Genomic DNA, 57,007 nt, shown 5'->3' on the forward strand with positions numbered 1-57,007 from the left:
TTTACATACTGTTCAGTTTTCAAGGTTCTCTGTTGTTGTCTCAGCGACAGCTCATATATTCTATCATAAGCATTCTTGCTTGTCAACAACTTTTTTAATTTATTTTTTGTTTTTCTTTTTCAAAAGCGCCGTTTCTTCAACAGCTCAGCTAGTTTATCACAAAAACTCATCAGTGTCAAGCACTTTTTTGTTTTTATTTTTTCTAGCCTTTTTTAAAAAAAGAAACGGAGAAAGAGGGATTTGAACCCTCGCGCCGGTTGCCCGACCTACACCCTTAGCAGGGGCGCCTCTTCGGCCTCTTGAGTATTTCTCCGCAGTAATAAAAAAAATATTCAATTGCATCTTAACGCATTTCTTTGTCAGACGCGTATCTCATTGTATCAAAGAAATTTTAAAATGTCAAGCAAATTTATCCAAGTTTTTTCTTTTTTTTTATTTCCTTTAAACCACCATTTTTCAATATATTTTATGATATGATACTATAGATGTTTTGGCGGATTGCAGGAGTGCATCGCATCGCACGCAGCAATCCAGATTAGGATTCAGAAAGGAGTTTTTTTATGAATTTAAAATATATGATCCTGGGAGCCGGCGGTACTGGTGGAATTCTTGGCTCTGCTCTTACAAAAGCTGGAAAGGATGTTACATTCATTGCCCGTGGTTCCAACCTTGATGCTATGCGTAATAACGGTCTCATCATTCGTCATCTCTGGGATCAGACGGAAGAACATCTTGAGGTTCGTGCATTATCCATGGAAGAATCCTGTGCTCTTTCCCTGGCTCCGGAGGTTATCTTTATATGCGTAAAAGAATATTCCCTTGATTCCGTCCTTCCTTTTATCCGACAGACCGCTGGTCCCCGCACAATTATTATTCCCATCTTAAATATATATGGAACCGGTGCCAGGGTGCAGAAAGAATTACCGGATTGTACCGTTCTGGATGGATGCATCTATGTTTCTGCATCCTTAGAACATCCCGGTGTTCTGGTTCAGCACGGTCCTATCTTAAGGGTTGTCTTCGGTCCCAGGGATCCTTCCTATATTTCTCCGATTTTATCAGCCATTCAATCGGATCTTTGCGAAAGCGGTATCGATGGAGTTTTATCCACCCATATCCAAAGGGATGCTTTGGAGAAATTTTCCTATGTCTCCCCTATCGGAGCTTCCGGAGTCTACCTTCATGCCGTGGCCGGAGATTTTCAAAAGGAAGGACCTGCCCGTGAATTATTTAAATCCATGATTCGTGAAATCAGCGCTCTGGCTGCTGCCATGGGATATCCCTTTGAAAAAGACTATGTAAAAATAAATCTGGAGATTCTTTCCAACTTATCTGCCGATGCCACCACTTCCATGCAGCGTGACATAATGGAAGGAAAACCATCGGAACTGGACGGACTTGTCATGGAGCCCCTCCGACTTGCAAAAAAATATTCTGTCTCTATGCCCTGTTATGAGGAGGTAGCAAACGTATTATGTCCATTGGAATTTTAGTTGGTAAAATTGCGGCATTATTTATCGTCATGTTTTTAGGCTTTGTTTTGGTAAAGACTGGCATTTGCCGCTCAGATGACAGCCGCATTCTTTCACGCCTGTCTGTCTATATCGTAGTCCCCTGTTCGATTTTATCTGCTTTTCAGGTCAGCTGCAGCCCTTCCATCCTAAAGGGGCTTCTTTTGGCGGTGGCTGCTGCTGTATTGATCCATCTCATCCTGATTGTCCTTTTTTACTTTATAGGACCTCTTCTTCATCTTAACGGAGTCGAAAAAGCCTCTATCATCTACTCGAATGCAGGAAATCTTGTTATACCGCTTGTTTCCTCTATTCTAGGACCAGACTGGGTTATTTATTCCAGCGCCTACGTCTCTGTACAGCTTTTTCTTCTCTGGAGTCATGGAAAAATGATGATCTGTGAAGAAAAGAAGCCTGATTTTAAAAAAATCATAACAAATACAAATATGATTGCCATTTTATTCGGTATTTTTCTATTTTTGGCACAGATTTCACTTCCCGATCCAGTGGACAGCGCTGTCCACTCCCTGGGAAGCATGATTGGTCCTTTGGCCATGCTGATCTCAGGAATGCTGATTGCCGGAACCACGCCCCAGGAAATTCTGGCTTTTCCCCATATTGGACTTGTCACGATTCTGCGACTCATCGGTGTACCGCTTTTGACAATTTTACTTCTTAAATTCAGCGGCCTCGCTTCTTTTGCTGAGAATGGTTCACAAATTCTGCTTGTCACCCTGTTAGCCACAATCACCCCATCCGCCTCCACAATCACGCAGATGGCCCAGGTATATGGAAAAGATGCTCGCTATGCTGGTGCCATTAACGTAATTACCACTCTGCTTTGTATGATAACCATGCCAATCATGGTTTATCTCTATCAATTATAACTTTATTCTTCACGACAAAAGAGAGGTTATTTGCAAAACAGCCAATAACCTCTCTTCATAAAACTCAAAAATGCATCTGCATTCTTGCTGCGGGATGGGAGTCATCCCACATCTGATATCTTATTATCCTATCTCTGATATTCCTTTACTGCGGTCTCGTAAAGATTGTTTCCTTCGGAATCAATTACCACAATCATAGGCATATTTTCTACCGTCAATTTTCGGATCGCCTCTGTTCCCAAATCATCGTATGCAATCACTTCCGATTCCTTAATGCACTTTGAAAGAATTGCTCCGGCTCCGCCCACTGCCGCAAAATAAACGGCACCATTGCGAACGATGGCATCGATGACTGCCTGGCTTCTCTTTCCTTTTCCGATCATGGCTCCCATGCCGAGATCCAGAAGTCTTGGAGTATATTTATCCATACGGCTGGCTGTGGTCGGACCTGCAGAACCAATCGGACGGCCCTCTCTGGCCGGTGACGGTCCCATATAATAAATTACATTATCTTTCAGATCAAGGGGAAGTTCTCTTCCTTCATCCAGTGTCTCTATCATGCGCTTATGAGCTGCATCACGTGCCGTATAGATGGTTCCGCTTATATATACATAATCACCTGCATGCAGGCTTTTTAATGTCTCCCTGTCAATTGGAGCTGTGATTGTTTTATCCATATTTTCCTCCAAATCTATCTTATGTACTCTCGGTATCTTTTTGTGCAGGAAAAACTCCGAGAGTACATTCTTTATACTATCAAATGATGTTTGGGTCACAAGAGATTTTTCCCCTTTTGATACCGGATTGCTATGTGCTTCGCACTTCCGCAATCCTAAAAATATTCATCAAATCACTCTGTGCGCATGACGATTTACATGACAGCAGATATTGATGCCTACCGGCAGCCCTGCAATATGGGTCGGGTAGGTTTCAATATTGACAGCCAGGGCGGTTGTCCGTCCGCCTAATCCGCCAGGACCGATCCCAAGGTTATTGATCGTTTCAAGCATTTCTTTTTCCAGATCACGCACATACTCAACCGGTGATTCCTCTTCCAGATTTCTGGTCAGCGCGTGCTTCGCCATCTCTGCACACTTTTCAAAGGTTCCACCGATTCCAACGCCTACTACCATCGGAGGACAGGCATTCGGTCCCGCATCCCGCACCGCTGTCAGAATAGCATCCTTGACTCCTTCAATTCCATCTGCCGGTTTCAGCATGAACACACGGCTCATATTTTCACTTCCAAATCCCTTCGGAGCCACCGTGATCTCTACCTGCTCACCCTCTACGATCTCATAATGAATGATAGCCGGTGTATTATCCTTCGTATTCTCACGGTAAATCGGATCCTTAACCACGGATTTACGGAGATATCCGTCTACATATCCCTGGCGCACGCCCTCATTGATAGCATCAGTCAGAGAACCGCCGATCAGATGTACATCCTGTCCTACCTTGATAAACACAACTGCCATTCCGGTATCCTGGCAGATCGGAATCATCTCCTCACCAGCGATACATAAGTTTTCTTCCAGCTGGCCTAAAATCTGACGTCCCAATGGAGATTCTTCACTCGCTGCCGCCTCATCAAACACCTTTTTCATATCCGGTGACAGAAAATGGTTGGCCTCAATGCACATTTCTTTGATATTCTGTGTAATGGTTTCAACATTGATTCTTCTCATTTGAAAACTACCCTTCTTCCATGAAATTTTTATCTGCCCCTGCTGACAGAACCGCATCTCTTAATCATTAATGACTCTTATATCATCATAATAGAAATTAAATAATCTTGCAATCATTTCTGAATAGATGTAATAAAAATACCCCCTGAATAGATTTTGATCTCATGCGCAGTGATTCTGATAGGAATATGCCAGCTTTGCTGACCAGAATCACGCGCCAAGTCTCACGGACGTTCGACTTGAATTTATCTCTATCTATTCAGGAGGTATTATATTGTTACAGTTCAGCCATGACATCTTCTTGTTTCCATATTCATTCAAACCAGCGCATGGCTGAACTGTAACATCATATTATCTTGAAATTTCTCTTGTTACGTGTTTTAACCACTCTTTTTCTTCGTCATTCATATACGGAGAAATGGTTTCGTATACGTCTTTATGGTATGTATTTAAGCGCTCGATATCCGCGTCATCCATGAAACGTGTATCCAGTGCCTCTAAGTCAATCGGCGCCTTGGTCAGGAATTCGAACTTCAGGAACTGTCCGTACTCATTTTTCTCATCCTCGACACATAAGATCAGGTTCTCTGTTCTGGTTCCGAAATCGCCAGCAAAGTACAGACCCGGCTCATCGGAGCAGATCATGCCCGGCTCAATCACAGCACTGTCCTGACGCTCCGGAACAACCTTCCAGCGCAGTCCGTTCGGTCTCTCATGTACGTTAGAAAGATATCCAACACCATGTCCGGTACCATGTGCAAAATCAAGACCACGTTTCCAGAATGCTTCACGGATGGTGTAGTCTAAGTTGATTCCCCGGCAGCCGTGAAGGAACTTCATGGTTGATACCTTCAGCATAGCGGCTGCTACGATTGTGTAGTACTCTTTTTCCTTCTCGGTCAGAGGTCCTAATGCATAGGTTCTTGTGATATCAGTAGTTCCCTCTAAATACTGTCCGCCGGAATCTACCAGCAGAAGACCTTCCGGTTTTAATTTCTTGCATACCTCATCGCTTGGATGATAATGGCACATTGCTGCATTTTCCTTGTAAGCGGCAATGGTTACGAAACTTGGCTCGATATAGTTGCCCTGCTCTGCTCGCAGTTCTTCAATTTTATGAGCCGCTGTCATCTCTGTCATATCGCAGGTTCCGATGGTATGCTTCAGCCAGTACATAAACTTGGTAACAGCAATGCCATCTTTTAAATGGGCCCTACGCATATTTTCGATCTCGGTCGCATTCTTAACAGCCTTCATGGTCGCACAAGGATTCATCTCGTCTATAATACGGCAGGAAGCATCAATGCTCTCGCATACAGCAAAGCTTGCTTTCTTGCGTTCCAGAAGAATCTTCTCATTCTTCAGGGCTGCCACATCCTGTAAGAATTCCGCATACTCTTTTACCTGAACCTTTGCCTCAGCTAAAGCCGCACAAACCTCTTTTCCCATCTTAGTATCTTCTTTGATAGCTTCTTTCTGTACGTATAAATAGGCTTCATCCTGTGTAATAAGTGCATAGGACAGAAATACCGGGTTATTTACAATATCGTTTCCACGAAGGTTGAATAACCATGCGATTTCATCCAGAGCCGTCATCAGATGAATCTGTGCTTTATTTTTCTTCATGGCATCACGAAGATCTGAAAGTTTCTCTACGGTACTCTTTCCGGCATATTTTACATCCAGGCTCCAGATAGGCTCGCAGGACATAGCCGGACGGGAAGTCCAGATCTCACCTACCAGATCCTTACTGCAGTTGATTGTTACATTTTTTTCCTGCAGTAAGTTCTGAAGACCATATCCCAGCTCAGAGTTTACAACACGGCCGTCAAATCCAAGGCATCCATCAACCGGAAGCTCCTCCTCTAAAAATTCGTCCAGAGTCGGGAATTCAGGTTCACCCATGCGGTATAATTTGATCTCACTGCCTGAAAGCTGCTCTTCTGCCTGTACAAAGTATCTTCCGTCTGTCCAGAGTCCGGCTTTGTCCATAGTGATAACAGCCGTTCCAGCTGTTCCGTTGAAACCGGTCAGGAAGTGACGGCATTTAAAGAATTCGCCTACATACTCAGATTCATGAAAATCCGCAGTCGGAACCAGGTATGCATCGATTCCCAGTTCTTTCATGCGATCTCTTAATTGTCCAATTTTTATATTTGTCTGGTTCATTATTTCCTCCTTCATACGATTTTTTTGAAAAAATATGTACTCCTGGAATGTCTATGCATTCCGCATAAAACATTCCCAGAGTACATCTTATTCTAGTTATTTAAATTATCGTAACAATTCAGCCCCATTAGCCAAGAAACATTCCAACACCCGGTCCTAACGGAAAGTTAAGTACGATCCATAATACTAACAGGATACTCCATCCAATCAGGAAGCAGATACTGTACGGAAGCATGGTGGAAACCAGAGTTCCGATACCAGCCTCTTTATCATATTTCTTCATGAATACGATAATCATTGCGAAATAGGACATCATCGGAGTGATAACGTTTGTACAGGAGTCACCGATACGGTAAGCAACCTGAGCGAACTCCGGTGTGTAACCTAACAGCATGAACATCGGTACGAATACCGGCGCGATCAGAGCCCATTTTGCAGATGCAGAACCCATGAACAGGTTGATGAATGCTGCAAAAAGAACGAATAAGATCATGGTCGGGATAGTTCCGATACCGGAGTTTCTAAAGAACTCAGCTCCCTTTAATGCAAGGATCGTTCCTAATTTGGTATAACCAAAGAAGTTAATAAACTGTGCTGCCACAAAGGTCAGAGCGATGTAGGAGCTCATGGTTCCCATGGCACGTCCCATTGCGTTGCAGACATCCTTCTCTCCGTGATATACACCAGTCATATGACCATATACAACAGACGGTACGAAGAAAAGTACAGTGATAATTGGGATGATGCCCTCCATGAACGGGGAGTTTCCTAACAGTGTTCCGTCCTCAGCTCTCATAACAGAGTTAGCCGGGAGACAGAAAGCTACCAGAACCAGAATCATAACCAGTAAGGTTAAACCAGCTACTTTCAGAGCTTTTCTTTCCTGGTCGTTTAATTTATACTCAGAGCTTGTTTCATTCTCTTCCCCATTGCCGTGATACTCACCAAAACGCGGTGCAACGACTTTCTCAGTGATGATAGTACCTAAGATTGTGATCAGGAAGGTAGACACCATCATGAAGTACCAGTTTCCGGTCGGCTCAACTACATAAGTCGGGTCTACCATCTTTACAGCCTCGTTGGTAATACCGCAAAGAAGCGGATCCAGAGTACCGATTAATAAGTTTGCAGAGAAACCACCGGATACACCTGCAAATGCTGCAGCCATACCAACTACCGGATGACGATTGTATGCCATGAACATCAGTGCTGCAATCGGAATCAGAACGATGTATCCAACTGCATCGGCCAGGTTGGACATAACGCCTAAGAATACGATCATCGGAGTGATTAACTTAGCCGGAGTAACCTCTACAGCAGACTTTAATGCGCCTCCGATTAAACCACTGTCCTCCAGAAGTCCGATACCAAACATAGCTACCAGGACAACTCCCAAAGGAGCGAATCCTGTAAAGTTAGTGATTGCATGTGTCAGCATGTATACAAGCCCCTCACCATTCAAAAGGCTGACAGCCTGAACCGTCTGAGTCTCTACGACTCCCTTAGAACGGTTAACCAGTTCACCTGTTGCCGAAACTCCAGCCATCTCACAGACAGCAGAAAGAACGATAACAAAGAGAACTAAAATTGCAAAAATAGAAATCGGATGCGGAAGTTTATTTCCGACTTTCTCAATTCCGTTCAGCCAGCGGTTTAATAACGAAGGCTTATCTTTTGCTTGTTCGTTTGCTTTTCCCATTTTTTCCTCCATTCCCAGCTTATACGTATAAGTTAATTTTATGTTGTTAGAATATCACAAAAGGATCGGCATTTCAATTATTTTTTTAGTAATATTAAATTATTGTGTATTTTAGTGAATTTCTATAGACATTTTTAGAGAAATTTAATAAACTGTAAAAGTGTTATAAGGAGTCTACAAAATTATGAAAAAAAATGTTACTGCAAAAGACATCGCAAAACTCTGCGGAGTCTCTCAGGCGACTGTATCTTATGTGATCAATAATCGCCAGAATCAGAAGATCAGTGAGGAAACCAGACGCAAGGTTTTAGATGCCGTTGAAGCACTTCACTACTATCCCAATGCTTCCGCCAAAAGCATGCGGACCAAAAACTGTACATCCATCGGAATTGTATGTGCAAAGGATTACAGCCGCCAGGCTTTCTTAAATGCTTTTACTGGAATCAGCCAGTACCTGTCCCAGATCGACTATACCATCACGATTTTCAATGAAATGGATGATATAGATTCTTCTCCGGATTATGTCAAAAGCTATTATTCCAACGTGATCGATGGACTCATTTTTATTTCCAACGATGATCACGCTGCTTTTACAAAACCGGCCGATGAAAATCATATTCCTTATGTGGTTATCTGTATGGACGGGGTTTTCTCAAAAAAAACACCGTTCCCCCATGCATTTGAATATGCCCTGCAGGAATGTGCCTCCTTCTGTCTGGAAAAGGGAATCCACGAAGTGCGGTATTTTTCCATCAGCAATGACGGTCTTTTAGTTAATAATAAATATCCGCTTTTTGAATCCCTGCTTCGCCGGACGGCACCGAACTGCCATCTGGAGCACGTGATCTGCCCTATCAAGGATCGTGATCTGATTCATTTGCAGCAATTTTTAGCTAAATACATGGAAAACCGCAGTTTTGATCTTGCCATTTCTCAAAACTACGACATTGGACTGCTGCTGCAGCGTGAAATATTAAAAACAGGCTTTTCCATCCCTCAGAGAATTCGCCATATCTTCCTGAACGAGGTGAATTTCTATGAAATGGACTATCCTTCTATCAGCGGCATTGATATTCCCTACGATCAAATGGGCGAGTATGCTGCCAAACTTCTTCTTGCTATGATCGAAAACCGTGAATCTGAATTTACCTACCAGGAATTCAAGTGCCGCCTCATTCAGAGAGAAACGACGCTGTGACGCTGTTAAAATACTGCGCCTTATAAAGATCAAAAAGAGAACACCCGCTAATTCCAGTTTATGAATTGCCGGATGTTCTCTTTTTTATGATTTTCTTTTCAAAGATCAAGGATATCTGATCTTTTTTACTTTTTATTCGTTACAGTTCAGCCATGACATCTTCCGTATTCTCAGATTCGCTTTCTTCTCCGTCCTGCTCCTCCAGAAGTTCGTCTTCTTCATCCTCATCCTTGTCGCTCTCCCGCACCTTGGCGATGCTTGCAACTGCTATGCCGGATTCAGCATCAATACTCATCAGCTTCACACCGGAGGTATTGCGTCCGATAATCGAGATGTCGCTGACTGCCATCTTGATGATGATGCCTTCATTGGTAATCAGCATGATCTTGCGCTCATTATCTACCAGCTTTGCACCCACCAAATCACCGGTTTTGTCGATGATCTTATAGCAGCGCACGCCCTTGCCGCCTCGGTTCTGGGCTGTAAATTCATCAATCGGAGTGCGTTTTCCATAACCATTTTCCGATACTACCAGCAGGCATTCTCCCTGGCTGGCCATCTGCATACCGATGACTTCATCGCCTTCATCAAACTTCATGCCGATAACCCCCATGGAAACACGGCCTGTCACGCGGACATCGGTCTCATGGAATCGGATACACATACCTTTCTTTGTGATCAGGAAAATATCTTCGGTATTATCGGTAGCCTTAACTTCGATCAATTCATCGTCATCACGAAGTACAATCGCCTGAAGACCGTTCTTGCGGACATTGCTGTATTCCTTCATCGGAGTCTTCTTAACCATACCATTGCGGGTTGCCATGAAGAGATATTTCTCATCATCGATCTCCTTCATAGGAACGATGGATGTGATCTTCTCGCCTGGCATCAGCGGAAGCAGATTCACGATGGCAGTACCTCTGGCAGTGCGTCCTGCCTCCGGAATCTCGTATCCCTTCAGACGGTATACGCGTCCCTTGTTGGTAAAGAACATCACATAATGATGGGTTGTGGTCATCAGCAGATCTTCGATATAATCTTCCTCAATAGTCTGCATGCCCTTGATTCCCTTGCCTCCGCGGTTCTGGCTCTTGAAATTATCGCTGGACATTCTCTTAATATAGCCAAAATTGGTCATGGTCACAACGATATCGTCATCCGGGATCAAATCCTCCGCAGACATATCGTATTCATCATATCCGATGGCGGTACGGCGGTCATCTCCGTATTTATCAGCGATGAGGGAGATCTCCTCCTTGATAACACACAGAAGTTTCTTCTCATCTGCCAGAATCGCTTTCAACTCTGCAATCTTTGCCTCCAGCTCTTTATATTCATTTTCCAGTTTCTCGCGTTCCAGACCGGTCAGAGCACGCAGACGCATATCTACGATGGCCTGTGCCTGTGCATCCGAAAGATCAAAACGCTCCATTAACTGAGCTTTCGCCGCCTGAACATTGGCAGAACCGCGGATGATCTTAATAACCTCATCGATATGATCCAGTGCCTTTAAAAGACCTTCCAAAATATGGGCTCTCTCTTCTGCCTTGTTCAGATCATATTTGGTTCTTCTGGTTACCACATCCTCCTGGTGCTTTAAGTAATATTCCAGGATCTGCTGCAGATTTAAGATACGCGGCTCATTATTAACCAGCGCCAGCATAATCACACCAAAGGTGTCCTGCAGCTGTGTATGCTTCAGCAGACGGTTCATGATGACATTGGCATTCACATCACGGCGCAGTTCAATGCAGATCCGAAGTCCCTCACGGTTGGATTCATCACGCAGATCCGTGATTCCATCAAGCTTTTTATCCTTTACAAGCTCTGCGATCTTTTCGATCAAACGAGCCTTATTCACTGCATAAGGAAGCTCTGTCACGATGATACGGCTCTTGCCATTTGCCATGGCCTCGATATTGTATACAGCCCGTACACGGATCTTGCCGCGTCCGGTTCTGTACGCTTCTTCGATGCCTGCTTTTCCAAGGATGGTTGCTCCTGTCGGGAAATCAGGTCCCTTTACGATCTCCATCAGTTCTTCGATGGTAGTCGGGCGGTCTTCCTCCACCCGGTTGTCTATGATCTTGACAACGGCAGCAATCACCTCACGCAGGTTGTGAGGCGGAATATTCGTTGCCATACCAACGGCGATACCGGTGCCGCCATTTACCAGAATATTGGGAAAACGAGCCGGAAGAACCGTCGGTTCTTTCTCAGTCTCATCAAAGTTCGGCATGAAATCAACGGTATTCTTGCCAATATCCGCCAGCATCTCCATGGAAATACGGCTCAGTCTTGCCTCGGTGTATCGCATCGCTGCGGCGCCGTCGCCGTCCATGGAACCGAAGTTTCCATGTCCATCTACAAGCGGGTAACGGGTAGCCCATTTCTGAGCCATATTTACCAACGCACCATAGATTGAACTGTCACCATGTGGGTGGTATTTACCCATTGTATCACCGACGATACGGGCTGACTTACGGTGGGGCTTATCCGGTCCATTATTCAGCTCAACCATCGAATAAAGCACTCGTCTCTGCACCGGTTTCAAGCCATCCCGCACATCCGGAAGTGCACGGGCAGCAATAACGCTCATCGCATAATCGATGTAAGACGTTTCCATTGTCTTTTTCAGATCAATGTCATGAATTTTGTCAAATATATTTGGTTCCATCTATACTCCTTTCGTCCTCAAAAGGATTTAAGTGACTTAAATTTAATTAAATATCCAGGTTCTTTACGTACTTCGCATTTGCCTCGATAAACTCACGGCGCGGCTCAACCTGATCCCCCATCAGGGTAGCAAATGTCAGATCAACCTCCGAAGCAGTCTCACTGTCGATCTGGACACGGAGAAGAATTCGGCGCTCCGGATCCATGGTAGTCTCCCAAAGCTGTTCCGCGTCCATCTCACCCAGACCTTTATAACGCTGGATCTTATTGTTGTTGTCACGGCCAATCTCAGTCAGAATCGAATTCAGCTCATCATCGCTGTATGCATACCAGACACGCTTATTCTTCTCGATCTTATAAAGCGGCGGCTGTGCCAGATATACATGTCCTTCCCGGATCAAATCCGGCATAAAACGATACAGGAACGTCAGAAGCAGGGTACTGATATGTGCACCATCCACATCGGCATCGGTCATGATAATGATCTTGTTGTAACGAAGTTTTGAAATATCAAAATCTTCATGAATACCGGTACCAAATGCCGTGATCATCGCACGGATCTCCGCATTGCCGTAAATTCGATCCAGTCTTGCTTTTTCTACGTTTAAGATCTTGCCTCGAAGAGGCAGAATAGCCTGATTGGATTTATTTCTAGCCTCTTTCGCAGAACCACCCGCGGAATCTCCCTCTACGATGTAGATCTCGCAGTTTTCCGGATTCTTGTCGGAACAATCGGCTAATTTTCCTGGAAGCGCCATGCCGTCAAGCGCTGATTTACGTCTCGTCATCTCGCGCGCCTTGCGGGCTGCGTCGCGGGCTCTCTTGGCAAGAATTGATTTCTCACAGATGATCTTGGCAACCGTTGGATTCTGCTCCAGGAAATATGTCAGCTGCTCGCTCACGATCGCATCGACCGCCGCGCGGGCCTCGCTGTTGCCGAGTTTCTGCTTCGTCTGTCCCTCAAACTGCGGCTCCTCGATCTTAACGCTGATGATCGCTGTAAGGCCCTCGCGGATATCCTCACCGCTGAGTGCCGGCTCATTTTCCTTCAGAAGTTTATTTTTCTTCGCATAGTCATTAAAAGTCTTCGTCAGAGCACTCTTAAAGCCGGCCAGATGGGTACCGCCCTCCGGTGTGTTGATATTATTGACGAAGGTGTAGATATTTTCCGTGTAGGAATCGTTATGCTGCATCGCCACCTCGACAAATACCTTGTCCTTGATGCCCTCGCAGTAGATAACCGGTTCATAGAGCTTCTCATTGCTCCGGTTCAAGTAGGTGACAAATTCCTTGATACCGCCCTCATAGTGAAAGGTCTTCTCATGCTTCACTTCTCTGTCATCCCGCAGGGTGATCTTTAAGTTTTTCGTCAGGAATGCCGTCTCACGCAGGCGTACTTTTAACGTATCATAGTCGTAGACCGTTTCCTCGAAAATCTCCTTATCTGGCAGGAATACAACCCGTGTGCCGTGCTTATCCGGAGCACATTCACCGACTACTTTCAGCGGATACATGGTTTTACCGCGCTCATAGCGCTGCTTATATACCTTTCCATCCCGGCAGATCTCAACCTCCAGCCACTCGGAAAGGGCGTTTACAACCGATGCACCTACACCGTGAAGTCCGCCTGATACCTTATATCCGCCACCGCCGAATTTACCGCCTGCATGCAGGATCGTAAATACAACCTCAACCGCCGGAAGTCCGGCTTTTTTCTGAGTATCAACCGGGATACCACGACCGTCATCCTGTACCGTGATGGAATTGTCCGCATTGATCTGCACCTCGATGTGACTGCAGAATCCGGCTAACGCCTCATCCACGGAGTTGTCAACTATCTCATACACCAGGTGATGGAGGCCTCTTACAGATGTGCTGCCTATATACATACCAGGACGCTTTCTGACCGCCTCCAATCCCTCCAATATCTGTATTTGATCTGCACTGTATTCTGAACCCATAGTTCCTCCTTCACTTGCTGTTTTATGTCTGACTAGTTGTCTTGTTTGGACGTTCACAGGTGACCGTCCCGCTCACGACCCGAAAGGTCTTATCTATCTGGAAGCTGTGGCTGATAAAATCATCCAAGCCTGTACAGGTAATGATCGTCTGTATGTGGCGGATGCTGGCGAGCAGATGATCCTGCCGTTTTCCATCTAACTCCGACAAAACATCGTCGAGAAGCAGGATCGGATACTCCTTTTTGATCTTTTTAACCAGCTCAATCTCCGCCAGTTTGAGCGATAATGCCGCCGTCCTCTGCTGTCCCTGTGAACCGAAGCGCCGGATGTCAATTCCGTTGACATAGAAACTTAAGTCATCCCGGTGTGGTCCGACCAGCGTCGTCTTCTGCTTCCGGTCCGCCTCGCGGCTCTTTTTGACTGCCGCTTCCAACTGATCCGCCTCCGTGTTCGGCTCATACTGAATAACAAGCTCTTCCTTTCCGCCCGACAATTTCTGATGGATCGGACGGATCAATTCGTTTAATTCACCGATAAATTCCCGCCGGTACTGGCTCACCTCCCGCCCGTAGGAAGCAAGCTGCATATCCCATATATCCAGCATCTCCTCGTACTCGGGATGGAAAAACAGCTCCTTTAAGAGCTTATTTCTCTGTATCACTACCCGGTTGTACTGCACCAGCGAATGAACATAGAGCCGGTTTAACTGGCATAATTCCAGATCAATAAAACGGCGCCGATCCGCCGGTCCGTTCTTAATGAGATTCAGATCTTCCGGCGAAAAAAACACCACGTTAACAATGCCGAAAAGCTCGCTCGCCCGCCGGATCGGGATCCCGTTGACCGCCACGCCCTTCGTCTTATTTTTCTTTAGATGCATGTCAATCCGGTACGGCACATCGTCCTTGCGAAGCTGCATCTTGATGTGGGACTCGTCCTCTCCGAATTCGATGATCTCCCTGTCCTTGCTGCCGCGGTGGGACTTGGTCGTCGCACACACGTAGACCGCTTCGAGGATATTGGTTTTACCCTGCGCGTTGTCCCCGTAGAGAACATTCGTCCCCGGATCAAAATCCATATGTAATTCCCCGTAATTGCGGTAATTTTTGAGTTCGATCGATTCGATAAACATGAAACCATCCTTTATTTGGTGATTGTTACGGTCTCTCCGTCATACTCGACTTTGTCCCCGTCGTAAAGCTTCTTGCCGCGCTGCATCTCCACCGCGCCATTGACCTTCACAAGCCCGTCCTGAATCGCAAATTTAGCATCCACGCCGGACTCTACCAGACCAGCTGCCTTGAGCGCCTGACCCAGTTTTATAAATTCATCTCTCAGTTTGATCTCCATCCTATTTCAGATCCTTTCTGTTACTGTCTGCACCTGCCATGTCTAAAAATGGCAGGTTAGATCGCTGCCGCATTGAAATTGACCGGCAGGATCAGATAGATGTAAGTCTCCTCCTCGTCCCGGATAAAGCACGGGGATTTCGGATTCATCATGTACAGAGTCACTTCCTCATCATCGATGATTCGTAACGCATCACCCAAAAACTTCGGGTTGAAGCCGATCATCAGGTCTTTTCCAAACTTGGTAATCGCCAGACGGGCATCCATCGTACCGAAGGCGGAATGCATCTTTAACTCCATTTCTTCATCGGTAAAGTTTAAGATCAAAGGTTTCTTATCATTTTCACGGACGAGAATGCTCGCACGGTCGATCGCATCCATGAAATCACGGCGGTTCAAGGTAACTTTCGTCTCATAATCGGAGGAAAGCATCTGATTGATCCGGAAATACTCGCCCTCAATCAGGCGGGATAACACGATCGTGTCGTTAAATTCAAACATGATGTGGTTGGTGCTGAAGAAAATCTGTACCTCAGAGTCGTTGTCACCGTTTAAGATCTTGCTGATCTCACCTAAAGTCTTGCCAGGAACGATGACTTTTATATCACTGTACTGTTCTTTTAATGCAACTTTGCGGATCGACATGCGGTGTCCGTCGAGGGAAACGAGCTTAAGTTCATTGCCGGTGACCTCCATCAGCTCACCGGTCATCATCTTGTTGCTGTCGTTCGGCGAGATCGAGAAGATCGTCTGGCGGATGATCTCTTTTAAGGTAAACTGGGAAAGTGTGATGAATTTATCCCGCTCAATGTGGGGAATATAGGAAAATTCATCGCCGTCCTTGCCCTGAATCTGGAAAATAGCCTTGTCACAGGTGATCGTCGTGTTGTATTTTTCATCCGATTCGATCGTGATCGTAGAATTTTCGCCGGAGAGCTTGCGGATAATATCGGAAAAAAGCTTGGCATCAAGAGCGATTTTTCCACGTTCCAGGATCGTTCCTTCGACCTTCGTCTCAATTCCCAGCTCCATATCGTTGCCGGTCAGTTTGATCTCATCCGAAACAGCATCGATCAGGATGCATTCGAGAATCGGCATGGTGGTTTTGGAAGGAACGGCCTTCAGAACAATGTTGATGCCGTTCATTAAATGATCTTTTTCAAATGAAAGCTTCATGTTTGTTGATAACTCCTTTGCTAAAAATAACGTGGAACGGAAAGAAAAGATATATATAAATTCCGTCGCAATCGTAGTAGAGGCTGTGAATATGTGGAATTCTCCGGACAGCCCCGAAAATACAGGGGTTCAGACTCCTTTTGAATGGTTAAAAAGGCTGTGTAAAACTGTCCGGAACCGGCTGGATAACTTTTGAATTATCCACAGCCCTGAAATGGAGCAAAATGTGGGAAAAGTTATCCACAGGTTTTCAACCACTTTTCCACGCGAAATTGTGGAAGAAACCTACTGTGGGCTGATCTTTTTCATTAAGATTTCCACTGTATTGCGAAGAGATTCGTTTTTCTCCATATCGGCAGCGATCTTGTCGTGACCGTGGATGATCGTCGTGTGATCCCGACCGCCTAAATATTTGCCGATATTCTGCAGGGAAGTTCCGAGCATCGAACGGCAGATATACATCACGATCTGGCGCGGGAATACGATCTCCTTGTTGCGCTTCTGGGAGGAAATGTCAAGCGGAGTGATACCAAAATGATCGGCAACGACCTGGATGATCAGCTCCGGGGTCACTTCCTTCTCCGCGTTCGGGGAAATGAGATCCTTGAGCGCTTCCTCCGCCAGCTCCGTCGTGATCTCCTTGTTATTTAACTTGGAAAGGGCGACGATCTTGGTGAGGGCGCCCTCGAGCTCACGGATGTTGGACTTGACGTTGGTGGCGATGTACTTGATCACTTCATTATCTATATTGTAGCCCTCGAGTTCCTCTTTTTTGCGGAGGATCGCCATACGGGTTTCATAATCCGGCGACTGGATATCGACGGTCAAGCCCCATTCGAAACGGGAACGAAGCCGTTCTTCCAGCGTCTCGATCTCTTTCGGCGGTTTATCTGAGGAGATAATGATCTGTTTTTTCGCTTCATAGAGTGCGTTGAAGGTATGGAAAAATTCTTCCTGTGTCGATTCCTTACCGATAATAAACTGGATATCATCGATGAGGAGGACGTCGTTGTTTCTGTATTTTTCACGGAACTCCGTGGTGGAAATATTGTTTTTGTTCCGGATCGCATCGATCAGTTCGTTCGTAAACTTCTCACTTGTAACGTAGAGAACCTTCGCTTTTGGATTGTTTTTTAAGATAAAATGTCCGATCGAGTGCATAAGATGCGTTTTTCCCAGACCTACACCCCCGTAAATGAAGAGAGGGTTGTAGATCTCACCCGGAGATTCTGCCACGGCGAGGGAAGCGGCGTGCGCTAAGTTATTGTTCGCGCCGACGACGAAGGTGTCGAATGTGTAGCGCGGATTTAAGTTCGCATCCTGGATGAGCTGGCGGCTGACCTCGGACGGGCGGTTGATCAGATGGCTTTTGTCCGTCTCTTTTTGCGGCTCATCGACCTGTTCGATGGTGACAAAATCGACCTCACACTCGATTCCGGTTAGTTCTTCGATGGTAATCTGGATCAAAAGTCCGTATTTTTTTTTGATATAGCCAAGAAACTGCACATCCGGAACCAGGATCTGAAGGGTGCCGTCTTTCATGGAATAAGGCTGCGTCGGAAGCAGCCATGTTTTGAAAGAAACGTCCGTCAGTTCGTGTTCTTCTTTAATATGGAGGAGAATTTCATCCCATTTTTCCTTAATTTTCTCTATCATACTGTGTCTCCTAAACGTAAAAAGCAGCCAAAACTGCAAAATAACCCAATCTAAGTTCTATTCTACATGATTTGTCCACATTTTTCAATAAAAACCCGCAATGTGAATAAGTGAAATTCAGTTATCCACGTGGAAAAAATGCCGAAAAATAAGGCTTTTTGACGAAGGGGTGTGAACAATCAGAAGCTTATCCAGATCGTATTCCACGGCTTTTCCACAAGTTATCCCCAAAATGTGGATAAGTGGAGGATAAGCTGTGAATAGGTGGTGGGAATGCTGATAAAATAAGGATTTTTTTATCCACAAAATGGAAATGCTCCAACGTGTATACTGTATATAATAAAGCGCTGCGACAGCAATCGACGATCGATCTGTGAGGACTCAGGATCGAAATGGTGGAAAAACCGCAGAAAATCTTTGATCTATGGGGATTAAAAAGATCAAAATAGTGGTTGACGAATGCGGAATTCTTCTATATAATGGAGAAGATGTTTAATTACAATAGTCTAACTATGTTGAGATGAATGCGGATTTCGGCGCGAACCGGAGGAAGCATGGATTTCTCTTACTATATTATGGATGAGGAGGTGTATGCAGACATGAAGATGACATTTCAGCCGAAGAAAAGACAGAGAGCAAAAGTTCATGGATTCCGTGCGAGAATGAGCAGCGCAGGTGGAAGAAAAGTTCTGGCTGCCAGAAGAGCAAAAGGTAGAGCAAAATTATCTGCTTAATGAACGAGGCCGCAATCGAGTTATAGATTGTGGCCTTTCTTAATATTCATAGAAAAAGTTCTATGAAATTAAGAAAAGCTCTGCGATGCACACTCGGTGCAGGGGAAAATGATTGCTAATGCAATCGCACCTCGGTGCGTGAATCCGGCGAGCCGGATTCTATTTTATATTATTTATCATTGGTGATTTTAATGAAGCGTTTTAATTCAATTAAGAAGAACAGCGAATTTCAAAAGGTTTACAAGACAGGGAAATCCTATGCCAATAAGCTTCTGGTTATGTACGTGAAGCGGGTGGATGACGGGAAGGAGCCTCGGATCGGTATCTCCGTCAGCAAAAAGGTTGGAAACAGCGTGGTCCGCCATCATGTGACAAGGTTGGTACGGGAGAGCTATCGGTTAAATAAGGACAGAGTCAGACTCGGATTAGACATCGTAGTCGTTGCCAGACCGGCAGCGAAAGAAGCAGACTTCAAAAAAATTGAGAGTGCATACCTGCACTTATGCGGACTGCATAACATTCTGGAGAATCGAAGTGAGAATATTGATTAAGAAGATCTTGATAAAGATGATTCGGGGATATCAGCTCTATATTTCCCCTATGACAGGACCTCACTGCAAGTACACGCCGACGTGCTCGGAGTACGCCATCCAGGCACTTAAAAAGTACGGCGCTGTAAAAGGTATGATTTTGGCATGTAAGCGGATTCTTCGCTGTAATCCATTTGCAGAAGGCGGTTATGATCCAGTTCCGTAAAGGATGAGGAGGTAGTTCATTGGACGTTAGCGTTTTAGTTGCGACAAAGGCAGGTTCGATCATGGGACCGATCGCCAGCGTGTTTGGTTATATCATGGACTTTTTATTCCGGATTACCAGCAGCATGGGGATCATGAATATCGGTCTGTGTATCATCCTGTTTACCATTATCACAAAGTTACTGTTATTTCCTCTGACGATCAAACAGCAGGAATCGTCAAAACTTATGTCGCTTATGAACCCTGAAATCAAGGCGGTTCAGAATAGGTATAAGGGAAAAACCGATCAGGCATCGATGGCTAAACAACAGGTCGAGATGCAGGCAGTCTATGAGAAATATGGCTCGAATCCGATGGCAGGATGTCTGCCGATGGCGATTCAGCTTCCGATTATCTTCGCTTTGTACCGGGTTATCTACAACATTCCGGCATACGTACCGTCAGTACGTGTCTTTTTTGACAACGTAGCGAACCCGCTGATGGGGCAGCCGGATTACATCAACAAGATTTCCGAGCTGGCAAGCGGTGTCGGCATGGCGGTGGACAAGGTAGACTACACCGTGGCAAACAAAGTCGTAGATATGTTATATAAGTTGACACCGGCTGGATGGGATACGCTGGAAAGTTTATTCCCGCAGATCTCTTCGACGATCGCAGAAAATGCGGGCAAGATTGAGCAGATGAACTATTTCTTCGGCATCAATCTGGCAACTCCGCCGTTTACCGGTTTTAACCACATCACGATCGCATGGATCATCCCGATCCTCGCAGGTCTGACCCAGTGGCTCTCCACCAAGCTGATTTCCAATTTACAGCAGGTGGATCAGGACGCGCCGGGCGCGAGCATGATGAACAGCATGATGATCACGATGCCGCTGATGTCCGTATTCTTCTGTTTCTCCCTGCCGTCCGCGATCGGTATCTACTGGGTCGTTCAGGGTGCATTCCAGCTCGTTCAGCAGCTGATCGTAAATGCACATATGAACAAGATCGATGTCGATGATCTGATCCGCCGCAACGTGGAGAAGATGAACAAGAAGAGAGCGAGAAAAGGTCTGCCGCCGGCTAATGTCAGCGAGAAGGCAAGCGTGAATTTAAAGGCGCTGCAGGCACGTGAGGATGCGGAAAGCAAGGCGAAAGAGGACAAGATCTCCCGCAATAAAAAGCAGATGGAGGCGTCTGAAGCATTTTACAATTCCGATCCGAAGCCGGGCAGTCTGGCTTCCAAGGCAAAGATGGTGCAGAAGTACAACGATAAGCACGCGAAAAAATAGAAGGAGGGCGCAGGATGGATATGATTACGGTTACCGCTAAGACAGTCGATGAGGCAGTAACAAAGGCACTGATTGAACTGGAAACCACCAGTGATAAATTAGAGTACGAAGTGGTCGAAAAAGGAAGCGCCGGATTTCTGGGGATCGGCGCGAAACCGGCGATCATCCGTGCTAAGAAGAAAGAGACGCTCGAGGATCGTGCGATCGACTTTTTAAGCCAGGTATTTGATGCGATGAACTTAGATGTGAAGATCGCAGCGGCTTTCAATGAGGAAGAGTGCGAGATGAACATCGACCTCTCCGGCGAGGATATGGGTATTTTGATCGGTAAGAGAGGTCAGACCCTGGATTCTCTCCAGTATCTGGTCAGCCTGGTTGTCAACAAGAAGAGCGAGAATTACGTCCGCGTGAAGCTCGATACCGAGAATTACCGCGAGAGACGGAAAGAGACGCTTGAGACACTGGCAAAGAACATTGCTTACAAGGTAAAGAGAACGAAACGTTCCGTATCTTTGGAGCCGATGAACCCGTATGAGAGACGGATCATTCATGCAGCGCTGCAGAATGACAAGTATGTCACCACCCGCAGCGAGGGCGAGGATCCGTTCCGGCATGTGATTATTTCGCTGAAGCGTGAGGGCAGACGCGAGAGAAGTGACGGGTATGGGAGATATGAGAAGTAAATAAGTGTGACGAAGAAGGTCTGGAGGTATCTAGACCTTCTTTTTTGTGGGGGATCGAGCGCGAGAGGTTTATCGTGAAAACATGAAAAAAGAAATAAATATTAGACTAGATTTGTAAATAAAGATGGGAAAATGCTTCCATATGGTATAGAATAAGAAGATAAAAAGCAAGGAAGGATTTATATATATATGGTATATACAGATACAATCGCCGCGATCGCGACGGCGCTTTCGAGTTCGGGGATTGGGATTATCCGGATTAGCGGTTCGGACGCTGTTGCGGTGGCGGAGCGGATGTTTGAACCGGCGGTGGCGGGGAAGAGGCTTTCAGAGCAGAAAACGTATACGATTCATTATGGATATATTCGGGATGGAGAGGAACGGATCGATGAAGTGCTGCTTCTTTTGATGCGCGGTCCGCACAGTTATACGGCGGAGGACACGGTAGAGATTGATTGTCACGGAGGCGTTCTGGTGATGAAGCGGATTCTGGAGCTGGCGGTAAAATGTGGGGCGCGGCTGGCGGAACCAGGCGAATTTACGAAGCGGGCGTTTTTAAATGGCAGAATTGATCTTTCGCAGGCGGAAGCCGTGATCGATGTGATCCAGTCGAAAAATGAGTATGCGCTGCAGTCTTCGGTCAGCCAGTTGAGCGGTTCAATGTCGCGGAAAGTGCGGGAACTCCGCGAAAAACTAATCTATGAGATCGCCTTTATTGAGTCCGCACTTGATGATCCGGAGCATATTTCCCTGGACGGATACCCGGAGCGCCTTCGGGAGACGCTGCAGCCGATTGAGATGGAACTGGAGGCGTCGATCGGGACGTTTGACAACGGGCGTATCATGACGGAGGGGATCAAAACCGTGATCTTAGGTAAGCCGAATGCAGGAAAATCGTCCCTGATGAATGTACTGCTGGGAGAGGAGCGCGCGATTGTGACAGAGATCGCCGGTACGACACGCGATACGCTGGAGGAAAATATCCGTCTGCGCGGGCTTAGCTTAAATTTGATCGATACGGCGGGCATCCGGGAAACGGAGGATATCGTTGAAAAGATTGGCGTGGAACGGGCGAGAAAGATTGCGGATGAGGCAGATTTGATCTTGTATGTGGTCGATGGATCAAGGGAGCTGGATGAAAATGACCGTCAGATCCTCGATTTGATCCGGGGACGGAAGGTGATCGTCCTCTTAAATAAGACAGATCTGGAACCGGTTCTCACAGAAGAAGCGCTTCGCGAAGCGTGCGGGCAGGAAGTGATCCCGGTATCGGCGAAGGAACAGCAGGGAATTGATCGATTGGAGGAAAAAATTCAGACGATGTTCTTGCAGGGAAACCTGAATTTCAACGATCAGGTCATGCTGGCAAACGTCCGTCACAAGACGGCGATGGAGCAGGCGCTGAAAAGCCTGCGTCTGGTCGAGACAAGCATCGACAATGCGATGCCGGAGGATTTTTTCTCGATTGATCTGATGGATGCCTATGAACATCTTGGAACGATCCTTGGGGAATCACTGGAAGAGGATCTGGTGAATGAGATTTTCAGCCATTTTTGTATGGGGAAATAGATCAATTTTTTTGCAAGGTTTCTTTCCTTGTGGTATGATAGGGTGGATCTGAAAACAAGAAAGAATATAAGGCGTTTGATCAAATTGAAATGTGCAGCTGCAGTAAAATCGGCTGCGAATCATACGGCGCATGAGCCGCAGTGTTTATCTCAGTCGAGAAGACTCCCACCTCTTCAGGTGGTGAGTAATAGCAAATTTGTCTCAGTGGAAGCCTTGTCTCCGACTGAGATAAACGCTCCGCGAGGATGCGCAGTGATTCTGTAAAGAATATGTCAGCTTACGCTGACCAGAATCACGCGCCAAGTCTCACGGACGTTCGACTTGAATAGAACGCAGAGATAGAGAGGAAAGAGGAAACATGCCCTGTTTAACAGAAAATTATGATGTAGCGGTCGTCGGGGCGGGACACGCCGGCTGTGAGGCAGCGCTGGCAAGCGCGAGACTGGGACTCGAGACGATCGTGTTTACCGTCAGCGTGGACAGCATCGCCCTGATGCCGTGCAACCCGAATGTCGGCGGAAGCTCGAAGGGCCACTTGGTGCGCGAGCTGGATGCGCTCGGCGGCGAGATGGGAAAAAATATAGATAAAACCTTTATACAGTCCAAGATGCTCAACCAGTCTAAGGGACCGGCGGTGCATTCGCTCCGCGCGCAGGCGGACAAGCAGGAATATACCCGCCAGATGCGCCGTACCATGGAAAATACCGATCACCTGACGATCCGTCAGGGAGAGGTGGCAGAGCTGATCGTGGAAGAAGGTCAGATCAAAGGACTGAGAACGTACTCCGGCGCGACGTATTACTGCAAGGCGGTGGTGCTGGCAACGGGAACGTACCTGAAAGCGAGATGTATCTATGGCGATGTGAGCAATCCGACCGGACCGAATGGTCTGCAGGCGGCAAACCATCTGACAGACTCCCTGAAAAAGCTGGGAATCGAGATGTTCCGTTTCAAGACGGGCACACCGGCGCGTGTCGATAAGCGCAGCATCGATTTTTCTAAGATGGAAGAGCAGTTCGGCGATGAGAGGGTTGTGCCATTTTCTTTTTCCACCGATCCGGAGTCGGTACAGAAGGAGCAGGTGTCCTGCTGGCTGACCTATACCAATGAGAAAACACATGAGATCATCCGCAACAACCTGGATCGATCGCCCCTCTTTTCGGGCGCGATCGAGGGAACAGGTCCGCGTTACTGTCCATCGATCGAGGATAAGGTGGTAAAATTTCCAGATAAGAACCGTCATCAGGTTTTTGTCGAGCCGGAGGGAATTTATACGAATGAAATGTATCTGGGCGGTATGTCCAGTTCCCTGCCGGAGGATGTGCAGTACGCGATGTACCGTACCGTACCGGGACTTGAAAATGTCAAAATTGTTCGAAATGCATATGCGATTGAGTACGATTGTATCAATGCACGCCAGTTAAAGGCATCGCTGGAATTTAAGGCGATCCGGGGATTGTTCAGCGGCGGTCAGTTTAACGGAAGCTCCGGTTATGAGGAAGCGGCGGTACAGGGCTTTATGGCGGGTGTCAATGCGGCGCGCGAAGTGCTGGGAAAAGAACCGATCATCCTCGACCGTTCCCAGGCATATATCGGTGTCTTGATCGACGATCTGGTTACCAAAGAAAACCATGAACCGTACCGGATGATGACGTCGCGTGCGGAATACCGCCTGCTTTTGCGTCAGGACAATGCGGATCTGCGTCTTTCCCCGATCGGGCATGAGATTGGACTGGTCAGTGATGCGATGTATGAGCGTGTCCTCTGGAAAGAAAAAATGATCGAGGAAGAGGCAAAGCGTCTGGAGAAGATCAACATTGGCGCTGGAAAAGAAGTGCAGGAATTTTTAGAGCGCCACGGAAGCACCCCGCTCAAGACCGCGGCAACGCTGGCAGAGCTGGTACGCCGTCCGGAGTTAAGCTATGAAGCACTGGCAGAGCTGGATCCGAACCGTCCGGAACTTCCGGAAGATGTGATCGAGCAGATCAACATCAACATCAAGTATGACGGCTATATCCGACGCCAGCTGCAGCAGGTTGCACAGTTCAAGAAGATGGAGAGCCGGAAGCTGGATGAAAACTTCGACTATTCCACGGTCGGAAGCCTGCGCCGTGAGGCAGTACAGAAATTAAATCTCTATAAACCGGCAAATATCGGTCAGGCATCCCGAATCGCGGGCGTGTCACCGGCGGACATTTCGGTGCTGCTGGTACACTTAGAGCAGAGCCGCCATGCGGGACATGGGGAAGAGAAGAAAGAACTGTAAATATAGAAACGAGCGGATTCAGAGACTGCATGGAAACAGGTAAACGCATTGCAGAAACTCAAAATGTAAGATAGATAAGAACCTGAGAAAAAATAGAACATATCATAAAGGATATATTTATGGCAGAAGAAAATAAAGTAGAAAGCGGTGTGGTTCTGCCTCCGGCAGACTTTACCGAGCAGCTTCAGAAAGAAGCGCAGGAGATGGGCGTCACGTTAAATGAACACCAGATCAAGCAGTTCTACGATTACTATGAACTGTTGATTCATTGGAATACGATGGTGAATCTGACAGCGATCACGGAACAGAAGGAAGTTGTGACCAAACATTTTTCGGATAGTCTGGCACTTGTGAAAGCGGTGCCGGATCTGGCAGAGAAAGAGTATACGTTGATCGATGTTGGAACGGGAGCTGGATTTCCGGGTATCCCGTTAAAGATTGCATTTCCAAATTTAAAGGTCACGCTTCTCGATTCTTTAAATAAGCGGATCAACTTTCTGAACGAGGTAATTCAGGCATTGGAACTGGAAAAAATTCAGGCGGTTCACGGACGGGCGGAAGATGCGGCACATGATAATGTTTCACGTGAAACATTTGATTTCTGCGTTTCACGCGCGGTGGCAAATCTGTCCACGCTGTCGGAATACTGCCTGCCATTTGTCAAGGTGGGAGGCTGGTTTGTACCGTACAAATCAGGCAAACTGGAGGAAGAGATGAAGACGGGAAAAGGTGCGATCCGCAAGCTGGGCGGCGAGCTGGAGGATGTGATTTCCTTCCACCTTGCCAATGAGGATGAGCGTAACCTGGTCCGGATTCATAAGACAGAGAGGACGGGAAAGAAGTATCCGAGAAAAGCGGGAACGCCATCGCGGGAGCCGCTGAAATAAAGCAATCAAAAGGTAGAAAGAGAAAGACTGTATATGGAACACGTAGGGTATGCAGTCTTTCTTTTTCATATAGGCGGGGTTTAAACAAAAATGTATGACTGAATATTTGTCCTGGAAGATTGTGTTCCAGAAGCCGTATCAGGCATATGACAGAGGAAATCTGGAGAAACAGGTAGAGGCGATGGCAGAGCTGAAGATAATAGGAAAAATTTATAAAATTTGAGTTTTCGTTACAGAATATAGTTTTTTGTGCGAAAGCCGAGGAGATCGAGTGGGAATAATGTAGAATAAAGAGGAGCATTCCGGGGGTTTTGTTTGTATATAGATAGTGCGGCGGGACCTGGATGAAACATTAGGACCGTTCCTATCAAGAAGAAACAAACAAGGCGCACGGAAGGATGACGCTGTGAATATGAAAGATACTGGAAAATGGTATCTGCATCATGGTATGAGTATGAAAAAGCAATTTTTATGGAGATGTGGGAAAGAGAGAGTAACTGTTCGCGGGTAGGCACTGTTGGAACCGAAAGTGCCGTAAGAAAACGTGGTGGCAGCAGGAATTTGCCGTATTTAAATGCGAAGCCACGGCAAATTCCGTTACTGGGCACGTATGCATGAACAGTAATAAGCTTCGTCCTATGACGAAAAAACGCTCCGCGGTATGCATACGCATTATCCTTTTTTAAGAAAAAAACATATGGATCGCATCCATCACGGCATCCGGCTGTTCTAACTGCGGCAGATGTTTGGTCTTTGGGATGATAGAGGACTCGATTGCGGAATTATAAATCTTGTAATCCTGAATCGTCGCCTCGATCATCGGTTCCTCGGAACCGCCGATGATGAAGATGCTGTTGTCGATCTTCCTGAGAGCATTGGAAATATTGCACTTGGTATAGCGGCATTCAATACTGGAGAAGATCGCTTTCGGACATTCGCCGAGATGTGCGGCTTCGTGGCTGCGGTCGATCTGAACCGGTTTTACGGTATACGGATTGTAAAAATATTTGGTGCGGAATGCCTCTTCGATCATAGAGCGGCTGCACGCAATGTGGTAAATGAGCGTTCCAGCCAGCGGGAGATCCAGAAGAAGCTTATAAAGCTTGGCATTTTTACCCGGAAGCTGACAACAGTCGGTAAGGCTGCTCGGGTTGATGAGCATGATCTGATCAAACAGTTCTGGAGAGTTGCTGCACGCCATGATAGACAGTGCCGCTGAATCACCGGTGGAGAGAATGTTGGTCCGATGTCCGATCTCAGATTTGATAAAATCACAGATCAGCTGGACAAACAGGTAATTTGTGTAGGTCAGGTTCGGCTTCTCGGAACGTCCGCAGCCGAGAAGGTCGAGCGTGTAGACGGTGTAGGAGTGGCTGAGCTGTTCGCGGATGGATTCCCACTCATAGCCGCTCGATGCAAAGTGCAGATCGTGAATCAACAGAAGCGGTTTGCCGGAACCGCATTTTGTATAGTAGATATTTCCCAGCCGCCATTTGTAGCAGAGAGAATTCTCTTCCCGGGTCAGACCGCGGGAGGTGGCAGAAAATTGAATATATTTATTTAAAAGTGCCAGTGAAACTGCGCCGCCGGCGGACAGCATCAGGCAGGTCATGATCTTGTTTTTTGTGTTCATATAGAAAGCTCCTTTTGAATCGAAAAATTAAACTTGAAAATATCTCATCAAGTAATTCTATTATACCATAAATACTAAATTCAGCTATCGCCTTTGGCTCTGCTTCATTAAGTATTTAGGTATGACTCGCACTAAGCTCGAAAACACCTCGCTAAGTGCTCATATTATATCATATTTTCCTGTATTCCAGTTCAGCTATTTCCAGCGTTTTTTCACAGAATATCTGTTCACAGATGTGTGCCCAAGTAACGGGATTTTGCCGATGCTTCGCATTTCAAATCGGAAAAATCTGCAACCAGAATTGTAGCGTTCGGAATTTTCAGTTCAGAAAATTTCTACCTGTGAACAGTTATGAACATGCCATTTTATGTAAACAAAATTTCATTGAAAATCGATATTAAAATCATTATAATGTTCACGTATCAAAAAATCAATCGATGGGGAAAGAAATGCGCGATATGATAAAGAAGGAAAATAAGTTATGCTTTCAGCATCGTATGGAACGGAAGACAGAGAAATCTTTTCAGTTGTCGGCGGGCAGGCAGCGGCTGCTGGCGGAAACGATACGCGAACTGAAGCAGGAAGGGCGCTTAGACGAGGAGAAGCTGGCGATGCAGCATGGTACGACATCCATTTACCGCCACAGCCTCAATGTTGCCTACACAAGCCTTTGGATGATGGAACGGTGGCAGATTCGCTTGGAACCAAAATCACTTGTGAGAGGGGCACTGCTGCACGATTATTTTTTGTATGACTGGCATCAGAAGGATTCTTCGCACCGCCTGCACGGCTTCCGTCACCCGAAAACAGCGCTTGGAAATGCACAGAGAGATTATCATTTAAATTGGAAGGAAAAAAATATCATCGCACGTCATATGTTTCCGCTGATACCGGTGCCGCCTCAGTGCCGCGAGGCATGGATTGTGTGTCTGGCAGATAAATGGTGTGCTCTGGGGGAGACGGTGGAGCCGATGTTTCACGTGAAACATTTTAAATGAAATTTTTCTAAAAAAGTAGGAAATGAGTTTTAAGTGTGTTATACTATTAGGCAAGACAAGAACGGGAAAAAGCTGGAAATCGCTGTGCGGATGCCTGCGGGAAGGCTTTTTCCTGTCTTTCATGTGAGATAAAACCGAGGAAATGGAAGGAATACGGTATGGGACGAACGATTGCGATTGCAAATCAGAAGGGCGGCGTAGGTAAAACGACAACGGCGATCAACCTGTCGGCATGCCTGGCAGAGGCGGGACAGAGGGTTCTGACGATCGATTTTGATCCGCAGGGAAATGCAACCACTGGTTTGGGATTGGAAAAAGAACAGATTGAAGATACAGTCTATGAGCTGCTTTTGGGCGATTGCACACTGGAGGACTGTCTGATGCGCGATGTTCAGGAAAATCTGGATGTTCTTCCTTCGGATTCGAATCTGGCAGGAGCTGAGATTGAACTTCTGGATGTGGAAAATAAAGAGTCGGTGTTAAACGGTTATCTGGAGACAATCCGCGATCAGTATGATTTTATTATCATCGACTGCCCGCCGTCGCTGAGTCTTTTGACGATCAATGCGCTGGTAGCGGCAGATACAGTGCTGGTGCCAATCCAGTGCGAATATTATGCGCTGGAAGGACTGAGCCAGGTACTCCGGACGATCGGTCTGGTCCGGAAAAAGATGAATCCGTCGCTGGAGCTGGAGGGCGTGGTATTTACCATGTATGATGCGAGAACGAATCTCTCCCTGCAGGTCGTAGAGAATGTAAAACAGAACTTAAATGAGCGGATTTACAAGACGATCATACCGAGAAATGTGCGACTGGCGGAGGCGCCGAGCCACGGAATGCCGATCAACCTGTACGACAGCCGTTCGACCGGTGCAGAGAGCTACCGTCTGCTGGCAGCAGAGGTGATCAGCCGGGGAGAAGAGCTGTAGGCAGGAAAATAACGGTGAAGTGAAATTCAGAAAGGATGCCTGCCGGGGGGCGTCGGGAGGTTCATGAGGAGGAAGGAAATGTCAAAGAGAACGGGGCTTGGCAGAGGACTGGGAGCTTTTTTTGGAAATGATTACGAGGATGCAGAAGCGGGAAAAAGCAGCGCAAAGCCATCGGATGAAGCCGGAAAAAAGACTTCCGTTCGTGAGACGGAACAGGAGATAGAGAAAAAGAGCCTGGAAGAGCTGGATATGGTGCTTCCGGGATCTAAAAAACAGAAAAAATCGGCGTCTGCCGGAAAGACAGCTGCGAAAACAGTGGGAAAAGGCAGCCGTGTGGGAGTTGCAAAGGCATCCGGAAAGACGACGACAGAAGGAAAAACCCGCACAGCCGGGGAGACGGCGGCAAAATCGAAGACACAGACGGCAAAAGCGGAGCCGGTCGTAAAGATCGTCGAGGTGGAAAAAGAGAAATTTCTAAATATTTCGGAGATTGAGCCAAATGTCAGCCAGCCGCGTAAGATGTTTGATGAAGAACAGCTCGGAGAGCTGGCAGAATCCATCCGCCGTTACGGCGTGCTGCAGCCGCTTCTGGTTCAGAAAAAGGGCGATCGTTATGAGCTGATTGCCGGAGAGCGCCGGTGGAGAGCTGCCAAACTGGCAGGATTTCGGGAAGTTCCGGTGATCGTGCGCGAGTATACGAGACAGCAGACGATGGAGATCGCCCTGATCGAGAATGTACAGCGTGCAGATTTAAATCCGATTGAGGAGGCGAAAGCCTACCAGATGCTGATTCAGGAGTTTGGGCTGCGTCAGGAGGACGTGGCAGAGCGCGTAGCGAAGAACCGTGCGACGATCACGAACAGCATGCGTCTTTTGAAACTGGATGAGAGAGTGCAGGAGATGCTGATTCAGGATCGGCTTACCGGAGGTCATGCGAGAGCGCTTCTTTCGCTGGAAGATGGTGAAAAACAGTACCAGTTGGCGCTTAAAACAGTAGAAAATCATTTGAGCGTCCGCGAGGTCGAGCGTTTGGTGAAAGAGCTTTTGAAGCCGAAAAAGGTGAAAAAGAAAGCAGATCCGGAACGCGATATGGAGGTCTTTTTCAAGGATGTGGAAGAGAAGCTGAAAGGAGTTATGGGAACGAAGGTTTCGATCAACCGCAAGGATAAGAATAAAGGCAGAATCGAGATCGAATACTATTCATCAGCGGAACTGGAACGTCTGATTGAGCTTTTGGAGTCATTAAGACAGTAATCACACAAAATTCGTCCTAGGGGACGGATGATGGGAAATGAGGAATGAAAGATGGAGAGCAGTATTTTTAGCGGGATTGGCATCGATCCGGGGGTTATCGTGATCGTTCTGGCGATCCTGACACTCATATCATTTATTGCGTCCGTCATCTGTTTTTCGCAGTATAGGAAGTTGTATCGCAGATATGATATGTTTATGCGGGGAAAAGATGCGGAGACGCTCGAAGACACGATCATGGAACTGGTGGATGAGACCGAGTATCTGCGGGCAAAGGACGGAGATACAAAACGCCTGGTGGATTCGGTTGTCTCCAAGGCGCAGGCTGGATACCAGAAAACCGGTATTGTCAAGTACAATGCGTTTAAGGGCATGGGCGGCAATCTGAGTTTTGTCATTGCCATGCTGGATGATAACAACACGGGATTTGTGCTGAATTCTGTTCACAGCCGTGAAGGCTGTTACCTGTATCTGAAGGATGTCGTAGAGGGCAAGACCGAGGTGCTTTTAGGAAGTGAAGAGAAGGAAGCACTGGAGCGTGCGCTTGGGTATAAGTAAGGAAAATAAAGGATAGAAATGAGGCGGCTGTATGTGTTGACAGCAGCTGCGGATTGTAGTTAGAAGGAGTCAATATGCATCGTTTTTTGCGAGCTGCCGGATTTAGTATGTATCAGAAGAAGAAGGACATCCGTGCCCTGCTTCGCTGTCTGGCGAGAGAGGCGGGAACCTCCAGCTGTCTTCAGCTTGACAGGGAGACCGAATTATATGAGATCAAGACAGAAGTTGCGCCGGGGATCGGCGTGGCGATGTATGGGGAGCTGAATAAGCAGGATGAGATGGAGATAGAGTATTATTATCCCTATATCCTGAACGAGGAGGTAACCTCGCGGGCAGAATGTTCCATTCAGCGTCATACGGAGAAGGAAACCTATGCGGGGCTTCTGGATGAGTATAAGGTAGGGCTTTCGCTGATCTTTTATCTCTTGAATCCGATCGAATACAGGGAGTGTTACCGGAAAGAGCGCGAGCGCTTACAGGTGAATTCGGTCAGCCTGGCAGGATTTGCCAATCGGGGCAAGGTGCTTCTTCCGATCAAAAAGACGGCGCTGCAGATTGAAAAAGCCAAAGTGGCGGCGAAAAACCGGGATGAACTTTTGGAAGCGGCAAAAAATGGCGACGAGGATGCGATGGAGTCCTTAACAATCGAGGATCTGGATCTCTATTCGATGGCATCGCGCCGGGCGACGAGAGAGGATATTTATTCGATCGTCGATACAACTTTTATGCCAAGCGGGATCGAGTGCGATCAGTATTCGATTTTAGGCGAGATCAAAGAGGTTGTATGTAAGAAAAACCGGTTTACTGGCGAGGAAATCTATGATCTCAAGGTGGAATGCAACGAGCTGTATTTCCGCGTAGGTATCAATAAGATGGATCTGCTTGGAGAACCGCTTCCGGGACGTCGGTTTAAAGGAAAAATATGGATGATGGGAACGGCTCATTTTGCGTAAAGGTCTATAAAAAATCCTCGGATTCAGGTCCGGATGGAGATAAAAGCAAATGAGACGGTAGAACAGAAATTGTATACGGAGCATGTGAGAAGAGAAAATAGTTGCAGAACACATGAAAATGAATTATAATAAAATGCAGTATGAAAATACGATATATGTTTCACGTGAAACATGTAAATCTCTGTAGCTCAGTAGGATGGAGTGTTCGCCTCCTAAGGTAGAACCATGGCGGAACCTTTTTGAAGAAAAAGGGTAGCGTTTGAGGGTCACTTAAGGAAGCGAAATCTGAAAAATTAGAAGAGATAAGAAAGAGATAATTCATCACGAAAGTGATTGAGTTCATAAAGTTGGTCGCCGTGACCGAAAAGGCTGAAAAAGCCCGAAAATACGGCATTTGTTCCCATAGTTAAATGGATATAACAAGCGCCTCCTAAGGTTGCGTTACAACGGCCACCTCAAAAAAAACTAAATAAGGGATTGCAGTTCGACTTTGATCGGGCTATAATCATATATCAGACACGTCCATATAGCTCAGCTGGATAGAGCACACGCCTCCTAAGCGTGGGGTCGGAGGTTCAAATCCTCTTATGGACGCCAGTGAACAACGCCGAAAGCCTTTGTTTTCAAGGGTTTTCGGCTTTTCTTATATAAAAAGCTACGAAAAAGCTCTTTCACTGTATGAGATAAAATTCTACTCCAAAATTTGATTTTTGACAACCCCTCCAGAATCGAACGGTTGTTATAAGACAAAATCGCCAGCTAATTTTTAGCAGAAAACGGGCTGTTCTTGCTAATGAAAATGCCCTTCCTGCTAATCAGCCCCAAAATCGTGCCAAAAATCCAGCTAATCAAAAAAGGCGGATGTTTTGAATACCATGCAGTTATAGCAGATAAAATTAAATATCGTTATGTACATAGAGCGTCTATTTGCCCCGCATTGGGGATGGATAGGCGCTCTTTTTTTATGCCCAAACCCATGGGCAAATACAAGAGATTGGAGGTGTTTTATTTGAGCAAGCCTGTTTATACCGCAGACAAGCCGAGCGACTGTCATTACTGCTACTTCTGGACGAATGGCAGAAAGGGCTGCCGTCTGGGTAGAAATAATTGCTACTACTTAATCTCTTTGCCGCCGAAACCCAAGTCGGAATGTGATGGCTGTCCCTATGGGCGAGATCACCCGTGCATTGGTTGGTGTACGAAGAAGGTTATGCGTGAAGTGGGGCTTCGTTGATATGGATGTGTATGAACAGGAATACCGCTTCTACTATTTTGCCCGATGTCCTTACGAAAAGACGGATACGACTTTCCGCAGCATTCCGCTGACAACAGAAAGTTTTCCGCAGAAAGAAGGTGGTGAAGCCGTGTGAGTTTTGATTATTTTTACGGTCAGCAATCCGATCTATTCACATTCTATCGAGTTCCGAAGGTGTTGTTCACGAACGAGAGGTTCTGGAATATTTCTGCCGATGCCAAGATGCTGTATGGCATTTTGCTTGACCGCATGAGCCTGTCTGCCAAGAATGGTTGGATAGATAAAAACGGTAGAGTGTATATCATTTTTACAATCGACGAAGCGAAGATGGCTCTGAACTGTGCTGAACAAAAGGCTATCAAGCTGCTCAGTGAACTTGAGAAGAAAGCAGGATTGATTGAACGTAAGCGCCAGGGTTTGGGAAAGCCCAACCTGATCTATGTGAAGAACTTTATCTCTGCTGTGGATTCACAACTCTTGAATTGTGAAAATCACAATTCTGGAACAATGGAAATCACAACTCAAGAACTTCCGAAATCACAATGTAATAATACTGATATTAAAAATACTGAATTTAGTGATACTGATTCTATCTTTCCTTCCGGAAATGGTGGAATGATGGACGAGAATGACCGGTATCAAGAATACTTTGATTATTTCTCGGATCAGCTCAGTATGGATTTGTTGAAGAAGGATTACCCTTACGATTCCGAAATGCTGGATAACATTCTGGAGTTGATCGTTGAAACAGTTTGCACGAAGCGACCGTTGATTCGCATTGGTGCAGAGGAGCGTCCGGCAGAAATTGTCCGCAGTCGGTTTATGAAACTGAATGCCGAACACATTCGATATGTTATGGACTGCTTCAAGGAGAACACCACAAAGATTAGAAATATCCGTCAGTATATGCTGACTACGATATACAATGCGCCGACGACAATAGACACCTACTACGATGCTCTTGTTCGGCACGATATGTCACACGGATATTTGGAAGGAGGATTTAAGAAATTGAAAATGAAGCGAGAGGAAGGAGAGTGACGATAAATGTCGAAAAAAGCAACCATCATTGCGGTGGTCAATCAGAAAGGAGGCACTGGAAAGACCACCACCACCGAGAATCTGGGCGTTGGCTTGGCTCTTGAAGGAAAAAAGGTGCTTCTGGTAGACACCGATCCCCAGGCTTCCCTGACGGTCAGTTTGGGCAATCCCTGCCCGGATGATCTGTCTCCGACACTTTCCGATCTGATGGGAAAGATTATGATGGAAAACCCTATTACTCCCGATGAAGGGATTCTTCATCATCCGGAGGGCGTTGATTTGGTGCCGTCCAACATCGAACTCTCAGGTATGGAGGTAGCACTGGTCAATGCCATGAGCCGGGAAACCATTCTCCGGCAATACCTGGATACAGTCAAACAGAATTATGATTACATTCTTCTTGACTGTATGCCGTCTTTGGGTATGCTGACCGTCAATGCGTTGGCAGCTGCCGACAATGTGCTGATACCGGTTCAGGCAGCATACCTTCCTGCAAAGGGTCTGGAACAGCTGCTTGGAACCATCAACAAGGTCAAGAGGCAAATCAACCCGAAACTGAGGATTGAAGGGATTCTTCTGACGATGGTGGACAGCCGCACCAACTACTCCAAAGACATCAGCAATCTGATTCGGGAGAGCTACGGCGGAAAGCTGAAGGTTTACAAGACCGACATTCCCCGCTCTGTCCGTGCAGAGGAAATCAGCGCAGAGGGAACCAGTATCTTCAAGCATGATCCCAAAGGCAAAGTTGCCGAAGCCTATAAAATTCTGACGAAGGAGGTGTTAAACAATGCAGAAAAAAGGCGCAAACATCAGCTTGAAGGGGTACGATGATATTTTCTCCACCGATCAATCCAGAGCTGAAGCCCAGCAGGAGCGTGTGCAGGAAATTCCGCTTTCTGAGCTACACCCCTTTGAGGGACACCCCTTCCGTGTGGTTGATGATGAAGAAATGATGAAAACGGCAGAGAGCGTCCGAGATTTCGGAGTTCTCACTCCTGCGATTGTCCGTCCTGACCCCGACGGTGGTTATGAAATCGTTTCTGGTCACAGGCGGCACCGGGCATCGGAGCTTGCGGGTAAGGAAACCATGCCTGCGATTGTTCGTGACCTGGACGATGATGCAGCCATTATTTTGATGGTTGATGCGAATTTGCAGAGGGAGAGTATCCTGCCGAGTGAAAGAGCATTTGCTTATAAGATGAAGCTGGATGCGATTAAACATCAAGGTCAACGCACCGATTTAACTTCATCCCAAGTTGGGATGAAGTTGCAGGCAATGGATATAGTCGGTCAGGAGGCAGGAGAAAGCAGAAATCAGGTACACCGTTATATCCGTCTGACCGAACTGATTCCGGAACTGCTGGATATGGTAGATACGGGTCAGATCAAATTCAATCCTGCGGTGGAGCTTTCCTATCTGGCAAGTGAAGAACAGAAGGATTTTCTTTCTGCAATGGATTATGCTCAAGCAGCTCCTTCCCTTTCGCAAGCACAGCGAATTAAAAAGCTCGCACAGGAGGGCGAGTGTACGCTGGATGCGATGTGCGAGATTATGAATGAAATCAAGAAGGGAGAGCTGGACAGAGTAACCTTCAAAACGGATTCGTTGCGAAAATACTTCCCGAAGTCCTATACCAACAAGCAGATGGAGGATAAAATCATTCAGCTTTTGGAGCAATGGCAGAAAAAAAGAGAAAAATCAATGGAAAGGTAAGGTAAAAAATGTTTACACCCAAAAACATTCAGGGCGCTTTGGAAGAACTCTACGACCTTTGCGATCCTGATTATATGGTAGATATGCTCGTAAACTACAGTGAGGAGTTCGATGATATTTCTCCTGCGCTTCTGGCAAAGTCGTTTCAGAAAAATGCCGAGATGATTAGCGAGTATCGAGTATTGTCCTCTGCTGGTGAGGGTATCGACTATCAGGGAAAGGTACTTCTGAACAGCAGAGCCGTGCGGCTTCTGTCCTATGTAGAAGATATGAGCGGCGATGAAAAAGTTCGCACGATTCAGAGCAAGGAGCTGTGGTTAGCAGAAGATATGACATTCTATGTGGTGTCCTGTATGTCTACGATCACGATGGACAAGGAAGAAGCCATTTGTCTTAACGAACACCGCAGCGTGGTTACTACGGTGGAATGCGAGGACGATATTTTCTTCGACATGGGTTCCCTGATTTGCGAACTGGACGATATTTGCTTGTTCGAGCTTTTAGCCGATGTGGATGCGACTATTTATGAACTGTAACAGGTTCATGGATGGTCGCTTTTCTTATTTCCAAAGAAACGGAGGTATCGAAACTTGAAAGAATACGATGTGAAGATCACCGAAACCTTGGAGAAAACGGTTACGGTGCAAGCAGAATCTCACGATGCGGCAGAGGAACAGGTTAGAGCCGCTTATTACAATTCGGAGTACATTCTGGACTCCGAAAACTTTACCGGTGTTGCGTTCGGCACGACCGAGGAACGGGAGGTTCAGAAAGAACAGGCAGATACCATGAATGTGTTGCTGGTAAAGCCGTTCATGTATCCGCAGGCTGTGCAGATCGGCTGTGAGCTGGAGGATTTGCAGAAAGCCGTAGGTGGCGATATTGAGGCAACTTATCCGTTCAATGAGCCGGTTGCACTGGTGATGCACGACGAAGGTAAACTCGTAGGCAAAGAACTGAACCGTGCGCTGCGTGATGATGACGGCGATATTTATGACATTATCGCCGGTGATTTTCTGGTTGTGGGATTGGGCGAGGATGATTTTTGTTCTCTGTCCCCGGAACTGATGAAGCAGTTTGAGGAACACTTTCATCAGCCTGAGACTTTTGTACGCATGGGGCGCAGCATTATGGCGCTTCCCCTGCCGGATGACATGGTGAAGAAAGAAGATGCACCTGTCAAAGCTGATTCGGTTCCCCACAAAAGTAACCCTGACCGAGATGTTCTGTAAGGAGGTTCTTATGCAAAGAAATTCGACGATTGGAGAGCTGATGGAGCGAAAGCGGATTCAGGATGGTGCCAAGGAGTACCAGGGACATACCTATATGGACTTGGCACGATTTGATGACGCCACCAAGCACATGATTATTTTCGATGTGCTGACCGATGAATCGCCTGTCGGTTGGAAAGGCGAAAGAAATCGCCTGTATTTGAGCGATGTGGGTTATCAGAAGGCTCTGGATAACCAGAAAGCTGGCAATATCAAGATTATCAGCCATGCCGCAGTTGCCAAGGGCAATCTGTATTACGACCACAGAGATATGGCACGATAATCTGTTCACTCTACTGCTTGCAGGAGGTGATGAATCATGCAGGAAGAAGTTGAAAACAGAACAGTAAACCTGGCGATCAGCACAACCAAGCTGACGGGGCGCACTATCATTGCCGGTATCCGCAAGTATTTGCAGCACCGGGAAAAAGTGAAGATGAAAAAGGCACGAGACCCTGCCGTTCATGGAAAGCAATCCGTGAAACAGCTTTTGGGACAGAATCAGGGTGCTACGAATGTTGAGATCGACAAAGAGAGTATCCGTGATTTTGAAAAGCTCGCCAAGAAGTATGGCGTGGACTTTGCCGTAAGAAAAGATAAGTCCGTTGATCCTCCCCGGTTTCTTGTTTTTGTCCGTTCTAAAGATGCAGATGCTTTGGATGCAATCTGCAAGGAACATCAGGCAAGGGCATTAACCAAGAATGAAAAGCCGAGCGTTCTGGCGCAGCTGAAGAAGTTCAAGGAAATTGTCGCAGCGATTCCGAAGAAGGTTCGAGAGAAGAAACAGGAGCGTGATCTGTGATGGATAAGAGAAAAATGAAAAAGCTCCTGATTCTGAATTTACCGTATTTTCTGGTAGGGTTGTTCGCTACGAATTTAGGAGAAGCATGGAGATTGGCTGAGGGGGCAGATTCATCTGCGAAAATCCTCAGCTTTTTTCATGCCCTTCCGATAGCCCTGAACAATCCGTTTCCCAGCTTTCACCCGTTGGATTTGCTGATTGGTATTCTCTGCGGCGCAGGACTTCGGCTGGCTGTCTATCTAAAAGGCAAAAACGCAAAGAAGTACCGACACAATGTTGAGTACGGTTCTGCTCGTTGGAGTGCATAATTTTAAGTGTAAATGACACATACATGGACGCACAGGAGGTTATGCACATGACTGATTATAGCAAAATTACAGCCCTTTACTCCCGCCTTTCCGTGGGCGACGAGGACAGGGACGGCGGCGAGAGCAACAGCATACAGAACCAAAAAATATTTTTGGAGAACTATGCCAGAGGGCAGCACCTAACCAATATCCGGCACTACATCGACGATGACGAAAGCGGCAGGTTTTTTGACCGTTCTGCCTACTCCCGCATGATGGACGATGTAGAAAACGGGAAAATCGGTGTCTGCATTATGAAAGACCTTACCCGCTGGGGGCGCGACTATCTCCAAGTCGGCAACGCGATGGAGATATTCAGACGGAACAATGTGCGCTTTATCGCGGTCAACAACGGCATTGACAGCGAGAAACCCGACACGCTGGAGTTTGCGCCCTTTATCAATATCATGTCGGAGTGGTACGCAAAGGACATCAGCAAGAAAGTGAAAACGGGCATTAAGACCAAAGGCATGAGTGGAAAGCCGATTGTCACCGAAGCCCCTTACGGTTATGTCAAAGACCCGGACAACAAGGATTTTTGGATAATCGACGAGGAAGCCGCCGAGGTTGTCCGTTTGATTTTCCGTCTGTTTATCGGTGGGAAGAACCGCAACCAAATCGCCGTATATCTGACACAGGAGCAAATCCCAACCCCCACTTTCTACATGAAAGACCGAGGGCGGGGAACCTGTAAAAATAAGACGCTCAACGAGGATAACCGCTGCAAGTGGAACAAAGTCACCTTGACCAATATCCTCACACGGCAGGAGTATTGCGGAGATGTAGTCAACTTCAAGACTACAAAGCATTTCCGGGATAAACATAACCACTATGTAGACCGGAGCCAGTGGCACATCACAGAAAATGTGCATGAGCCGATTATCAGCCGCAGCGATTTTGAAACCGTACAGCGGATTTTGGAAAACGCACCCGTCAGACGCCCCAACGGGGACGGGGAAATCCACCCTCTGTCCGGCTTGCTTTTCTGTAAGGACTGCGGCGCAAAAATGCACATTCGTATAGATTACCGGAACGGCGGCAAGCGGCACGTTGCTTTTTGCAGCGAGTACCACAAGGGAAAAGCCAAGAACCCCAAATGCAATTCCCCTCACATCATGGACGCGGACTTGCTCATGCAGACCATCGCGGAAGTGCTGAAGAAAATCGAGGACTATTCTATCAGCAACCGGGCAGAGTTTGAAGCCTTAGTGAAAAAGAACCTTGCCATGCAGCAGACCGACCAGACCAAAAAGCAGCAGAAGCGTATTCCGCAAATCACGACGCGCCTTGAACAGATTGACAAGGTGCTGAATAAGCTCTATGAGGACAACGCCCTCGGCACGATCCCGCAAGACCGCTATGAGCAGATGTCGCAGAAGTATTCGGAAGAATACTATGCGCTGAAAGCGGAGCTTGCCACGCTCCAAGAGCAGCTATCCGCTTATGAGAACGCGGGAGGACGGGCGCAGAGGTTTTTGAAGCTGACAGAACGCCATGCCGCCTTTACCGAGCTTACCCCCGCCATTCTCAACGAGTTTATCAGCCGGATTGAAGTGCATGAGCGCGACCAGAAAAGGGCGAGATACGCAATCCAGCACATCAGCATATATTTCAATTATATCGGCAAGTTTGAGAATGAAGTGACACAGCTTGCAGAGCCGACCGAGCAGGAAATCCGGCAAATGCGGGAGGAAATCGAAGAAGCCAAAAAGGAAAAGAGCCGCGCCTACCACCGGCAGTATTCAAGGGAGTACCGGGCACGAAACCTTGAAAAGCAGCGGGAGTATGACCGCATGAAAGCGCGGGAATACCGGGCAAGGAGAAAGGCGCAGGCAGCCGCCGCACAGCCCGCACAGTAAAACAGAATAACCGTCAACCAAGAGGGATTTTCCGAACTACGGGAAATCCCTCTTTTGCGCCCAAAGAAAGGAGCCGCCTATGGCAGAACAGACCCCCGACAGCATCATCACGACCCAGAGGAACGGGCAGACCATTGTTGCGGAGTTATTTTTCAATCACAGCAGCACAGAAACATTCCGCGACAAGCTGCTCAAACTGGTGCTTGCCGACAGTATGCGTTTATCCGCGTCTGACGGTCAAGAGCCGGAAAAAACAGAAATCTTGCGATAACAGCCGCCCTGACGAACCATTCCCTGTCCGGGCGATTTCTATTTGAAAATCCTCATTTTCCCCAAGTCAAGAGCCGGGAAAAACACCCGAAAAATGCCCCTACTGCGTAACAGGGGCACAGAAAGGAGAGTTTATGAGAACAGGGCTTACGAAGCAGGAAAAGACCACCGATATTTGGTTTGACGAGAAAGACCCCCTTATCCATATCCGCACCCACAACACCGCCTTAAAGAAGCGGCTGCTTGCATACAGCCGCCGTTATCCGGCGAATTGCCAGCAGACGGACACAGACCCGGAAACGGGCTGCATGGAGTTTGATATTGAGAAAGGGCGTTTCTCTTTCCGTCTGACTGCCCCATACAGCGAGGAACGACGGGAAGCAACGCGGCGATATGCCAGAGAAAACAGCACTACAAACTTGTTGAAATAATGTGGATTTGTTCATATTCTTGTGCTATACTTTTCTTAAAGGCACAGAATGGCAGATATAAATTCGTGGGAGAAAAAATATGAAGAAGCATAGAAAATGTAAAAAGATAATAGCTTTTGTAACAGTGTTGTTTATAGCATTTGTTGCAGTAATTGGGCTACACAAAACAGGGATTTATCGTTTTGATTTCTTAAAGGACATCTATAAAAAAATTGATTTTCAACTAAGTACGAACGAGCTTAACATTCCGCAGGACGCTCTTTCATTTTCTGTTTATGATATTGAACAGGAGGAATATTTATTTTACGAGGGCGATAGCCAACTTCCCACAGTAGCAAGTTTGGCAAAACTATTTGCCATTGATTATGCTTTGGGAAAAGTAGATTTGGAAGATATTGTTGAAGTAAATCAAGAGGTATTAGAACTTGTTCCGGCGGGTTCATCTTTAGCAAATCTGTATGCTGGGGAATACACAGTTAAACAAATCATGGAGGCTATGCTTGTTCCTTCCGGAAATGACGCAGCCTATGCGTTGGCATATCATATCGCTAAAAACGAATTAGGCGAAGGTTATACAGCAACGGAATATATAGATTATTTCATGACAGAACTTAGTGAGTATTTAATCGAAGCAGGCTATTCCAAAACAAATTTATATAATGACCCAAGTGGCGCGTCTATGCAAGCTGACTCTCATTTAGATGACATTAACCGCGTAGCGTTGAAGCTCCTTAACTACGATTTTGTTAAAGAATGTATTGGAAAAAGCGAATTTTCAATTCAAACTCCGCAAGGTGAATTTACATGGAAAAATACAAATGAATTTTTAGATGAAAATTCACCGTACTATAATGCAAATGTTAAAGGAATGAAAACAGGAACAATGGCATCTTCCTATAACATTGTTGTTCTGTATGAAAAAGATGGAAAAGCATATTTAATTACCTGTTTAGCGGCACACTCAAATGAGGGGAGATATAAAGCGGTACAGTCTGCTATCAACACGATTATTGAATAATGATGATGAAATATCCCGTTTAAGTAAAGTGTCAAAACAATAAGGGTAAGATAAAACAGCACACAATAAAACTTAATACCCACCCAAAAGGGCAGCCGAGAAATCGACTGTCCTTTTTCTACGCCGACAGGCAGAAAGGAGCGACCAACCATGATAAAACCGAGAGAGAAAACCCGTGAGGAACTGCAAGCCGAGATTGAGGACGGAAAGAAGAAAATCCGGCAGTTTGAGAACCGGGAAAAGATGTTGCGTCAAAAGCTATCCAAAGAGGAACGCAGAACGCGCAGCCACCGCCTTATCGTCCGGGGCGCGGTCTTTGAAAGCATTGTGCCGGAAGCAAAGGGCATGACCGACGAGGAAGCTGCCGCGCTTCTCCGGCTTGCATTAACGAGTGAGCCGGTACGGGAGTTTTTGAGAAAACGAGCCGAGGAAACGACAAGCTGAAAATCCCTTAGGAACTAAGGGCGCACTTATACACCCTTGCGGGCGTGTGCGCTCTGCCGAGGGCTTTATCTCCGCACAGGGAGATTTCCCCGCGCTCCGATATGGCGGCTTTGCCGCAACAAGGGGCTGCACCCCTTGCGCCGCTTCGCGGCTATCCCTGCACACCCACAAAAACAGTACACCCGCCGTTGGCGTCTGTACCATTTTTGCGGGTTTTATTATCCTATCCGGGAGGTGATACCCATAGCCATTTACCATTGGAACATCGGTATTGTGAGCCGAGGAAAAGGCAAATCAGCCGTTGCCGCAGCCGCCTACCGAAGCGGCGAAAAGCTGACAAACGAATGGGACGGAATGACCCATGACTACACTCGCAAAGGCGGCGTTGTCCATACAGAAATCATGTTGCCGCCCCACGCACCGCCCTCGTTCGCTGACCGTTCAACCTTGTGGAACAGCGTGGAGCTTTACGAGAAAGCCGGGAACGCCCAGCTTGCCAGAGAGATTGACGCAGCGCTCCCCACAGAATTATCCAGAGAGGAACAGATCCGGCTTGTCCGGGAATACTGTTCCTCTCAATTTGTTTCCAGAGGAATGTGTGTGGATTTTGTTATCCATGACACCGACAGCGGCAACCCCCATTGTCACATCATGCTTACCATGCGCCCCCTTGACGAGCGCGGCACATGGGCAGCGAAATCCAAAAAGGAATATGACCTTGACGAAAACGGCGAGCGTATCCGCTTGCCAAGCGGCAGATACAAGACGCACAAAATTGACCTTACAGGCTGGAACGACAAAGACAACACCCTCTTGTGGCGCAAGGCATGGGCTGACTTTACCAACGACTTTTTGGAGAGGAACGGAAGCCCGGAGCGTATCGACCACCGCAGCAACGCCGAGCGCGGCATTGACGAGATACCCACCGTCCACATGGGCGTGGCGGCTTGCCAGATGGAGAAGAAAGGTATCGCCACCGAGAAAGGCGAACTGAACCGCAGTATCCAAAAGACAAACCGCCTTATCCGGGAAATCCGGGCGCAGATTGGGAAGCTCAAAGAGTGGATTGCCGACCTGTTCAAAGCGCGGGAAACCGCCCCGGAACAGCCGCCGCAATCTCCCAACCTTGCAAATCTGTTGATGAAGTATTTGAGCGTTCAGAGAGAAAAGAGCCGGAAGTATTCGCAGAGTTGGCAACAGCAGCACGCAGCCGACGAACTGAAAACCGTAGCGGCAGCGGTCAACTATCTTTCCGAGCATGGTATCTCTAATCTTGACGAGCTGGACGCTTCTCTTTCCTCTGTCAGCGATAAAGCCCATTCAATCCGGGAGGGAATGAAAACCGCCGAGCAGCGCATGAAAGAACTGCAAAAACTCATGGAGTACGGCAGAAATTATCAAACCTACAAGCCCATACAGGACGAGTATCGGCAAATCCGCTGGAAAGGAAAACAGGAGAAGTTTGCGGAAGCCCGCCGCGCCGAGCTTACCCTATGGGACGCGGCAAACCGCTATCTCCATGCCCATTTGCCGGAGGGCGTGAAAACCCTGCCGATCTCCGCGTGGGAGAAAGAATATACCGCCCTCAAAGCACAGCGAGAAGCGGAATATGACACGCTGAAAGATACCCGCGCCGAGGTTGCCGAGCTTCAAAAAATCCGCAGGTGCGTGGATATTGCACTCCGCGCCGACCAGCCGGAGCAGACGCAGAGCCGCACCAAGCGGCATGATATAGACCGCTGAAAGGAGTTGAACTTTTATGTATTACACCCAAGAACAAATAGACCGCGCCAACCAAGCCGACCTTGTTTCTTTCCTGCAATCACAGGGCGAGCAGCTTACCCGCGCCGGACAGGAATACCGTTGGAAACGGCACGACAGCTTGACCGTCCGGGGAAACAAATGGTACAGGCACAGCCAGAGCAAGGGCGGCGCACCCATTGATTTTGTCATGGAGTTTTTCGGCAAGAGCTTTACCGAAGCCGTTGAAATGCTGACAGGAGAAAAAGGCGCAGCCCAACCGCCGGACAGACCAAGCCCCGCGTCCTTTTCTGACTTCCGGCTAACGCCCCCAAACAGCGACAATAGAACAGCGAGGAACTACCTCACAGCCGCCCGCCGCATTGATGAAGATGTGACGGGCTTTTTCTTTTCCACCGGGGATATTTACGAGGAAGCCGCCCACCATAACGCCGTATTCGTTGGCAGAGATGAAAGCGGCATACCGCGATACGCCCACCAGCGCGGCACAGCCGGGAGCTTCCGGCTTGATGTGAAAGGCAGCGACAAAGCCTTTAACTTCTGCTACCGGGGCGAGGGCGAAAGGTTGTTTGTCTTTGAAGCCCCGATAGACCTCTTATCTTTCCTCTGTCTGTTCAAAAAGGATTGGCAAAAGCAAAGCTATTTGTCACTGGGCGGCGTGGGAGAAAAAGCCCTCTTACGCTTTCTCTCTGACCGTCCAGACATTCAGACGGTTTACCTCTGCCTTGACAGCGACGAAGCCGGAAACGACGCTTGCAGCCGCCTTGTGAAGCTCATGCCGGAGGGCTACATCGTCCACCGGCTTATCCCTCTTTTCAAGGATTGGAACGAGGTGTTGCAGCACCGGGCGGAAATCACAGACGGGAAGTATTTGCGGGAAGCAGTCTACGGCTTGAAAGAGCCACCGCAGGAAGAAACCGTTGAGATTATCCGCATGAGCAAGGTTGACACACAGACCGTTGAATGGCTATGGGAGCCGTATATTCCCTTTGGGAAAGTAACCATTGTGCAGGGCAATCCCGGCGAGGGCAAGACCACCTTTGCCCTACGCCTTGCCGCCGCCTGCACCACCGGGGGAACGCTGCCGGGAATGAAGCCCTTGCCGCCGTTCCAAGTAATTTACCAGACCGCCGAGGACGGGCTGGGCGATACCGTCAAGCCCCGCTTGATGGAAGCAGAAGCCGACCTTGACCGCGTACTTGTGATTGATGAAGCCAAGCGGGAGCTTACCCTGTCCGACGAACGCATAGAGAAAGCAATCACGCAGAACGGGGCGCGGCTGATTATCCTTGACCCCATACAGGCATACATGGGCGAAAAGACCGATATGAACCGGGCAAACGAAGTGCGCCCCATGTTCCGCCGCCTTGCCGATGTTGCCGAGCGTACCGGGTGCGCCGTTATCCTTATCGGACACCTCAACAAAGCTGCCGGAGGGCAGAGCGCATACCGGGGATTAGGTTCTATCGACTTCCGTGCCGCAGCAAGGAGCGTCCTGCTGATTGGGCGCGTGAAGCGAGAGCCGAATGTGCGCGTTATCGTCCATGACAAATCTTCCCTTGCGCCGGAGGGCAAGCCCATAGCCTTTTGCCTTGACCCGGAAACAGGCTTTTCGTGGATAGGCGAGTATGATATAACCGCCGACGAGCTGCTGTCCGGCGCGGGCGGCAACAACGCCACCAAAACCGAACAGGCTGAACGGCTGATACTTGACCTGCTTGCAGACGGGAAAGAGCTTGCCAGCGAGGACATTGTAAAAGCCGCAGCCGAAGCCGGAATATCCGAGAGGACGGTGCAGAACGCCAAGCGTAACATGGGCAGTGTTTTGGGTGCAAAGCGTGTCGGCGGTCAATGGTACAACTTCATCAAGAAGAAACAGCCACCCGAACCCGCAAGCTGAAAGTGCAAAACGCAGACCCTTTGCACTTTGCACTTTCGCACTTTCACGATAATTTGCGTCAATAACTCAAAAAAGCACTTGACAAAACGCTTCATGGGGAACGGCAAAAGATATTGAGCCGTTTATTGCACCAAAGTTCGAGGACAATGTGATCCTGACGAAAACGGAGCGGCTGATGATGAGCAATCGCCCGAAGAATCCTGCCAATGCCCGAAATAAGAATGTTCTGATTATCGGCGGTTCGGGTTCCGGTAAAACTCGCTTTTGGTTGAAGCCAAACCTTCTCCAGATGCACAGTTCCTATGTGGTCACTGACCCGAAAGGCAGCATCGTGATTGAGTGCGGCAACGCCCTTTTGAAGCATGGCTACACCATCAAGATTTTCAACACCATCAACTTTCAGAAGTCGATGCACTATAACCCATTTGCCTATATCCATTCAGAAAAAGACATTCTGAAACTGGTGACAACGCTGATTGCCAACACAAAGGGTGATGGAAAAGCCGGTGATGAGTTCTGGACGAAGGCGGAAACGCTGCTCTACTGTGCCTTGATCGGATATATCCACTATGAAGCTCCGGTTGAGGAACAGAATTTCTCCACCCTGATTGAGTTCCTGAACGCAATGGAGGTGCGGGAAGATGATGAGGAGTTCCAGAACCCGGTGGATCTGATGTTTGAAGCCCTGGAAAAGAAAAAGCCGAATCACTTTGCAGTCCGTCAGTATAAAAAATACAAGCTGGCTGCCGGCAAGACCGCTAAGTCGATTTTGATTTCCTGCGGCGCTCGTCTGGCTCCTTTTGATATTCAGGAGGTCAGAGATGTGACTGCCTATGACGAGTTGCAGTTGGATACTCTCGGAGATAAGAAAACGGCGCTCTTTCTGATTATGTCAGATACGGATGCGACGTTTAATTTTTTGATCTCCATGATTTACACACAGCTGTTCAACTTGTTGTGCGAGAAAGCAGATGATGTGTACGGCGGCAGACTGCCGGTTCATGTGCGCTGCTTGATTGATGAGATGGCAAACATCGGTCAGATTCCCAATCTGGAAAAACTGGTAGCGACAATCCGAAGCCGTGAAATATCGGCTTGCCTTGTTCTCCAGGCACAATCACAGCTGAAAGCCATTTATAAAGACAATGCCGATACCATCATCGGCAACATGGATTCCCGAATTTTCCTGGGTGGTTCTGAGCCAACCACGCTCAAAGAACTGAATCAGGCATTGGGAAAAGAAACTATCGACACCTACAACACCTCCAACACCAGAGGTAACAGCCCGTCTTACGGCTTGAATTATCAGAAGTTAGGCAAAGACCTTGCGAGCGTAGATGAGCTTGCGGTTCTGGATGGCAGCAAGTGTATTTTGCAGTTGCGTGGTGTCAGACCGTTTCTTTCTGACAAGTACGATCTGACGCAGCACCCCAATTATAAGTACACATCAGACTTTGATAAGAGAAATGAGTTCAACATTGAGCAGTTTCTGAGTCGAAGGTTGAAGCTCAAGGCAGGTGATGAGTTTGTGGTAGTCGATGCGGATTAAGGAGGTTTCTGTTTGGAAAATCTGAAAACGGTATCTGCCCTGGTTAAGAACATCTTGGAACACGACCACAAGGCAAGAAATACCGACAATCATTTGTACCTGATGGTACTGGAACACTATTCCGGTCTGCGTGGCATCGACATTCATGCCATGACGGTTCCTGTGTTTTTGAAGGAACTGGATAGACGCAGCTTTCCGGGGTTTGAAACTGTCCGCAGAAGCAGACAGAAAGTGCAGGCAACCTACCCTGACCTTGCTCCCAGTGAAGCCGTAGGCAAGCGCAGAGCAAAAAATGAGGTTGTATATCGAGAATTTGCAGAAAGCGAGGTGTAAAAAAAATGACTTGGTGGATCACGGATACCTCTATTGGGCAGCGATTGAAGTTCGTTAGACGATTTCGCCGCCTTACCCAGAAAGAGCTTGGACTCCTGATGGGGTATTCCGAGAAAACAGCGGATGTCCGTATTGCTCAGTATGAGAAAAACGCTCGAACCCCTAATGCAGAAACCACAGCGAAACTCGCAGAGGTTCTGAAGGTTTCACCTGTCGTTTTTTCACCGACAATCTGTGCTTCTCGTGAAGATTTGTTGCAGTCAATGTATTGGCTGTTTCTTATGAAAGGTGGTGGTGATATATATGATTGTGAAACTGAATATGCAAGAAGCAGAATGGAACAGAAACTTGGCGTGATAACCGTCGAGGAGTTCCTTGAAAAGATTCTCGTAAACTAAGCCTTCCGTCCGGTTTTGATGCCGGTAGTACGGAGGGCTTTTTCTATTCTCAAAACAATTTCAAATTTTAGGAGGAAAATATTATGGCATTTTTCAATAGCGCAGTAACCGTTCTTCAGACTCTCGTTATCGCTCTGGGCGCAGGTCTTGGCATCTGGGGTGCAATCAATCTGCTTGAGGGCTACGGCAACGATAACCCCGGCGCAAAGTCCCAGGGCATGAAGCAGCTTATGGCTAAGTAGATGTAATCAAGAGAAGAAAGGAAAAGCACAATCCAGACGGAACCGGCGGTTGTGTCAAGAAATGTTTGTGAGTTAGCAAGAATTTTGATATAATGGGAACAGGAACCCCGAAACCGGGAGAAAGGCAGGAGGATAAATGCACATAAGCTATAAACCCCTCTGGCACACGCTGGTTGAGCGCAACATGAGGAAAGAGGACTTGCGGATTGCCGCCGGTCTTACCACAAATATGATTGCCAACATGGGTAAAGGCAAAAACATCAGCATGGAAACGCTGGTTCGTATCTGCGAAGCCCTGAATTGTGGCATTTTGGATGTAATTGAATTAGAGCAGGACAAAGACGCTGAAAAATTAAATTGACAAGGAAGGCGCTGCGAAATGGACAATAGAGAAAGAATTATCAGACTTTGGTTTGATATGTGGCTTGCAAAAAAAGATTTGGGTATATTTAATGTATTTTCTGATAATGCCGTATATATTGAAAGTTGGGGGCCAGAGTACCACGGCTCCAAGAAAATAAAACTTTGGTTTGAGGAATGGAATACCCGTGGAACTGTCTTGCAATGGGACATCAAGCAATTTTTCCATAAAGGCAATCAAACCATTGTTGAATGGTATTTCAAAAATAAGATGGACGCCGGTAACGTAGAAGCGTTTGATGGAATGTCACTGATAGAATGGACGCCAGATGGCAAGATTGCTCTCTTAAAAGAATTTGGTTGTAACGAAAATCGGTATGACCCTTATAAAGATGGCAATATACCACATTTCAGAGATGAAAATGCAAAGTGGTTTTAACTGGAAATTCAGTTGCTGGAGGTAATTATACGGAATGGATAATTGGTTTACCATTGAGCAAATAGACCGTGATACATTCTCTATTAGCGAATACAAGCACTGGGAAGAAACACATTGTTATCTATTATGTGGGGAAAAATATGCTATTCTCATTGATACAGGTTTAGGCGTTTCCAACATCAGAAAAATTGTGGACTCTCTGACAAAGCTGCCTGTTATGACAGTTACAACTCATGTTCATTGGGATCACATTGGCGGGCATAAGTATTTTGATAATATCGCCGTACATGAAGCGGAAAAGGACTGGCTATCGGTCAGGTTTCCGATACCATTGCAAGTTGTGAAGAATAATTTGACAAGGCTTCCTTGTGATTTTCCAAGAGATTTTGATATTAACGCTTATCAGATTTTTCAAGGTATCCCACAAAGAATTTTACACGATGGCGATTTTCTAAATTTAGGCGGGCGGGAAATTCAAGTTGTTCACACGCCGGGACATTCTCCCGGACATTGTTGCTTTTACGAACCAGAACGAAACTATTTGTATTCCGGGGATTTGATATACAAGGGAAGCCTGGACGCATTTTACCCAACTACCGACCCGAAGCTATTCTATCAATCTATAAGGCGAATACGGAAATACAATATAAAAAAAGTTCTGCCCGGACACCATCAGTTGGATATTCCCGTTTCTTTGATAGCCGATATTGAAGCCGGATTTGCACAATTAGAGAGAGCCGGAAAACTCAAACAGGGAAATGGATTGTTTAAGTTTCAGGATTTCCAAATTCATATATAATCAAAGCTGCCGTTGCAGGAACAACCATTCCCACAACGGCAGTTTTCATTTCCACGGCCTGCGCCGGAAGTTCATACCGGACTGTTTTATCAGCGGGGATTTCTTGAACAGTTTCTTCAAAAGGCTTCGTTCCTCTTGTGAGAGCCGCTTATATTTAAGCTGGAACGCCTTACAGAACATCTCCGTGAATTGCTGAACCCTGTCCCCCGGCGATTGCATGGCCTTTTGTACTTCCCGTATCAGTTCATCGGCGGGAGTGGTATCCGGCGCACTTTCATTGTCATTTTCGTGCGCCTTGCGTATGTCGTGGAGAATAACGTCCCATGTTTTGTGCGTCACATGGCAGAAGAAATCTTCTTCCTCTACCTGACAGGCTTCCAATATTTTGATTGCCCGGTCTGCCGTAGCTTCGGGATGTTCTTCCAGTATCATAGCCCGTAAAGCAGCCAGTGAGCTGTTTGTGTCATGGAAGTGCATGGTTGCTATCCCATCCACATAGATTTCTGCGTCTGCCAGCAGTTCCTTGAATTTTTCATGGGAGATAATCTCACACAGCAGCCGGTTGTTGAAGCGTTCACTTTTCAGCAGTTCCACGACTTCATCACTCAAATGCAGTTCTTCTATCGGTGTGTTTTCATATTTCCGATTGTTGGTAAGGCCGAGCAGATAGTCAACGGACACTTTATAGAAGTCTGCCAGCTTCAGCAGGCTGCCGTGATTGATTTCCTTGTATTCATCATTGTCGTTTTCATAGCTGCCGAGGGCTGATTTTGAAATGCCGGTTTCCTGCGCCAGTTCTTCCAGATTTAAGCCCCGTTCTACCCGTAAATCTTTCAGGCGTTCCTGTACGGAAATGCGGGTTTTCATAGATACATCGCTCCTTCCTGCGGCTGGCTGCCGCCGTCAATTCCATTATACCATACCCGTTCCGCAATCGTGGAAATTTTCGATTTCGGGGCGGTTTTCCTACTTTGTGGATATACGGGAGAAGGCTCAAAAATGTGCCATAATGGGCTTAGTTCATCGATGGATTATTCCAATCGAATGACCGGCCTGTATGGGATATGCTCCCCGGCGATGTAGCGCAATGACTTGCGGCAGGGAAATGGAGGAACCATGACCGCAACGAGCGTACCAAAGGGAGCGAAACGCCGTTGTGAGAGCCAGGGGCAGGAACGACATCAGGGAGAACCGGCGAAAATGAACACCGAATTGATACCGAAACACAACAATCCGATAGGGCATAGTCTACCCTATCCGTAATACTGCGGGGGATTTTCGGGCGGTTCTATGGCCGCTTTTTCCCTGAAAATCGCCCCGAAACACGACACTAAAATCTGCTATCCGTCTATTGCGGCTGTTACGGCTGAAATGGGCGGATTTTTGTTTAAGGAGGCACCATGCCGAGAATGCCGAAAAAGAGGAAGCTGGAACTGTCTTTCTTCCTCAATGAACGGGGGCGGGTAACGTACAACGACCTTTGCCGGAAATGCCAGCGAACTTGTAAGCAGAGTTTCCGGGCGGTCATTGTGGACTGCCCCCATTATCTTTCCAAACGCTCAAAACGAAAAGTAAAGGAGGACACCGATTGAATGGATGTTGAATTTATGACCGCAGACACCACCCTGCCGCCCTGTATGCCGCTGCCGAGAGCCATGCTGCGGCTCCCGATCAGCAGCACCGCAAAGGTCATGTACGCCCGGATGTTGGATATTGTTTTCCTGTCCGGCATAGAGGACACCAACGGGATTTTATTTATCCATTTCCCCATCGTGGAACTGGCGGCGGCACTTGCCCGCAGCACAATGACCGTGAAGCGTTCCCTGAATGAATTGGAGGACGCCGGACTGATACTGCGGGTGCGTCAGGGCTTCGGGGAACCCAACAAGATATATGTACTCATTCCAAAGAAGGAGGACAGACGCTTATGAATGAAAAGCTGGAAGCACTCAATCAGGAAATAGAGAAAACGGAAAAGAAGCTGCGGAGAGCGCAGCATGAAGAAAAGATATTGGAACACCAGATAAAGGCGTTGACACGGAAGGAACGGACACACCGGCTTTGTACCAGAGCCGCCATGCTGGAAAGCTACCTTCCCCACCCGGAAGCTATCACGGATGAACAGGTCAGTTTGTTCTTGAAGCTACTGTTCCGGCAGGACAGCACCCGGCAGCTTATGGAAAAAGTGTTCGCCGGAAACGGCGATTTTCAGGGAGAGGACAAAGGCCGGGAACGGCCATAATTGCTTCCAGAGCCGCAGCCCGTGGGCTACCCCTCTGAAAGAGGGCGCAACTATACACCACCTGAAGGTAGTGTGTTGCGCCCTGCCGGGGGCTTCCTGCGGAAAGCGGATGATTGCCCGCAGCGTTCCGACTCCTGCCAATCATCACAGGGGAAGCTACACTTCCCCTGCGCTGGCTGCCGCCAGCTACCCCTTTGTGGACTTGCCGCCCGGAAGCACCTTGCGTTGCAAGCTGTTCCGTTCAGCAAGTTTAAAATTCATTCATAAATTTTCTGTTGACACCCAATCCGAATGTGAATATAATGTACTTGTACATACAGTACATTTTAAAGTGAAGGCGGTGAAGCATGGAAATCATAATCAGCAATAATGCAAATAAGCCAATATACGAGCAAATAACAACACAGATTAAAGCTATGATAATGAGTGGAGAATTGCAAGCAGGAGACGCCATCCCCTCAATGCGTTCATTGGCTAAATCTATTCACGTTAGCGTTATAACCGTCCAAAAGGCGTATGAAGATTTGCAAAGGGACGGTTTTATTGAAACAACTGTTGGCAGAGGTAGTTTTGTATCAGCACGAAACAAGGAATTTTATCAAGAAGAACAGCAACGTATTGCCGAAGAACATTTGCAAGCTGCCGCTAATATTGGACGTGTAAGCAACATTCCTTTATCTAAACTAACGGAATTGCTCACAATGTTTTATATGGAGGACGAATAAAATGAATTATGCTTTGAAACTTGATAATGTATGCAAGACCTATGAAACGTCAGATTTTCTTTTGGATAATGTGTCTTTTGAAGTACCTATGGGGTCTGTTATGGGGTTCGTTGGGGAGAATGGTGCTGGTAAGACAACAACCATAGGCTGTATTTTGAATACGCTGTTCCGCAATTCTGGTTCCATTCAAATCTTTGAGAAAGAAATGAAAGACGAGGATACCGTATTGAGGAATGATATTGGTGTTGTCTATGATGGGGATAATTTCCCGAAATACCTTACTGCCAAACAAATTTCCGAGATTATGCAAGGAATTTTCTCTCAATGGGATAATAGTTTGTTTCAAAAATATTTAAAAACATTCCGGCTAAACGAGAAACAGAAAATTGGAAAATATTCAAAAGGAATGACAATGAAATTGGCAATCGCAGTCGCATTATCGCATCATCCGAAGTTGCTAATTTTAGATGAAGCTACCAGTGGCCTTGACCCTATTATGAGAGATGAGATGTTAGAGGTTTTTCTGGACTTTGTTGGTGAGGACGATCATTCTATTTTACTTTCTTCTCATATCACAAGTGATTTGGAAAAAATAGCAGATTACATTACTTTCATCCATCAAGGGCGCATTATTCTAACCGAGTCAAAAGATAATCTGATTTATAAATATGCCATATTGCGTTGCAAAGAGAAACAATTTGAAAATTTAGATAAAAGTGACATTCTTGCTTATCGCAGACAAGATTATCAGATTGATGTGCTGGTTAATAATAAGGAAGCCGCCGAACGAAAGTATGCTGGTATTGTTATTGACCATGCAACGATTGATGAAATAATGCTAATACTGGTAAAAGGAGAACAGAAATGAAAGGTCTTTTGAAAAATAATTTCTATGGAGTTATTGAAAACCTGAAAATCGCACTTGCATTTGTAATGCTTGTAGGTGTACTTTTACTTATAACAGGGGAAGCAACATTGCTTTCTGCTTTTTCTCTCATAGCTCCACCGATAATTGCACTTTTGATGGTTTCATGTGTGCGTAAAGAAAGCGCATCTAAATGGGAAAAATATAAACTCACTCTCCCGGTTAGACGAAAAGCCATTATTGAAAGTCAATATATTAGTCATACAATATGGAGTATATCTGGGGTTGTGATTGTGGCTGTTTTTATGACCCTCACAGTTTTTATTCATGGCGACCAATACTTTTATTATGGTTTCCGTGACGCTATCACATTAGTATTAGGCGGCGGAATACTGGCTATTCTAATTGGAGCCTTTTCTTATCCACTTTACTATTTATGGGGAGCAGAGAAAACAGAAGTCATTCTGATTATAAGTGTGATTGGTTCGATAGGCATAGTATTCGCATTGACTATGTTAGTTAATACATTTTCTGATGGAAATGTTTCAGATACTTTGTACTATATCAGCTTATTGGTTGTCACGGCAATCACTATAATTACTTTTATATTCTCTTGTGTTTTGACAAAACAAATTTTTCAACACTGCGAATATTAAATTGAAATCGGGCCAACCTGACCCGAACTTTCAAAACTGAATACCAGCCGCCACCGGCGGCACCACCGAGCAGGAAATCTTGAAACAGGTTCCCTGCTCTTTTTTTGCCTGGACGCCGGGAGAAAGGAGGACACGACTTGCCATGCCCGCACTTTGATGTGAAAATCATCCAGCGCAGCAAGCGCCAGTCAGCCGTTGCGTCTGCCGCCTACCAGAGCGGGGAACGGCTGTTTTCTGAATACGACCAGAAGCAGAAATACTATTCCCATAAAAGTGAAATCGTCCACACCGAAATCATGCTGCCGCCCCATGCCCCGCCGGAGTACGCAGACCGGAATACCTTGTGGAACGCCGCCGAAGCCATAGAAAAACAATGGAACTCCCAGCTTGCCCGGAGGTTCGTGCTTGCCATACCGAGGGAACTTCCCCGGTCACAGTACGCCGACCTTATCCGGGACTACTGCCGGGAGTTTTTTGTTTCCAAAGGCATGATTGCTGACTTTGCCATCCATGACAAGGGGGACGGAAATCCCCACGCCCACATCCTTCTTACCATGCGGGCGATGGACGAAACCGGGAAATGGCTCCCTAAGAGCCGGAAGGTCTACGACCTTGACGAGAACGGCGAGCGTATCCGGCTTGCGTCCGGCAGATGGAAAAGCCACAAGGAGGACACCGTGGACTGGAACGACCAGAAGTACGCCGAGATATGGCGGCAGGGCTGGGCTGACACAGCAAACCGCTATCTGGAAGCCATCGGCAGCCCGGAGCGCCTTGACCTTCGCTCCTATGCCCGACAGGGGATTGATAAAATCCCCACCGTCCACATGGGGCCAGCGGTCAGCCAGTTGGAGAAGAAAGGCATACAGACCAACATCGGCAACCTGAACCGGGACATCAAAGCCGCCAATTCCCTCATGCAGTCTATCCGGCAGATGGTACGCAGCTTAAAGGGCTGGCTGTCCGGCCTGAAAGAGAAAAAAGCGGCGCTGCTGGAAGCACTGGAACAGGCAAAGGAGCCGACCATCCCCGAACTGCTTTCCCGGTATCTGGATATGCGGAGTGAGGAACGCACCGGCTGGACTTCCAAGGGGAAGCTGAAAGGCACTGTTGGCGATTTCAACAAGGTCATGGAAGCCCTTGATTTCCTGCGGCAGAAAGAGATTTCCACCGTGGAGAGCCTTGACGCCTATCTGGATGAAGCCAGCGCACAGGCCGTTTCCATCCGTGAGGAAATCAGGCCGATGGAGAAACGTGTGAAAGAGATTGACCGGCTGCTTTTCCATATCGGGAACTTTGAAGCAAACAAGCCGGTTCATGCGAAATATGCTGCTATCCGCTGGAAGAAACCCAAGGAGAAATTTGCCGCCGACCATAAGGAGGAACTGGACGCCTACAACGCTGCCCTGCGGTATTTCAAGGTTCACCTTGATGGGGCGAAGTACAGCACGAAGAAGCTGGCCGGGGAACAGGCACAGCTTTCAGAGAATATCGCTTCCAAGACGGAAGCACTGACTGCCGTACAGGAGGATGTGAAGATTTTGCGGGATGTGCGCCACTGGCTCAATCAGGTTTTGCCATCCGAGCAGTACCGCCAGACCGCAGAGCCGGGAAAGAAACCATCCATCCAGCAGGCAGTCAAAGGCCGGGAGCAGCGTATCCGGGAGGAACAGGCAGAGAAACGCCAGACGCCCCGCCGCCAGCAAAAACAGGATATGGAACTTTAACCAATCAGGCGCTTGCTATTTTCCCCGTGAGAATGGCAGGCGCTTTTCTTATTTTCAGGAGGATTTGCCTATTGAACGTATTTGAAGCCGTGA

Annotated in this window: 58 protein-coding genes, 2 tRNA genes and 4 pseudogenes (1 of these 64 cut by a window edge); 51 read left to right on the forward strand and 13 right to left on the reverse strand. The window is 47.1% G+C overall.

Features of this window, described 5'->3' with window-relative positions; all coding sequences use genetic code 11:
- A pseudogene (locus tag DXD12_RS15410) lies at window positions 1-244 on the forward strand (hypothetical protein); the annotation flags it as partial.
- Here DXD12_RS15410 and DXD12_RS04160 read toward each other — a convergent pair.
- Window positions 226-313 (reverse strand) — tRNA-Ser (locus DXD12_RS04160). The pseudogene DXD12_RS15410 and the gene DXD12_RS04160 sit on opposite strands and share 19 nt — an antisense overlap.
- Window positions 314-560: 247 nt before the next feature.
- Here DXD12_RS04160 and DXD12_RS04165 point away from each other — a divergent pair.
- Complete coding sequence (locus DXD12_RS04165) at window positions 561-1,493, forward strand: 2-dehydropantoate 2-reductase (RefSeq protein WP_118637546.1); 933 nt, start codon at window positions 561-563, stop codon at window positions 1,491-1,493.
- Window positions 1,475-2,398 (forward strand): AEC family transporter, encoded by a 924-nt coding sequence (locus DXD12_RS04170; RefSeq protein WP_118637548.1) that lies wholly within the window; start codon window positions 1,475-1,477, stop codon window positions 2,396-2,398. The genes DXD12_RS04165 and DXD12_RS04170 overlap by 19 nt, the downstream gene beginning before the upstream one ends.
- A gap of 128 nt (window positions 2,399-2,526) precedes the next feature.
- Here the strand turns inward: DXD12_RS04170 and DXD12_RS04175 are convergent, their stop codons facing one another.
- The 4 genes from DXD12_RS04175 to DXD12_RS04190 all read right to left on the reverse strand — a co-directional run bounded on the left by DXD12_RS04175 (window position 2,527) and on the right by DXD12_RS04190 (window position 7,954).
- Window positions 2,527-3,111 (reverse strand): Fe-S-containing hydro-lyase, encoded by a 585-nt coding sequence (locus tag DXD12_RS04175; protein ID WP_333489799.1) that lies wholly within the window; start codon window positions 3,109-3,111, stop codon window positions 2,527-2,529.
- Window positions 3,112-3,243: 132 nt separating this feature from the next.
- Window positions 3,244-4,086, reverse strand: a complete 843-nt coding sequence (locus DXD12_RS04180; protein WP_022358414.1) for a fumarate hydratase — start codon at window positions 4,084-4,086, stop codon at window positions 3,244-3,246.
- A 351-nt stretch (window positions 4,087-4,437) separates the two neighbouring features.
- Window positions 4,438-6,255, reverse strand: a complete 1,818-nt coding sequence (locus tag DXD12_RS04185) for an aminopeptidase P family N-terminal domain-containing protein (RefSeq protein WP_118524684.1) — start codon at window positions 6,253-6,255, stop codon at window positions 4,438-4,440.
- A gap of 127 nt (window positions 6,256-6,382) precedes the next feature.
- The gene (locus tag DXD12_RS04190; RefSeq protein WP_118524031.1) at window positions 6,383-7,954 is read right to left on the reverse strand and encodes an AbgT family transporter; all 1,572 of its coding nucleotides are present in this window, start codon (window positions 7,952-7,954) and stop codon (window positions 6,383-6,385) included.
- Window positions 7,955-8,138: 184 nt separating this feature from the next.
- Between DXD12_RS04190 and DXD12_RS04195 the strand changes: the two genes are divergently transcribed.
- Window positions 8,139-9,152 (forward strand): LacI family DNA-binding transcriptional regulator, encoded by a 1,014-nt coding sequence (locus tag DXD12_RS04195; RefSeq protein WP_118637550.1) that lies wholly within the window; start codon window positions 8,139-8,141, stop codon window positions 9,150-9,152.
- 139 nt (window positions 9,153-9,291) lie between these two features.
- Here DXD12_RS04195 and gyrA read toward each other — a convergent pair whose 3' ends face one another.
- The 6 genes from gyrA to dnaA form a co-directional block, all read right to left on the reverse strand.
- Window positions 9,292-11,832 (reverse strand): DNA gyrase subunit A, encoded by a 2,541-nt coding sequence (gyrA, locus tag DXD12_RS04200; RefSeq protein ID WP_118637552.1) that lies wholly within the window; start codon window positions 11,830-11,832, stop codon window positions 9,292-9,294.
- 46 nt (window positions 11,833-11,878) lie between these two features.
- Window positions 11,879-13,792, reverse strand: a complete 1,914-nt coding sequence (gyrB, locus tag DXD12_RS04205) for a DNA topoisomerase (ATP-hydrolyzing) subunit B (RefSeq protein ID WP_107000962.1) — start codon at window positions 13,790-13,792, stop codon at window positions 11,879-11,881.
- A 22-nt stretch (window positions 13,793-13,814) separates the two neighbouring features.
- The gene (gene recF / locus DXD12_RS04210) at window positions 13,815-14,924 is read right to left on the reverse strand and encodes a DNA replication/repair protein RecF (RefSeq protein ID WP_117796771.1); all 1,110 of its coding nucleotides are present in this window, start codon (window positions 14,922-14,924) and stop codon (window positions 13,815-13,817) included.
- A gap of 11 nt (window positions 14,925-14,935) precedes the next feature.
- Window positions 14,936-15,142 carry an RNA-binding S4 domain-containing protein gene (locus tag DXD12_RS04215; protein WP_107000960.1) on the reverse strand — a complete coding sequence of 69 codons (207 nt, stop codon included), beginning with the start codon at window positions 15,140-15,142 and terminating at the stop codon, window positions 14,936-14,938.
- A 56-nt stretch (window positions 15,143-15,198) separates the two neighbouring features.
- Window positions 15,199-16,317 (reverse strand): DNA polymerase III subunit beta, encoded by a 1,119-nt coding sequence (dnaN, locus tag DXD12_RS04220; RefSeq protein ID WP_118637554.1) that lies wholly within the window; start codon window positions 16,315-16,317, stop codon window positions 15,199-15,201.
- A gap of 285 nt (window positions 16,318-16,602) precedes the next feature.
- Window positions 16,603-17,973, reverse strand: a complete 1,371-nt coding sequence (gene dnaA, locus DXD12_RS04225; RefSeq protein ID WP_022358493.1) for a chromosomal replication initiator protein DnaA — start codon at window positions 17,971-17,973, stop codon at window positions 16,603-16,605.
- Between the two features lie 599 nt (window positions 17,974-18,572).
- On the opposite strand from dnaA, the gene rpmH reads away from it, so the two are divergent.
- From rpmH to DXD12_RS15760, 9 genes are all read left to right on the forward strand, one after another.
- Window positions 18,573-18,707: a 50S ribosomal protein L34 gene (gene rpmH / locus DXD12_RS04230; protein WP_087225913.1), complete on the forward strand. Its 135-nt coding sequence runs from the start codon at window positions 18,573-18,575 to the stop codon at window positions 18,705-18,707.
- A 191-nt stretch (window positions 18,708-18,898) separates the two neighbouring features.
- Entirely contained in the window at window positions 18,899-19,258 is a 360-nt protein-coding gene (gene rnpA / locus DXD12_RS04235; RefSeq protein WP_107000958.1) for a ribonuclease P protein component, read from the forward strand.
- The gene (yidD, locus tag DXD12_RS04240) at window positions 19,254-19,463 is read left to right on the forward strand and encodes a membrane protein insertion efficiency factor YidD (protein ID WP_333489800.1); all 210 of its coding nucleotides are present in this window, start codon (window positions 19,254-19,256) and stop codon (window positions 19,461-19,463) included. Before rnpA ends, yidD begins: the two co-directional genes overlap by 5 nt.
- A 19-nt stretch (window positions 19,464-19,482) precedes the next feature.
- On the forward strand, window positions 19,483-20,736 hold the full coding sequence (locus DXD12_RS04245) for a YidC/Oxa1 family membrane protein insertase (protein ID WP_347561364.1): 1,254 nt from the start codon (window positions 19,483-19,485) through the stop codon (window positions 20,734-20,736).
- 14 nt (window positions 20,737-20,750) lie between these two features.
- Entirely contained in the window at window positions 20,751-21,419 is a 669-nt protein-coding gene (jag, locus tag DXD12_RS04250; protein ID WP_107000956.1) for an RNA-binding cell elongation regulator Jag/EloR, read from the forward strand.
- Between the two features lie 189 nt (window positions 21,420-21,608).
- The gene (gene mnmE / locus DXD12_RS04255) at window positions 21,609-22,988 is read left to right on the forward strand and encodes a tRNA uridine-5-carboxymethylaminomethyl(34) synthesis GTPase MnmE (protein WP_118637556.1); all 1,380 of its coding nucleotides are present in this window, start codon (window positions 21,609-21,611) and stop codon (window positions 22,986-22,988) included.
- Between the two features lie 358 nt (window positions 22,989-23,346).
- Window positions 23,347-25,254 (forward strand): tRNA uridine-5-carboxymethylaminomethyl(34) synthesis enzyme MnmG, encoded by a 1,908-nt coding sequence (mnmG, locus tag DXD12_RS04260; RefSeq protein ID WP_118637558.1) that lies wholly within the window; start codon window positions 23,347-23,349, stop codon window positions 25,252-25,254.
- A gap of 119 nt (window positions 25,255-25,373) precedes the next feature.
- Window positions 25,374-26,141 carry a 16S rRNA (guanine(527)-N(7))-methyltransferase RsmG gene (rsmG, locus tag DXD12_RS04265; RefSeq protein WP_118471741.1) on the forward strand — a complete coding sequence of 256 codons (768 nt, stop codon included), beginning with the start codon at window positions 25,374-25,376 and terminating at the stop codon, window positions 26,139-26,141.
- A gap of 94 nt (window positions 26,142-26,235) precedes the next feature.
- Window positions 26,236-26,364 carry a hypothetical protein gene (locus DXD12_RS15760; RefSeq protein WP_270224374.1) on the forward strand — a complete coding sequence of 43 codons (129 nt, stop codon included), beginning with the start codon at window positions 26,236-26,238 and terminating at the stop codon, window positions 26,362-26,364.
- Between the two features lie 459 nt (window positions 26,365-26,823).
- Here the strand turns inward: DXD12_RS15760 and DXD12_RS04270 are convergent, their stop codons facing one another.
- Window positions 26,824-27,774, reverse strand: coding sequence for an alpha/beta hydrolase (locus DXD12_RS04270; RefSeq protein WP_117796780.1), 951 nt, complete (start codon window positions 27,772-27,774; stop codon window positions 26,824-26,826).
- Between the two features lie 458 nt (window positions 27,775-28,232).
- Here DXD12_RS04270 and DXD12_RS04275 point away from each other — a divergent pair, with 458 nt between their 5' ends.
- The 29 genes and pseudogenes from DXD12_RS04275 (at window position 28,233) to DXD12_RS04420 (ending at window position 50,699) form a co-directional block, all read left to right on the forward strand.
- Window positions 28,233-28,772, forward strand: a complete 540-nt coding sequence (locus DXD12_RS04275) for an HD domain-containing protein (RefSeq protein WP_243021913.1) — start codon at window positions 28,233-28,235, stop codon at window positions 28,770-28,772.
- Window positions 28,773-28,930: 158 nt separating this feature from the next.
- The gene (locus DXD12_RS04280; protein ID WP_107000951.1) at window positions 28,931-29,701 is read left to right on the forward strand and encodes an AAA family ATPase; all 771 of its coding nucleotides are present in this window, start codon (window positions 28,931-28,933) and stop codon (window positions 29,699-29,701) included.
- Window positions 29,702-29,779: 78 nt separating this feature from the next.
- A complete protein-coding gene (locus DXD12_RS04285) occupies window positions 29,780-30,955 on the forward strand; it encodes a ParB/RepB/Spo0J family partition protein (RefSeq protein ID WP_118637560.1) in 1,176 nt (391 codons plus the stop codon).
- Window positions 30,956-31,006: 51 nt separating this feature from the next.
- On the forward strand, window positions 31,007-31,510 hold the full coding sequence (locus DXD12_RS04290; protein ID WP_107000950.1) for a DUF4446 family protein: 504 nt from the start codon (window positions 31,007-31,009) through the stop codon (window positions 31,508-31,510).
- A gap of 74 nt (window positions 31,511-31,584) precedes the next feature.
- Window positions 31,585-32,463: a DUF3881 family protein gene (locus DXD12_RS04295; protein WP_118637562.1), complete on the forward strand. Its 879-nt coding sequence runs from the start codon at window positions 31,585-31,587 to the stop codon at window positions 32,461-32,463.
- 520 nt (window positions 32,464-32,983) lie between these two features.
- Window positions 32,984-33,060: transfer RNA gene (locus DXD12_RS04300), tRNA-Arg, on the forward strand.
- Between the two features lie 569 nt (window positions 33,061-33,629).
- Entirely contained in the window at window positions 33,630-33,833 is a 204-nt protein-coding gene (locus DXD12_RS04310; protein WP_223385014.1) for a hypothetical protein, read from the forward strand.
- Window positions 33,830-34,759, forward strand: coding sequence for a DUF6017 domain-containing protein (locus DXD12_RS04315; RefSeq protein ID WP_002304312.1), 930 nt, complete (start codon window positions 33,830-33,832; stop codon window positions 34,757-34,759). Before DXD12_RS04310 ends, DXD12_RS04315 begins: the two co-directional genes overlap by 4 nt.
- Before the next feature lie 6 nt (window positions 34,760-34,765).
- Window positions 34,766-35,593: a ParA family protein gene (locus DXD12_RS04320; protein ID WP_002304313.1), complete on the forward strand. Its 828-nt coding sequence runs from the start codon at window positions 34,766-34,768 to the stop codon at window positions 35,591-35,593.
- Window positions 35,550-36,476 (forward strand): ParB/RepB/Spo0J family partition protein, encoded by a 927-nt coding sequence (locus DXD12_RS04325; protein WP_002304314.1) that lies wholly within the window; start codon window positions 35,550-35,552, stop codon window positions 36,474-36,476. Before DXD12_RS04320 ends, DXD12_RS04325 begins: the two co-directional genes overlap by 44 nt.
- 8 nt (window positions 36,477-36,484) lie before the next feature.
- Window positions 36,485-37,012: a hypothetical protein gene (locus DXD12_RS04330; protein ID WP_002304315.1), complete on the forward strand. Its 528-nt coding sequence runs from the start codon at window positions 36,485-36,487 to the stop codon at window positions 37,010-37,012.
- Window positions 37,013-37,066: 54 nt separating this feature from the next.
- On the forward strand, window positions 37,067-37,708 hold the full coding sequence (locus DXD12_RS04335; RefSeq protein WP_002588969.1) for a DUF3846 domain-containing protein: 642 nt from the start codon (window positions 37,067-37,069) through the stop codon (window positions 37,706-37,708).
- A 10-nt stretch (window positions 37,709-37,718) separates the two neighbouring features.
- Window positions 37,719-38,030: a DUF5720 family protein gene (locus tag DXD12_RS04340; RefSeq protein ID WP_002304317.1), complete on the forward strand. Its 312-nt coding sequence runs from the start codon at window positions 37,719-37,721 to the stop codon at window positions 38,028-38,030.
- 36 nt (window positions 38,031-38,066) lie between these two features.
- Window positions 38,067-38,549, forward strand: a complete 483-nt coding sequence (locus DXD12_RS04345) for a PcfB family protein (protein WP_002304320.1) — start codon at window positions 38,067-38,069, stop codon at window positions 38,547-38,549.
- Window positions 38,549-38,848: pseudogene (locus DXD12_RS04350) on the forward strand (type IV secretory system conjugative DNA transfer family protein); the annotation flags it as partial. The gene DXD12_RS04345 and the pseudogene DXD12_RS04350, both read left to right, overlap by 1 nt.
- A 32-nt stretch (window positions 38,849-38,880) precedes the next feature.
- Entirely contained in the window at window positions 38,881-40,755 is a 1,875-nt protein-coding gene (locus tag DXD12_RS04355) for a recombinase family protein (protein ID WP_118637564.1), read from the forward strand.
- 79 nt (window positions 40,756-40,834) lie between these two features.
- Complete coding sequence (locus tag DXD12_RS04360) at window positions 40,835-41,026, forward strand: transposon-encoded TnpW family protein (RefSeq protein ID WP_118637566.1); 192 nt, start codon at window positions 40,835-40,837, stop codon at window positions 41,024-41,026.
- Between the two features lie 133 nt (window positions 41,027-41,159).
- The gene (locus DXD12_RS04365; RefSeq protein WP_117831495.1) at window positions 41,160-41,456 is read left to right on the forward strand and encodes a hypothetical protein; all 297 of its coding nucleotides are present in this window, start codon (window positions 41,160-41,162) and stop codon (window positions 41,454-41,456) included.
- Between the two features lie 79 nt (window positions 41,457-41,535).
- Complete coding sequence (locus DXD12_RS04370) at window positions 41,536-42,474, forward strand: serine hydrolase (protein WP_040219241.1); 939 nt, start codon at window positions 41,536-41,538, stop codon at window positions 42,472-42,474.
- 150 nt (window positions 42,475-42,624) lie between these two features.
- Window positions 42,625-42,918, forward strand: coding sequence for a DUF3847 domain-containing protein (locus tag DXD12_RS04375; protein WP_118637568.1), 294 nt, complete (start codon window positions 42,625-42,627; stop codon window positions 42,916-42,918).
- A 243-nt stretch (window positions 42,919-43,161) separates the two neighbouring features.
- Window positions 43,162-44,661, forward strand: coding sequence for a MobQ family relaxase (mobQ, locus tag DXD12_RS04380; protein WP_243105356.1), 1,500 nt, complete (start codon window positions 43,162-43,164; stop codon window positions 44,659-44,661).
- Window positions 44,662-44,677: 16 nt separating this feature from the next.
- A complete protein-coding gene (locus tag DXD12_RS04385; RefSeq protein ID WP_118637570.1) occupies window positions 44,678-46,579 on the forward strand; it encodes an AAA family ATPase in 1,902 nt (633 codons plus the stop codon).
- Window positions 46,580-46,664: 85 nt separating this feature from the next.
- Window positions 46,665-48,128: pseudogene (locus DXD12_RS04390) on the forward strand (type IV secretory system conjugative DNA transfer family protein); the annotation flags it as partial.
- A gap of 12 nt (window positions 48,129-48,140) precedes the next feature.
- A complete protein-coding gene (locus DXD12_RS04395; protein WP_002304332.1) occupies window positions 48,141-48,461 on the forward strand; it encodes a hypothetical protein in 321 nt (106 codons plus the stop codon).
- A gap of 5 nt (window positions 48,462-48,466) precedes the next feature.
- Entirely contained in the window at window positions 48,467-48,859 is a 393-nt protein-coding gene (locus DXD12_RS04400) for a helix-turn-helix transcriptional regulator (RefSeq protein ID WP_002304334.1), read from the forward strand.
- Between the two features lie 83 nt (window positions 48,860-48,942).
- Window positions 48,943-49,095: pseudogene (locus tag DXD12_RS04405) on the forward strand (Maff2 family protein); the annotation flags it as partial.
- Window positions 49,096-49,237: 142 nt separating this feature from the next.
- Window positions 49,238-49,462: a helix-turn-helix domain-containing protein gene (locus DXD12_RS04410; RefSeq protein WP_015540949.1), complete on the forward strand. Its 225-nt coding sequence runs from the start codon at window positions 49,238-49,240 to the stop codon at window positions 49,460-49,462.
- 18 nt (window positions 49,463-49,480) lie between these two features.
- The gene (locus DXD12_RS04415; RefSeq protein ID WP_015540950.1) at window positions 49,481-49,900 is read left to right on the forward strand and encodes a nuclear transport factor 2 family protein; all 420 of its coding nucleotides are present in this window, start codon (window positions 49,481-49,483) and stop codon (window positions 49,898-49,900) included.
- Window positions 49,901-49,934: 34 nt separating this feature from the next.
- The gene (locus tag DXD12_RS04420; RefSeq protein ID WP_015540951.1) at window positions 49,935-50,699 is read left to right on the forward strand and encodes an MBL fold metallo-hydrolase; all 765 of its coding nucleotides are present in this window, start codon (window positions 49,935-49,937) and stop codon (window positions 50,697-50,699) included.
- A 45-nt stretch (window positions 50,700-50,744) separates the two neighbouring features.
- Here DXD12_RS04420 and DXD12_RS04425 read toward each other — a convergent pair whose 3' ends face one another.
- The gene (locus DXD12_RS04425; protein WP_015540952.1) at window positions 50,745-51,566 is read right to left on the reverse strand and encodes a helix-turn-helix transcriptional regulator; all 822 of its coding nucleotides are present in this window, start codon (window positions 51,564-51,566) and stop codon (window positions 50,745-50,747) included.
- Window positions 51,567-51,815: 249 nt separating this feature from the next.
- On the opposite strand from DXD12_RS04425, the gene DXD12_RS15230 reads away from it, so the two are divergent.
- The 9 genes from DXD12_RS15230 to DXD12_RS04475 form a co-directional block, all read left to right on the forward strand.
- Complete coding sequence (locus DXD12_RS15230; protein ID WP_157908598.1) at window positions 51,816-51,962, forward strand: hypothetical protein; 147 nt, start codon at window positions 51,816-51,818, stop codon at window positions 51,960-51,962.
- Window positions 51,963-52,099: 137 nt separating this feature from the next.
- Window positions 52,100-52,291 (forward strand): hypothetical protein, encoded by a 192-nt coding sequence (locus DXD12_RS15235; protein WP_172455309.1) that lies wholly within the window; start codon window positions 52,100-52,102, stop codon window positions 52,289-52,291.
- A complete protein-coding gene (locus DXD12_RS04440; RefSeq protein ID WP_015540954.1) occupies window positions 52,292-52,630 on the forward strand; it encodes a DeoR family transcriptional regulator in 339 nt (112 codons plus the stop codon).
- Window positions 52,627-52,941, forward strand: coding sequence for a DUF3847 domain-containing protein (locus DXD12_RS04445; RefSeq protein ID WP_015540955.1), 315 nt, complete (start codon window positions 52,627-52,629; stop codon window positions 52,939-52,941). Before DXD12_RS04440 ends, DXD12_RS04445 begins: the two co-directional genes overlap by 4 nt.
- Window positions 52,942-53,288: 347 nt before the next feature.
- Window positions 53,289-53,666, forward strand: coding sequence for a GntR family transcriptional regulator (locus tag DXD12_RS04455; RefSeq protein WP_015540956.1), 378 nt, complete (start codon window positions 53,289-53,291; stop codon window positions 53,664-53,666).
- 1 nt (window position 53,667) lies between these two features.
- The gene (locus tag DXD12_RS04460; RefSeq protein WP_055052367.1) at window positions 53,668-54,534 is read left to right on the forward strand and encodes an ABC transporter ATP-binding protein; all 867 of its coding nucleotides are present in this window, start codon (window positions 53,668-53,670) and stop codon (window positions 54,532-54,534) included.
- Entirely contained in the window at window positions 54,531-55,187 is a 657-nt protein-coding gene (locus tag DXD12_RS04465) for an ABC-2 transporter permease (RefSeq protein ID WP_015540957.1), read from the forward strand. The genes DXD12_RS04460 and DXD12_RS04465 overlap by 4 nt, the downstream gene beginning before the upstream one ends.
- A 137-nt stretch (window positions 55,188-55,324) precedes the next feature.
- Entirely contained in the window at window positions 55,325-56,914 is a 1,590-nt protein-coding gene (mobQ, locus tag DXD12_RS04470; protein ID WP_055052368.1) for a MobQ family relaxase, read from the forward strand.
- A gap of 71 nt (window positions 56,915-56,985) precedes the next feature.
- On the forward strand, window positions 56,986-57,007 hold the 5' portion of the coding sequence (locus DXD12_RS04475; RefSeq protein ID WP_181975445.1) for a CHC2 zinc finger domain-containing protein. The gene runs 623 nt beyond the window's last position; the window shows 22 of its 645 coding nt (coding positions 1-22); its start codon is at window positions 56,986-56,988; the stop codon falls past the right edge of the window.

Origin of the sequence: Clostridium sp. TF11-13AC, from assembly GCF_003481065.1 — a bacterium.
GTDB lineage: Bacteria > Bacillota > Clostridia > Lachnospirales > Lachnospiraceae > Otoolea > Otoolea fessa.

What these genes read in the sequence shown, in the direction of transcription:
- DXD12_RS04365 (WP_117831495.1), top strand. Translation starts at nt 41,160, where the DNA reads ATGAGAACAGGGCTTACGAAGCAGGAAAAGACCACCGATATTTGGTTT.
- DXD12_RS04310 (WP_223385014.1), top strand. Translation starts at nt 33,630, where the DNA reads ATGGGCGAGATCACCCGTGCATTGGTTGGTGTACGAAGAAGGTTATGC.
- DXD12_RS04185 (WP_118524684.1), bottom strand. Translation starts at nt 6,255, where the DNA reads ATGAACCAGACAAATATAAAAATTGGACAATTAAGAGATCGCATGAAA.
- DXD12_RS04165 (WP_118637546.1), top strand. Translation starts at nt 561, where the DNA reads ATGAATTTAAAATATATGATCCTGGGAGCCGGCGGTACTGGTGGAATT.
- dnaA (WP_022358493.1), bottom strand. Translation starts at nt 17,973, where the DNA reads ATGATAGAGAAAATTAAGGAAAAATGGGATGAAATTCTCCTCCATATT.
- DXD12_RS04445 (WP_015540955.1), top strand. Translation starts at nt 52,627, where the DNA reads ATGAATGAAAAGCTGGAAGCACTCAATCAGGAAATAGAGAAAACGGAA.
- DXD12_RS04325 (WP_002304314.1), top strand. Translation starts at nt 35,550, where the DNA reads ATGCAGAAAAAAGGCGCAAACATCAGCTTGAAGGGGTACGATGATATT.
- mnmG (WP_118637558.1), top strand. Translation starts at nt 23,347, where the DNA reads ATGCCCTGTTTAACAGAAAATTATGATGTAGCGGTCGTCGGGGCGGGA.
- mnmE (WP_118637556.1), top strand. Translation starts at nt 21,609, where the DNA reads ATGGTATATACAGATACAATCGCCGCGATCGCGACGGCGCTTTCGAGT.
- jag (WP_107000956.1), top strand. Translation starts at nt 20,751, where the DNA reads ATGGATATGATTACGGTTACCGCTAAGACAGTCGATGAGGCAGTAACA.
- DXD12_RS04290 (WP_107000950.1), top strand. Translation starts at nt 31,007, where the DNA reads ATGGAGAGCAGTATTTTTAGCGGGATTGGCATCGATCCGGGGGTTATC.
- rnpA (WP_107000958.1), top strand. Translation starts at nt 18,899, where the DNA reads ATGAAGCGTTTTAATTCAATTAAGAAGAACAGCGAATTTCAAAAGGTT.
- gyrA (WP_118637552.1), bottom strand. Translation starts at nt 11,832, where the DNA reads ATGGAACCAAATATATTTGACAAAATTCATGACATTGATCTGAAAAAG.
- dnaN (WP_118637554.1), bottom strand. Translation starts at nt 16,317, where the DNA reads ATGAAGCTTTCATTTGAAAAAGATCATTTAATGAACGGCATCAACATT.
- DXD12_RS04410 (WP_015540949.1), top strand. Translation starts at nt 49,238, where the DNA reads ATGCACATAAGCTATAAACCCCTCTGGCACACGCTGGTTGAGCGCAAC.
- DXD12_RS04180 (WP_022358414.1), bottom strand. Translation starts at nt 4,086, where the DNA reads ATGAGAAGAATCAATGTTGAAACCATTACACAGAATATCAAAGAAATG.
- DXD12_RS15235 (WP_172455309.1), top strand. Translation starts at nt 52,100, where the DNA reads ATGCCGAGAATGCCGAAAAAGAGGAAGCTGGAACTGTCTTTCTTCCTC.
- DXD12_RS04440 (WP_015540954.1), top strand. Translation starts at nt 52,292, where the DNA reads ATGGATGTTGAATTTATGACCGCAGACACCACCCTGCCGCCCTGTATG.
- DXD12_RS04375 (WP_118637568.1), top strand. Translation starts at nt 42,625, where the DNA reads ATGATAAAACCGAGAGAGAAAACCCGTGAGGAACTGCAAGCCGAGATT.
- DXD12_RS04455 (WP_015540956.1), top strand. Translation starts at nt 53,289, where the DNA reads ATGGAAATCATAATCAGCAATAATGCAAATAAGCCAATATACGAGCAA.
- DXD12_RS04415 (WP_015540950.1), top strand. Translation starts at nt 49,481, where the DNA reads ATGGACAATAGAGAAAGAATTATCAGACTTTGGTTTGATATGTGGCTT.
- DXD12_RS15760 (WP_270224374.1), top strand. Translation starts at nt 26,236, where the DNA reads ATGACTGAATATTTGTCCTGGAAGATTGTGTTCCAGAAGCCGTATCAG.
- DXD12_RS04345 (WP_002304320.1), top strand. Translation starts at nt 38,067, where the DNA reads ATGCAGGAAGAAGTTGAAAACAGAACAGTAAACCTGGCGATCAGCACA.
- DXD12_RS04275 (WP_243021913.1), top strand. Translation starts at nt 28,233, where the DNA reads ATGATAAAGAAGGAAAATAAGTTATGCTTTCAGCATCGTATGGAACGG.
- DXD12_RS04370 (WP_040219241.1), top strand. Translation starts at nt 41,536, where the DNA reads ATGAAGAAGCATAGAAAATGTAAAAAGATAATAGCTTTTGTAACAGTG.
- recF (WP_117796771.1), bottom strand. Translation starts at nt 14,924, where the DNA reads ATGTTTATCGAATCGATCGAACTCAAAAATTACCGCAATTACGGGGAA.
- gyrB (WP_107000962.1), bottom strand. Translation starts at nt 13,792, where the DNA reads ATGGGTTCAGAATACAGTGCAGATCAAATACAGATATTGGAGGGATTG.
- DXD12_RS04170 (WP_118637548.1), top strand. Translation starts at nt 1,475, where the DNA reads ATGTCCATTGGAATTTTAGTTGGTAAAATTGCGGCATTATTTATCGTC.
- DXD12_RS04330 (WP_002304315.1), top strand. Translation starts at nt 36,485, where the DNA reads ATGTTTACACCCAAAAACATTCAGGGCGCTTTGGAAGAACTCTACGAC.
- DXD12_RS15230 (WP_157908598.1), top strand. Translation starts at nt 51,816, where the DNA reads ATGACCGCAACGAGCGTACCAAAGGGAGCGAAACGCCGTTGTGAGAGC.
- DXD12_RS04320 (WP_002304313.1), top strand. Translation starts at nt 34,766, where the DNA reads ATGTCGAAAAAAGCAACCATCATTGCGGTGGTCAATCAGAAAGGAGGC.
- DXD12_RS04425 (WP_015540952.1), bottom strand. Translation starts at nt 51,566, where the DNA reads ATGAAAACCCGCATTTCCGTACAGGAACGCCTGAAAGATTTACGGGTA.
- DXD12_RS04400 (WP_002304334.1), top strand. Translation starts at nt 48,467, where the DNA reads ATGACTTGGTGGATCACGGATACCTCTATTGGGCAGCGATTGAAGTTC.
- DXD12_RS04385 (WP_118637570.1), top strand. Translation starts at nt 44,678, where the DNA reads ATGTATTACACCCAAGAACAAATAGACCGCGCCAACCAAGCCGACCTT.
- DXD12_RS04465 (WP_015540957.1), top strand. Translation starts at nt 54,531, where the DNA reads ATGAAAGGTCTTTTGAAAAATAATTTCTATGGAGTTATTGAAAACCTG.
- rpmH (WP_087225913.1), top strand. Translation starts at nt 18,573, where the DNA reads ATGAAGATGACATTTCAGCCGAAGAAAAGACAGAGAGCAAAAGTTCAT.
- DXD12_RS04355 (WP_118637564.1), top strand. Translation starts at nt 38,881, where the DNA reads ATGGACGCACAGGAGGTTATGCACATGACTGATTATAGCAAAATTACA.
- DXD12_RS04195 (WP_118637550.1), top strand. Translation starts at nt 8,139, where the DNA reads ATGAAAAAAAATGTTACTGCAAAAGACATCGCAAAACTCTGCGGAGTC.
- DXD12_RS04280 (WP_107000951.1), top strand. Translation starts at nt 28,931, where the DNA reads ATGGGACGAACGATTGCGATTGCAAATCAGAAGGGCGGCGTAGGTAAA.
- DXD12_RS04420 (WP_015540951.1), top strand. Translation starts at nt 49,935, where the DNA reads ATGGATAATTGGTTTACCATTGAGCAAATAGACCGTGATACATTCTCT.
- rsmG (WP_118471741.1), top strand. Translation starts at nt 25,374, where the DNA reads ATGGCAGAAGAAAATAAAGTAGAAAGCGGTGTGGTTCTGCCTCCGGCA.
- DXD12_RS04460 (WP_055052367.1), top strand. Translation starts at nt 53,668, where the DNA reads ATGAATTATGCTTTGAAACTTGATAATGTATGCAAGACCTATGAAACG.
- DXD12_RS04215 (WP_107000960.1), bottom strand. Translation starts at nt 15,142, where the DNA reads ATGGAGATCAAACTGAGAGATGAATTTATAAAACTGGGTCAGGCGCTC.
- DXD12_RS04285 (WP_118637560.1), top strand. Translation starts at nt 29,780, where the DNA reads ATGTCAAAGAGAACGGGGCTTGGCAGAGGACTGGGAGCTTTTTTTGGA.
- DXD12_RS04360 (WP_118637566.1), top strand. Translation starts at nt 40,835, where the DNA reads ATGGCAGAACAGACCCCCGACAGCATCATCACGACCCAGAGGAACGGG.
- DXD12_RS04190 (WP_118524031.1), bottom strand. Translation starts at nt 7,954, where the DNA reads ATGGGAAAAGCAAACGAACAAGCAAAAGATAAGCCTTCGTTATTAAAC.
- DXD12_RS04340 (WP_002304317.1), top strand. Translation starts at nt 37,719, where the DNA reads ATGCAAAGAAATTCGACGATTGGAGAGCTGATGGAGCGAAAGCGGATT.
- DXD12_RS04295 (WP_118637562.1), top strand. Translation starts at nt 31,585, where the DNA reads ATGCATCGTTTTTTGCGAGCTGCCGGATTTAGTATGTATCAGAAGAAG.
- DXD12_RS04270 (WP_117796780.1), bottom strand. Translation starts at nt 27,774, where the DNA reads ATGAACACAAAAAACAAGATCATGACCTGCCTGATGCTGTCCGCCGGC.